This is a genomic window from Bacteroidia bacterium (assembly GCA_016218155.1).
GTDB lineage: Bacteria > Bacteroidota > Bacteroidia > Bacteroidales > GWA2-32-17 > GWA2-32-17.
Window position 1 is genome coordinate 1 of the sequence record JACREQ010000093.1, and the last position, 45,690, is coordinate 45,690.

34 protein-coding genes and 1 tRNA gene are annotated in these 45,690 nt (G+C 32.0%); 22 read left to right on the forward strand and 13 right to left on the reverse strand.

Annotated features, from left to right (window positions below; all coding sequences use genetic code 11):
* The 4 genes from HY951_15280 to HY951_15295 all read left to right on the forward strand — a co-directional run.
* Window positions 1-7,189 (forward strand): gliding motility-associated C-terminal domain-containing protein (locus HY951_15280; GenBank protein MBI5541426.1); only part of this gene is annotated, 7,189 nt, incomplete at its 5' end.
* Between the two features lies 1 nt (window position 7,190).
* Window positions 7,191-8,111, forward strand: a complete 921-nt coding sequence (locus tag HY951_15285) for a type IX secretion system membrane protein PorP/SprF (protein MBI5541427.1) — start codon at window positions 7,191-7,193, stop codon at window positions 8,109-8,111.
* A 1-nt stretch (window position 8,112) separates the two neighbouring features.
* Window positions 8,113-8,475 carry a DUF4296 domain-containing protein gene (locus tag HY951_15290; protein MBI5541428.1) on the forward strand — a complete coding sequence of 121 codons (363 nt, stop codon included), beginning with the start codon at window positions 8,113-8,115 and terminating at the stop codon, window positions 8,473-8,475.
* An 8-nt stretch (window positions 8,476-8,483) separates the two neighbouring features.
* Entirely contained in the window at window positions 8,484-9,671 is a 1,188-nt protein-coding gene (locus HY951_15295; protein ID MBI5541429.1) for an amidohydrolase family protein, read from the forward strand.
* A gap of 1 nt (window position 9,672) precedes the next feature.
* On the opposite strand, the gene HY951_15300 is transcribed toward HY951_15295, so the two are convergent.
* Complete coding sequence (locus HY951_15300) at window positions 9,673-10,353, reverse strand: zinc metallopeptidase (GenBank protein ID MBI5541430.1); 681 nt, start codon at window positions 10,351-10,353, stop codon at window positions 9,673-9,675.
* Window positions 10,354-10,828: 475 nt separating this feature from the next.
* On the opposite strand from HY951_15300, the gene HY951_15305 reads away from it, so the two are divergent.
* On the forward strand, window positions 10,829-11,431 hold the full coding sequence (locus tag HY951_15305; GenBank protein ID MBI5541431.1) for a hypothetical protein: 603 nt from the start codon (window positions 10,829-10,831) through the stop codon (window positions 11,429-11,431).
* A 71-nt stretch (window positions 11,432-11,502) separates the two neighbouring features.
* Window positions 11,503-12,075, forward strand: a complete 573-nt coding sequence (locus HY951_15310) for a PepSY-associated TM helix domain-containing protein (GenBank protein ID MBI5541432.1) — start codon at window positions 11,503-11,505, stop codon at window positions 12,073-12,075.
* A gap of 82 nt (window positions 12,076-12,157) precedes the next feature.
* On the opposite strand, the gene HY951_15315 is transcribed toward HY951_15310, so the two are convergent.
* From HY951_15315 to HY951_15330, 4 genes are all read right to left on the reverse strand, one after another.
* Entirely contained in the window at window positions 12,158-13,966 is a 1,809-nt protein-coding gene (locus HY951_15315) for a T9SS type A sorting domain-containing protein (GenBank protein ID MBI5541433.1), read from the reverse strand.
* A gap of 133 nt (window positions 13,967-14,099) precedes the next feature.
* Complete coding sequence (locus HY951_15320; GenBank protein MBI5541434.1) at window positions 14,100-15,701, reverse strand: S41 family peptidase; 1,602 nt, start codon at window positions 15,699-15,701, stop codon at window positions 14,100-14,102.
* Between the two features lie 5 nt (window positions 15,702-15,706).
* The gene (locus HY951_15325) at window positions 15,707-16,159 is read right to left on the reverse strand and encodes a dCMP deaminase family protein (protein MBI5541435.1); all 453 of its coding nucleotides are present in this window, start codon (window positions 16,157-16,159) and stop codon (window positions 15,707-15,709) included.
* Window positions 16,160-16,254: 95 nt separating this feature from the next.
* Window positions 16,255-18,297 carry a glycoside hydrolase family 97 protein gene (locus HY951_15330; protein MBI5541436.1) on the reverse strand — a complete coding sequence of 681 codons (2,043 nt, stop codon included), beginning with the start codon at window positions 18,295-18,297 and terminating at the stop codon, window positions 16,255-16,257.
* A 200-nt stretch (window positions 18,298-18,497) separates the two neighbouring features.
* On the opposite strand from HY951_15330, the gene HY951_15335 reads away from it, so the two are divergent.
* The 8 genes from HY951_15335 to HY951_15370 all read left to right on the forward strand — a co-directional run bounded on the left by HY951_15335 (window position 18,498) and on the right by HY951_15370 (window position 25,032).
* Window positions 18,498-19,121 carry a hypothetical protein gene (locus HY951_15335; protein ID MBI5541437.1) on the forward strand — a complete coding sequence of 208 codons (624 nt, stop codon included), beginning with the start codon at window positions 18,498-18,500 and terminating at the stop codon, window positions 19,119-19,121.
* 27 nt (window positions 19,122-19,148) lie between these two features.
* Complete coding sequence (locus tag HY951_15340) at window positions 19,149-19,724, forward strand: hypothetical protein (GenBank protein MBI5541438.1); 576 nt, start codon at window positions 19,149-19,151, stop codon at window positions 19,722-19,724.
* Window positions 19,725-19,758: 34 nt separating this feature from the next.
* Window positions 19,759-20,463 carry a hypothetical protein gene (locus HY951_15345; GenBank protein MBI5541439.1) on the forward strand — a complete coding sequence of 235 codons (705 nt, stop codon included), beginning with the start codon at window positions 19,759-19,761 and terminating at the stop codon, window positions 20,461-20,463.
* Window positions 20,464-20,506: 43 nt separating this feature from the next.
* Complete coding sequence (locus HY951_15350) at window positions 20,507-21,604, forward strand: hypothetical protein (GenBank protein ID MBI5541440.1); 1,098 nt, start codon at window positions 20,507-20,509, stop codon at window positions 21,602-21,604.
* A gap of 339 nt (window positions 21,605-21,943) precedes the next feature.
* The gene (locus tag HY951_15355; GenBank protein MBI5541441.1) at window positions 21,944-23,158 is read left to right on the forward strand and encodes a site-specific integrase; all 1,215 of its coding nucleotides are present in this window, start codon (window positions 21,944-21,946) and stop codon (window positions 23,156-23,158) included.
* A 200-nt stretch (window positions 23,159-23,358) separates the two neighbouring features.
* A complete protein-coding gene (locus tag HY951_15360; GenBank protein ID MBI5541442.1) occupies window positions 23,359-23,682 on the forward strand; it encodes a helix-turn-helix domain-containing protein in 324 nt (107 codons plus the stop codon).
* A 91-nt stretch (window positions 23,683-23,773) separates the two neighbouring features.
* Window positions 23,774-24,118 (forward strand): hypothetical protein, encoded by a 345-nt coding sequence (locus HY951_15365; GenBank protein MBI5541443.1) that lies wholly within the window; start codon window positions 23,774-23,776, stop codon window positions 24,116-24,118.
* Window positions 24,115-25,032, forward strand: coding sequence for a hypothetical protein (locus HY951_15370; protein ID MBI5541444.1), 918 nt, complete (start codon window positions 24,115-24,117; stop codon window positions 25,030-25,032). The genes HY951_15365 and HY951_15370 overlap by 4 nt, the downstream gene beginning before the upstream one ends.
* Before the next feature lie 385 nt (window positions 25,033-25,417).
* Here HY951_15370 and HY951_15375 read toward each other — a convergent pair whose 3' ends face one another.
* Complete coding sequence (locus tag HY951_15375) at window positions 25,418-25,645, reverse strand: hypothetical protein (GenBank protein ID MBI5541445.1); 228 nt, start codon at window positions 25,643-25,645, stop codon at window positions 25,418-25,420.
* A 12-nt stretch (window positions 25,646-25,657) separates the two neighbouring features.
* Window positions 25,658-26,575, reverse strand: a complete 918-nt coding sequence (locus HY951_15380; GenBank protein MBI5541446.1) for a hypothetical protein — start codon at window positions 26,573-26,575, stop codon at window positions 25,658-25,660.
* Window positions 26,576-27,319: 744 nt separating this feature from the next.
* Between HY951_15380 and HY951_15385 the strand changes: the two genes are divergently transcribed.
* The 3 genes from HY951_15385 (at window position 27,320) to HY951_15395 (ending at window position 31,380) form a co-directional block, all read left to right on the forward strand.
* Window positions 27,320-27,970 carry an SH3 domain-containing protein gene (locus HY951_15385; protein ID MBI5541447.1) on the forward strand — a complete coding sequence of 217 codons (651 nt, stop codon included), beginning with the start codon at window positions 27,320-27,322 and terminating at the stop codon, window positions 27,968-27,970.
* Window positions 27,971-28,245: 275 nt separating this feature from the next.
* Window positions 28,246-29,976, forward strand: a complete 1,731-nt coding sequence (locus HY951_15390) for an SIR2 family protein (protein ID MBI5541448.1) — start codon at window positions 28,246-28,248, stop codon at window positions 29,974-29,976.
* The gene (locus HY951_15395) at window positions 29,977-31,380 is read left to right on the forward strand and encodes a hypothetical protein (protein MBI5541449.1); all 1,404 of its coding nucleotides are present in this window, start codon (window positions 29,977-29,979) and stop codon (window positions 31,378-31,380) included.
* Between the two features lie 168 nt (window positions 31,381-31,548).
* Here the strand turns inward: HY951_15395 and HY951_15400 are convergent, their stop codons facing one another.
* The 6 genes from HY951_15400 to HY951_15425 form a co-directional block, all read right to left on the reverse strand.
* Window positions 31,549-32,199 (reverse strand): hypothetical protein, encoded by a 651-nt coding sequence (locus tag HY951_15400; protein ID MBI5541450.1) that lies wholly within the window; start codon window positions 32,197-32,199, stop codon window positions 31,549-31,551.
* Between the two features lie 46 nt (window positions 32,200-32,245).
* Window positions 32,246-33,823 carry a hypothetical protein gene (locus tag HY951_15405; GenBank protein ID MBI5541451.1) on the reverse strand — a complete coding sequence of 526 codons (1,578 nt, stop codon included), beginning with the start codon at window positions 33,821-33,823 and terminating at the stop codon, window positions 32,246-32,248.
* Window positions 33,816-34,763, reverse strand: coding sequence for a radical SAM protein (locus tag HY951_15410; protein ID MBI5541452.1), 948 nt, complete (start codon window positions 34,761-34,763; stop codon window positions 33,816-33,818). The genes HY951_15405 and HY951_15410 overlap by 8 nt, the downstream gene beginning before the upstream one ends.
* A gap of 301 nt (window positions 34,764-35,064) precedes the next feature.
* A tRNA-Leu gene (locus tag HY951_15415) sits at window positions 35,065-35,148 on the reverse strand.
* A 64-nt stretch (window positions 35,149-35,212) separates the two neighbouring features.
* Window positions 35,213-36,439: a pyridoxal phosphate-dependent aminotransferase gene (locus HY951_15420; GenBank protein MBI5541453.1), complete on the reverse strand. Its 1,227-nt coding sequence runs from the start codon at window positions 36,437-36,439 to the stop codon at window positions 35,213-35,215.
* A 12-nt stretch (window positions 36,440-36,451) separates the two neighbouring features.
* Window positions 36,452-36,934, reverse strand: a complete 483-nt coding sequence (locus tag HY951_15425) for a DUF1573 domain-containing protein (protein ID MBI5541454.1) — start codon at window positions 36,932-36,934, stop codon at window positions 36,452-36,454.
* A 282-nt stretch (window positions 36,935-37,216) separates the two neighbouring features.
* On the opposite strand from HY951_15425, the gene HY951_15430 reads away from it, so the two are divergent.
* From HY951_15430 to sprA, 5 genes are all read left to right on the forward strand, one after another.
* Window positions 37,217-39,850: a valine--tRNA ligase gene (locus tag HY951_15430; GenBank protein ID MBI5541455.1), complete on the forward strand. Its 2,634-nt coding sequence runs from the start codon at window positions 37,217-37,219 to the stop codon at window positions 39,848-39,850.
* An 8-nt stretch (window positions 39,851-39,858) separates the two neighbouring features.
* Complete coding sequence (locus HY951_15435) at window positions 39,859-40,269, forward strand: hypothetical protein (protein ID MBI5541456.1); 411 nt, start codon at window positions 39,859-39,861, stop codon at window positions 40,267-40,269.
* 161 nt (window positions 40,270-40,430) lie between these two features.
* Complete coding sequence (gene pdxA, locus HY951_15440; GenBank protein MBI5541457.1) at window positions 40,431-41,486, forward strand: 4-hydroxythreonine-4-phosphate dehydrogenase PdxA; 1,056 nt, start codon at window positions 40,431-40,433, stop codon at window positions 41,484-41,486.
* A gap of 75 nt (window positions 41,487-41,561) precedes the next feature.
* A complete protein-coding gene (ruvA, locus tag HY951_15445; protein ID MBI5541458.1) occupies window positions 41,562-42,143 on the forward strand; it encodes a Holliday junction branch migration protein RuvA in 582 nt (193 codons plus the stop codon).
* A 17-nt stretch (window positions 42,144-42,160) separates the two neighbouring features.
* The coding region (gene sprA, locus HY951_15450; protein MBI5541459.1) for a cell surface protein SprA at window positions 42,161-45,690 on the forward strand (3,530 nt) is incomplete at its 3' end.

A 45,690-nucleotide genomic window follows, 5' to 3' on the forward strand; every position in this document is an offset into this window, starting at 1 on the left:
AAATGTAACTATAAATGCAAACCCAGTAGCTACTGCAACTAGTAATAGTCCTGTTTGCGTTGGCAAACCTTTAACACTTACTGGTGGACCTAACGGAATGACTACATATTCATGGAGTGGACCATTAGCATATTCTAACAACACACAAAGTCCTACAGTTTCCGCTTCAGCTACAGCAGGAATGGCTGGTATATATACTATAACGGTAACTAATGGGAATGGCTGTACTTCTACAGCTACAACTAATGTTGTAATTAATGCTGTTCCTGTTGCTACAGCAACAAGCAATAGTCCTGTTTGTATCGGACAACCTCTAACTTTAACAGGTGGTCCTAACGGAATGACTACATATTCATGGAGTGGACCATTAGCATATTCTAACAACACACAAAGTCCGACAGTTTCTGCTTCAGCGACAGCCGGAATGGCTGGTATATATACTATAACGGTAACTAATGGGAATGGCTGTACTTCTACAGCTTCAACTAACGTAACTGTAAATGCATTACCTGTCGCTACAGCCACCAGTAATAGTCCTGTTTGTATCGGACAACCGTTAACTTTAACAGGTGGACCTAACGGAATGACTTCATATTCATGGAGTGGACCATTAGCATATTCTAATAATACACAAAGCCCTACAGTTTCGGCATCAGCGACAGCCGGAATGGCCGGTATATATACTATTACAGTTACTAATGGCAATGGATGTACTTCAACTGCTACAACTAATGTTGTAACTAATATGTTATCCTTAAGCGAAACCCATATAAACACTACTTGTTATAGTCTTTGTGACGGCTCGATTGATGTTGAAGTTTCAGGTGGAACAGCTCCTTACACTTATAATTGGACAGGACCTTTAGGATACAGCTCAACAAATTTAGACATTTCTGCTTTATGTGCCGGAGTTTATAATTTAACTGTTTCAGATATTTCGCTTTGCTCAGCTACAATTAGTGTTACAATAACAGAACCTACTGATATAACATTAAGTGAAATTCATGGTAATATAGCTCCTTGTTTTGGCTTAAGTAATGGTTGGATTACAGTTACAGCAATCGGAGGAACAGGTGTATACACTTACGACTGGTCTCCTGACGGCTCTGTTGGAGACGGAACTGCTACATATTCTTCACTTATTGCAGGAAGTTACACTGTTACTGTAAATGACATTCCTAACGGATGTTCAAAAGTATTAGGACCAATAGATATAATTCAACCACCTGATATTACTGTTGTTTCAGTAGATATTACTGATGCACTTTGTTTTGGAGGAAGTACCGGAGCATTTACAGTTCATGCATCAGGTGGAAGCCCGCCATATCAATATAATATCGGCACTGGATATACTACCGACAGCACTTTTACAAATCTTTTAGCTGGATCATATACAGTAACAGTAAGAGATGTTCCAGGGTGTACTACAACTCAATTAATAACAATTGGAGAACCAACTGTTTTAACTTCTACAATTTCCCAAACAGATCCGATTTGTACCGGAGTATGTAGTGGAACTGCAACTGTGACTCCGGCTGGAGGTACAGGAGTTTACACTTATATTTGGGATAATCCGGCACCAGCTCAAACTACTCAAACAGCAACAGGATTATGTGTGGGTCTTATAAATGTAACTATAACCGATTCTAATGGTTGTTCTACAACAAATAGCACAACAATAAATGCTCCATCATCATTTACAGCATCAATTTCTGACTCAAGTATGTCTTGTGGGAGTTTTCCAACTCTTGTTGCTGGTACAACTTTTCTTCCTGATGGTACAGGAGCATCATATACAACTACAATTAATCAAACAGATTTTGCTGCAGGATCGACTATTAACAGCATAAATGACATTTCATCTATTTGTTTAAATATGGAGCATTCATGGGCTGGTGATCTTGAAATTAAAATTACTTGTCCAAATAATCAGTCACAGATTCTGAAAACAGCATTTAGTGGCGGAGGAACCTATATTGGAGAACCTGTTTCATATAATTATCCTGATGATAGCAGCCATATTGTAATTCAAGGTGTAGGTTACGATTATTGTTTTGTAGGCTCTGGTGCGATGTTTGGTACAATGGGAGCAACTTCAAACACTTTTACTTATACTTATACAGATAATGCTTCAAATATTCACAATAACAGGTTTTACCTACCAGCAGGAACATATACACCTGATGAAGCATTTACGAATCTAATTGGCTGCCCAATAAATGGCAATTGGACGATTACAGTAACAGATAATATGGGTCAGGACAATGGTTATATTTTCTCATGGCAAATAAATTATGACCCATCAACGTATCCCACAAATTACTGTAACGGATCTGCTACTGTTACTGCAAATGGCGGTCAGGCTCCTTATACGTATTATTGGTCAAATGGAGCAACAACTCCAGCAGTAACTGATATTTGTTCTGGAAATTATTGTGTAACCATTACTGATTTTATTGGTTGTACGGCAACAACATGTGTTACTATCACTGATGTAAATCTTAATATTGACTCTTTCACTGTATCTAACCCTTCGTGTAACGGAGTTTGTAATGGCTCAATTACTGCTAATATTTCTGGTGGTTTTGCACCTATAACATATGCATGGTCTAATGGACAAGTAACACAAACAATTTCAAATTTATGCGCTGGGCAATATATTGTTACGGTAACAGAAGTCAATGGATGTACCGCAACTGATACAATTGATATTATTAATTCATATTCAGTTTCTACTTCTTTCCCTGCATTTACTAATGTTGCTTGTGGTAATACATGTACAGGATCATTAACAGTAGATGCAACAGGAGGTGGCACTTCGTATACATATACCTGGAATCCTAATGTTGGTTCTACTGCAACAATAAACAATTTATGTGCAGGTTTTTATTTTGTTACAGTTACTGATAATTTTGGATGTACTGATACTAATAATTTTGAAATTACAGACCCTTCTGATCTTGAATTAAGTTTAATTACATCAACTAACCCACTTTGTTTTGGAGATTGTAATGGCTCAGCAACATTATTAGCTTCTGGAGGTACTCCGCCTTATATAATTTCATGGCCTGGAGGGGGAACCGGAACTAACTTATGTGACGGTGATTATATTGTTACAGTAACAGACATTAATCTTTGTAGTGATCAACTTATTGTAAGTATGGTAGAACCACAACCACTGAGTTTTTCAACAACTATTACAGATCCTGTTTGTTTCGGAGATTGCAATGGAACTGCTACTGCGACAGTAATTGGTGGAACTTTACCGTATTCATATCAGTGGTGTAACGGTCAAAACACACAAACAGCAACTGGATTATGTGACGGAATTTGCAATGTTACAGTTTCAGATATTAATTCATGTATTGTTGCACCACAAACTGTAACAATAACAAATCCACCACAATTAACCGGAACACTAGACATAACTCAAAATATTACATGCTCAGGTTCTTGTAATGGCATACTAACTACTAATCATTCTGGCGGTGTAGCTCCTTTCACTTATATATGGTCTCCAAATATTACAGAAACTACACAAGCAGCTGATAGTCTTTGCGCCGGAACATACTTTGTTACAATTACAGATTTCAACGGCTGCTCTATAGTTGTTACACAAACTTTAAATCAACCTCAGGCTGTAACAGCAGTTATTACAGATTCCAGTCAGGTTGGTTGTCATGGCAACTGCTCAGGAACAGCAACAGTACTTGCAGGAGGAGGAACAGGACCTTATACTTACTTCTGGGAAGCAAACACAAATGGTTATAATCAAATTACAACTGTTGCAGATAGTCTTTGCGCTGGAACATTTACTGTTACAATAACTGATTTTAATTTATGTACTGCAATTGATAGCGTAACAATAATAGACACATCTAATTTATCACTTAGTTTGGTTTCATCAACAAATCCTTTATGTAATGGAAATTGTAATGGAGATATTACAGTTATCGCTTCAGGTGGATATCCAAATCTTATTTCTCCATTTTATACTTATACATGGAGTAATGATATTTTAAATAACCAGCCATTTGACAATGCACTTTGTTCAGGAAGTTACTTTATAACTGTTAGTGATGATAGTCTTTGTTCTAGAATCTTACAAGTTGATTTAATAGACCCTCCATTGTTAGCTGACTCAACGGGTTTAATTCCGATAACATGTTCTACACTTTGTGACGGTTCTGCAATTGTATTTCCATATGGAGGAACAGGTTCGTATAGTTATTTATGGGATGCAATTCCTTCACAGATTAATGATACTATTATTAATTTATGCCCGAACGTTTACCATGTAACTGTTAGTGACGCTAACAACTGTACTGTTGTTGACTCTGTCACTATAATTGCCCCTCCTGCTATATCTGCAAACATCACTATTGTTGATTCTATTGCTTGCCATAGTGATTGCAATGGTTCAATTTTAGCAAATGTAATTGGCGGAACACCACCTTATACTTACACATGGAATAACACATTAACAAATGACACATTATATGACCTTTGCGCCGGCATATACGATGTAACAGTTAAAGATGCTAATCTTTGCTCAACAATTGCAACTATTACACTCGGAGAACCTGATACATTACAAATCAGTTTTAATAATATAACACAAATTGCTTGTGGTCCTGGAAACTGTACAGGAACAGCAACAGCTGCTGTAATTGGAGGTTCTGCTCCTTACACTTACACTTGGAGTGCTAACACTGGAGGTCAAACAGATTCAACAGCAATAAATCTATGCGGAGATATTTATTCTGTTACAGCTACAGACACACATGGATGTACAATAGTTGGCACTGTTACAATTACAGATAATTCTACTCTTTCAATTTTTATTTCAGATACAAATCACGTTACATGTTCCGGTGCTTGTGACGGTAGCGCTGTGGTGTCTGCCTCTGGGGCAACACCTCCTTACACTTACATTTGGGACGATTCAGTACCAACAACAATTGACACTGTTATAAATCTTTGCCAAGGAACATATTATGTTACTGTTTATGATGCGAATTTATGTTCGAGAATTGATTCAGTTGTTATAACAAATGCAGCTGCTTTAACTGTATCAGATTCCATAATCCCAATTAGTTGTTCAGGATTATGTAATGCATCTATAAGTTTGATTCCTTCAGGTGGAACACCACCATACATTACATATCAATGGTCAATTGCTGGTGAAACAGATTCAATTGCAACAGGTCTTTGCCCAGGCACCTATTATTATACAGTAACTGACTTCAACAACTGTCAGTTTAATGATAGTGTTACTATAGTTGATCCAGGCAGTATGATGGCAAATATAACTGTCATAACTCCAATTCAATGCCATGGAGTGTGTACGGGAAGTTTGTTAACTTCTCCTTCAGGTTCATTAGGACCATATACCTATTTATGGTCTGACGGGCAAACAGATTCGCTTGCTATTAATTTATGTGGTGGAGAATTTCATGTTACAGTAACAGGACAGGGTGGATGCTTTGTTATTGACTCCATTAATTTCACTGAACCCGATTCAATCGTCATCACTTTTGACAACATTGTTCAGGTAAATTGCGGTGGTGATTCAACCGGATCTGTTACTGCTGTAGTTATAGGTGGTATACCATTATATAACTATCAATGGGATGCAAATGCACATAACGCAACAACAGCAATGATTGATTCCTTAAAAGCTAATTTATATTTTATTACAGTTACAGATGCTATTGGTTGTTCACAAATTTCCAGCTTTGAACTTACAGACACTTCTCAAATGGTTGTTTCTGTTGATTCTATGCTAGTATCATGTTATGGAAGAAATGATGGATGGGCTAAAGTAACAGCATCGGGTGGAACACCAACTTATTCTTATGACTGGGATCCAAACGGTTTTACCGGTGATGGAACAGATACATACTCAACATTAATTGCTGGAACATACATTGTTACTGTAAGTGATTTTAATTTATGCTCACGTGTTAAATTGATAAATATAACTCAACCTGACAGTATTTATATTTCAATTGTCGATAGCAGTTCCATAACTTGTGCTTCAGTTTGTAATGGTTCATTAACAGTTAATGTATTTGGTGGAACATCACCTTATACCTATCTGTGGAATAATAGTTCTATTGATACTATTGCATCTAATTTATGTGCAGGTATACAGCAATTAAACATCTCTGATTCACATAACTGTCAGGATAGTTTAACATATAACCTAATAAGTCCACCTGTAATTACAACAATTGTTACACCAGTAAGTGCACTTTGCAATAACAACGCAACTGATGGGGTTATTAACGTAATAGTAAGTGGTGGAGTTCCTCAATATTCCTTCCTATGGTCAAATGATAGTACCACACAAAATATTACAGGATTATTGGCAGGCAACTATTGGTTAACCATAACCGATTCGCTTGGTTGTATAAAAATTGATTCTGCAACTATAGGTGCAAGTATTATAGTTAATGCAACCGCAAGATGGGATTCTACTATTTGTTACGGCGACTCTGTTCAAATATTCGGGTTTGGCGGCGGAATATATTCATGGTCTCCATCAACAGGCTTAAATGATTCAAGCTTATTTAATCCATGGGCAAACCCACTTCAAACTACAACATATTACTTCACTGTTTGGGACAGTATCTGCTTTGATATTGATTCTGTAACCATTCAGGTTTACCCTCAAATTATTCTAGACGCTGGACCAGACCAAACAATACTTTCTGATCACAGCGCAACACTTACTGCAACATCACCAGAAACTCCATTATCTTATCTTTGGAATCCGACATTATGGCTAACTGACTCTGTAAATGCTACAACAATTGCAACGCCATTAGTAACAACAACCTATTATGTCTTTGCAACAAATTTAAATGGATGCGTAGAATCTGATTCCGTTACTATAACTGTTATTCCAAAAATTATTGTTCCAACAGGAATAACTCCAAACGGTGATGGCTCAAATGATGTCTGGATGATTGATTTTATTGATAGATTCCCGGATTGTGAAGTTGAAATTTATAACCGTTGGGGTGAAAAATTGTTTTATTCTAAGGGATACCCTGACAGTGAACGTTGGGATGGAACTTTTAAAGGAAAAGCATTACCAACCGGAACATATTATTATATTATAAATTTACATGATGAATTTGACACAAAACCATTAACAGGACCAATAACTATAATGAGATAATATGAAAAAGATTATTTATATATTATTCTTTGTTGTTATTGCTAATTTAAGTTATTCGCAACAATTGCCAATGTATAGTCAATATATGTTTAATGATTACGCATTTAATCCTGCAGTTGCAGGAACTAAAGATTACTATCAGGCAAAGTCTAACAACAGATACCAATGGATTGGTATAACAGATGCTCCAAGAACATATATTCTTAGTGTTTACGGACCACACAAAAGTAAGAACATGGGTTTTGGAGCAGTTATTTTTAACGATGTTACAGGTCCTACATCTCGTACTGGTCTTTACGGAAGCTATGCATATAATGTAAAAATTAAAGAGGATCTAAGATTCTCTTCAGGATTAAGTTTTGGTCTGCTTCAATACAAAATAGATGGCTCTAAAATTATTCTTCATGACCAAAATGATCAAACTTTATCAAATGGAATGTACGTTGATTATATGCCAGATGCTAGTTTAGGTTTATACCTTTATTCCTCAAAATATACTGTTGGGTTAGCATTTAATCAGTTGATGAATAACAATATAAAATTTAAAGAAGTAGAAGAACTTGGAATAAATAAAATTAAAAGTCATATTATGCTTTCAGGTTCATATTTGTATCAAATTAATTCTGACTTTGATATTGAACCTTCGTTACTAATTAAATTTGTTTCTCCTGCTCCAATTCAAGCAGAGCTAAATGCTAAAGTAACATATAAGAAAATGGTTTGGTTGGGATTTTCAGGTAGAACTAAAGACGCGCTATCTGTAATGGTTGGGTACAACTACAATGATCTTTTACTGTTTGGTTATTCATATGATATAACAACAACCAACCTTAAGAAATATAGCTCAGGTACTCACGAACTAATGATTGGTATTAGATTTAATAAATATAAACAATCTCAATCCAGAGCTAAAATTGAATAACATGCGATTTCTTTATTTTCTTATTGCTGTAACTTTATTATTAACAAATTGCACTAATAACCTAAAGGCGCCATCAGTTGTAATCCCTCAGGATTCAATGATTCAAATAATAGCTGAAATGCACGTTGCTGATGCAATGGTATTCTCACAAAAATTTCAAAATAACCCTAAAAAAATAAATTCTGAGAAATTTTATTCTGCAATTCTATTAAAACATAATATCAACGATTCTATTTTTGAAGAAAATCTAAACTATTTAAGTTGCGACACAGCTCAATTTAAAATAGTTTATGACAAAGTAATTGAACTATTAAATGTAATGCAGGCTAATATTATGAGTCAGGATACTACTGTAAAAAAATAATCTCATAAATGCGAAAAATTTCTGCTTCGTATATTTTTACAAGTACAGGTAACTTTATAAAAAATGGAATAATTGTAATAGATAGTAATGGGTTTGTAATCGACGTAATTGACACCCAAGGAGAACTCAAAGAAATAGCAACCCTTGAACATTATAATGGCATTCTTTGCCCTGGTTTTGTAAATGCACACTGTCACCTCGAGCTTTCAAACATGCATAAAATGCTGGATAAATCTGAAAACATTGCAGGATTTGTAAAGCAAATGATTGAAAAAAGAAAATTCACAAATTCAGATTCCGAACAATCTATTATTATTGCCGACAGGCAAATGAAAGAAAATGGAATAGTAGCTTGTGGTGATATTTCAAATACCGAAAAGAGTTTTAAAGTTAAAGCAAAGAGTAAAATTAATTATTACACATTTATTGAAGTACTGGGGCTTAATGAAAATGATGCTGAAAATATTATATCCAGTGCAAAAGAGATTGCTAACAAAGTGCTTGAAGAAAACGCTGGAAAATATTCCATTTCCCCTCATGCTTCTTATTCGTTATCTGTACCATTATTAAAAAAAGTAAAAGAAAATGCAGAATTAACAGGTTCTGTAATTTCATTTCACAATCAGGAATCAAAAGAAGAATCAGAGATTTTTGCTAATAAACCGAATAGTTTATCAAAGATTCTAGAAAATATTGGACTTAATAATAACACATTTCCAATTACTAATAAAAGTTCACTGGAGAGTTTATTACCATTTCTACCAACACAAAACAATATTTTACTTATTCACAATGTATTTACAAAAAAAGAAGATATTTCACTTGCTCAAAAACACTTTGCAAAACATTTCTGGGTTTTTTGTCCAAAATCAAATCTGTTTATCAGTAACAAACTACCTGACATTTCGCTATTCTTGGCAGACTCAGATAAAATTTGTATTGGAACTGACAGTCTTGCAAGCAATAACTCGCTTTCTATTATTGAGGAAATTACAACCCTTCAAACTAATTATCCTCAATTAAAACTTGAACAACTTTTACAATGGAGTACTATAAATGGTGCAAAAGCTTTAAAATTTGATGATAAACTTGGAAGTTTCGAAAAAGGCAAGAAGCCTGGTGTTAACTTAATTTTTAATATGGATTTACAAAACTTAAAATTAACAACAAGCACAGAAATTAAAGTAATTGCTTAGATTAATCCCTTCTCCCACTAAAAATTGATATATAATATAATAATGTTGCCAAAGAGGCTAATGCAGCAACAACATATGTATAAGCAGCCCATTTTAAAGCATCTTTTGCTTTTGGATAAGTTACAGAATTTGTAATTCCGCTATTTGTTAACCAAACAAGGGCACGGCTACTTGCATTAATTTCTACCGGAAGAGTAATAAAACTAAACAGAGTTGTTAATCCAAATAAAACAATTCCACCTAAAAGGAGATATGGGAAACTCTCTAACGCTAATACCCCACCTAAAAGAATCCACTGAACCCATTTTGAAGAGAAACTTACAACTGGAACTAACGCAGTTCTCATTTTTAAAAAAGAATAAGAATCAGCATGCTGTATGGCGTGACCACATTCGTGTGCAGCAACTGCTGCAGCCGCAACATTACGTCCATTATATACTTCGGGGCTCAGATTAACAGTTTTTTCAAGTGGGTTATAATGATCAGTTAATGATCCTGGCACTGAAATCACCTTTACATCAAGTACTCCACTTTCTCTTAACATTCTTTCTGCAACTTCCTTTCCACTTAAATTATTGTTTATAGGAATTTGAGAATAATTTTTAAATTTTGTTTTAAGCTGTAAACCAACTAAAAAGCTGATAAGCATAAAAACACCAAAAATAATCCAAATTGAAGGCATAATAATTTATTTTAATCTTACCCTCTATCCCAAACTATTTGCCAATATTTTTTTATGACTAAATGTCATAATACTTAAATAAAATAAAAAAGACCGACTTAATTTTAAGTACGGTCTTTTTACTTTAAAAACTTGTGAAAATATCTGGCTGTAATAATAAGACAATATAAACACGAAATGGTTGCCTAATAAATCTGCCTTATAACATGTTTGAAAACATAGTTATTAGCAAATATGCCATCACAGTTGAAATTACAATAATTGCTGAGGGCAAAATAACTTTTCTAACAAATATTGAATTCATAACTTTTGTTGTTAGGTTTACAATAAAGACTTATTATGAAAACTAAAGGTTGCCTTAGTTTATTGCAATCATGTTACAGAGCATGTTTTTAATGTATAATAAGGTTTTTACAAATTTTCTGTATTATTTCAATTATATCTTTAATTTTGTAGAAAAAACAAATTATATCTTATGAAGAAATTATTTTACATTTTTGCAATAATTGCAATAAGTTCTTTTTCTTTTTCCTGTGGAAATACAGAAAATAAAGAAAGTGATGGAAAAGATAGCCTAGCTTCTGAAATTGCAACCGTTGATTCATTTTTAGCAACGCCTGAAAAATGGGCTTTTAATGACATAACAATTACTGGAACAGTTTCTCATGTTTGCAGACATAGTGGCAAAAAGCTTTTTTTATTTGGCACAGATGCTAACAATACTGTAAAAGTTAATGCTGGTGGTGAGTCATCTTCTTTTGACGTAGCACTTGAGGGTAGCGATGTTGAAATAACAGGAAAAGTTATTGAAGATGCCAGAATTGATGAGAAATATTTAAATGACTGGGAAAATGAGATAAAAACTGCTGTTGATGACGGATCTATTAAAGTTTGTACAGCTGATGGTAAAGCATTAAACGGTCAGGGAAAAGCCACAGAAGAAAAAGCAGATAGTAATGCTGTTGCTGATCCTTATGCTGACGTAAAAGCAATGCGACAAAAACTAGCAGAAAGCGGAAAAACTTATATTGCAGTATATGCTATTGATTGTTTGACAATAAAAGAAATTAAAAAATAAGTTTTTAAACTTTTTACAATTTAAGAGGTCAATGCGAAAGTATTGACCTTTTTTTAATCTAATTTTAAATTATGACAAGTAACGGCACAAAAATTTTCAGAAAGTGGAACCGAATCATTCATCGCGATTTTGGATATTTCTTTTTTGGTATTACAGTTATTTATTGCATTTCCGGAATAGCAATAAATCATAAAGCAAACTGGAACCCCAACTATAACATAACGCAAAAGAATTTTAAAGTTGAACATCTGTTACCAAAAGAATATATTGACGAGGCTTTTGTTTTAGGAGTTTTAAAAACTTTGGGTGAAGAAGAAAACTATAAGAAGTTTTATTTCCCTTCAGAAAATGAGCTAAGAATATTTCTGAAAAATACCAGCTCGGCAACAATTAATCTTGACACAAAAACTGGATATATTGAGACTCTAAAAAAGCGTCCGTTTTTTTATGAGTTTAATTTTTTACATTATAATCCAGGTAAATGGTGGGTTTGGTTTTCTGATATTTATGCCGGAGCTTTAATATTAATTGCCATTTCAGGATTATTAATTATTAGTCAAGGACAAAACAGTTTATTAAGAAGAGGTATCTGGTTTGTTTTAGCTGGTCTTATTATACCTATTTTAGCAATATTCTTATTGTAGAATTACATATTTAAACACATATTATTGCAAAAAAAAATCCCCAAGCAAATGCATGGGGATTTTTCATTTTATAAATTATATCTTAGTGAACGATATTAATTTTCTCAGTAATTACTTTACTATCTGTAACAACTTTTACAAGATATTCACCTTTTGCTAATGATGTAACATCAATAACATTTTGGTTGCTGTAAGAAGCTACAACCTGACCTGCTAAATTATAAATTTCAACAGATTTAGCTGTTTTATTCATTACATAAAGAGTATTACTAACAGGATTTGGATATACAAATACATCTTTTGATAAAAGAGTAGCATTTGAAACTCCGGTTGGTCTGTCAATAACTAAACCAACAACAGGAACTGAGTTTGTTGTATACCATCCCCATGTTGTTCCAACTTTAATATAAATAATATCAGCCATAGCAGCATCTCCAGGGAAGTTACCATCAGCTAAAATTTTGATAGTATCGCGAGGAGCTGTTGTTACATTTAAATTCATTTGAATTGTTGCTGTTAAATAAGCAGGAGCTGTAACATTATAGAATGAAGTTAATGGAAGTGTTGCTACTTCTGGAGCTGCACCTGGTGTGTAAGGAGCTGTTTGAGCAACAACTGTACGAGCACCTGTTGTTAAATCAACGTTATATAATTTTCCAGTAATTGTTCCTGTACCATTTGCACCGTAAAGGAATACAAACATTGTATCAACTTTATCATCATTCATAAATAAATAATTACAGCCATATTCCATACCTGTAATTGCAGGAGCACCACTAGCTGCATAACTATAAGAAGTTAAATAAGTATTATAATTCATTGTTCTAGCATACATAGATGGATCTGTACTGAAATAAATTGAATCGCCAGCATTGTTTGCAGGAACTTCATCAGTTTGTGTTTGTGTTGCATACATTTTAAAACCGTAGTTTTTAGCATTTGCATTGTCTAAAGTTGCAACATATACCATTGTATCAGTTTGTCCAGATGGTTGTGAAGCAATAACAGTTGTACCTGTAATAGCATTAACAGCATCTTCAGCATGTAAAGTTACGTTTGTTTGAGCAGCTGAACCAGCGTTTACAACAGCTCCACAAAGATTTGCATCAGTTGCCTGAGTTAAAGGAGTAACCATATAGTATCCTGAACCACCAAAATCAGCATAAGTACCTAACACTTGAATATCATTAACTGATGAAACAACATCAGCTTCTGGACCAGTTACGTCATCAATACCAAGACCCATTCCGCCGTAATCAGATACGCCTCTGAATCTTACTTTAACTGTTCCGCCATTGTAAGCAGCTAAACTAGCGGTTTGTGTTACCCAACCTGAACTTGTTACGTTATAATTTGGTAAAGTTGCAAGAACGTTAGTTGTACTTGTTGTCCATGTGGTACCACCATCAGTAGAAAATTCAATATACAATTTTGCACCTGTCATTAAATAACTTGTATTTAATAAGTATAAATTTACTTTATATGATAAAGTATTACTAGCTGCGGTTGGATGTAAAACCGGAGTTACTAAAGTACCAGATGCATTATTTGGTAAATTAAAACAATCAAAATATGCAAAGTGACCTGTTGGTGTTGCAGCAGATTCATAAGCAACAACTGTTGCGTTACCGCTGTTATACCATGCTGTAGCAGCTGATGAGCTAGTTACTGCCCATGAAGCTGGTGGGAAAGAGATAATATCAAAGTTCTGACTTAATGTAGCATTAATGTCTTTTGACTGAGAAAGAACATTTGATACAGCAGGCTTTACAGCATTTTTTGATGTAATAGAAGGATCTGCCATTTTCTGAAAACTATGAACCTGCATTGTTTGAGCAAATGCGCCGCCTGCTACTAAAACCGCAAGCAATAAAGTGTAGATTTTTTTCATAATTACTTTTTTTTGGTTAAACATAAAATTTGTTTCAAAATTAAATAAAATTTCGAAATAGACTCCATCTTTTATATAAGGTTGCATTAAGATTTTGATTAAAAAATAAGCTTTATGCCCAAAAACATATTTTCTAATTTTTCTCTAAATATTCAATTGCAGATTTATAAACATTATCAATACTTAAGGCTACCGGATAAAAACCTTTATCATCAAATATATTTCTTATTATATACGCCTTAATATGAGCTCTTAACAACTCATTTGATTTGTTGATTTCTAGCTTATTTTCAACTAAACCATTTCTTTCTGCAAACTCAATAAACAGTTTTAACACATCAATTTTATTTAAATGCTCATCAAGTTGCTGCCATTTAGAAAATGTTTTTAAAAACTTTCTGTTATCATCTGTATAATCAAAAGCAAAGCGATAAATTAATGCAAGAGTAACAGCCTCCTTAAAATAGTTCGTAATATCAGTAGTGTCATTGGGAACAAAAATATCCGGCATAATACCACCACCACCATAAACTATTTTTCCTGCAGGAGTTTTAAATTTTAATGAATCAAATAATTTAATGCTATCTGCAAACTCTAATTCGCCATTATAATATCTATCTGTAATTTCTTCAAAGTAATTCATTGTACCATGATTATACGACCGTTGAATACACCTTCCTGTTGGTGTATAATATCTTGCAACAGTTAACCTCAACGACGAACCATCATTAAAAAAGACAGGTTCCTGCACTAAACCTTTTCCAAAAGATCTTCGGCCAATTATTGTCCCTCTGTCATTATCCTGTATTGCACCTGCAAAAATTTCACTTGCCGAAGCTGACCATTCATCAATTAATACAACTACTTTTTCATCATGGCAATTTCCATATGAAGTTGCAAAAGTATTTTGTTTTGGTTTAGTCCTTCCTTTAGTATAAACAATAAGACTTCCTTCTTTTAAAAATTCATCCGCAAGATTTGTTGCTGCATCAAGATATCCACCACCATTTCCACGTAAATCAACAATTATTTTTTTCATCCCTTTTGCTTTCAGAGCATCCACAGCATTATGAAATTCGTTAGTTGTAGTTCTTGCAAATTTACTTACTTTAATATACCCTATATCATTCTTTACCATAAACGATGCGTCTACACTTACCAATGGAATTTTATCGCGTGTAATCTCGAAAGGGATTAAGTTTTTAGTGTTATTTCTTTTTACTGAGATTTTAACTTTTGTTCCCTTTTTTCCTTTCAATTTCTTCATAACATCAGAATTTGAAATTTTAACACCGGCAACTAAGGTATCGTTAATTTTTACTATTCTATCGCCACCAATAATACCTCTTCGTTCCGAAGGACCCCCAGCAATTGTATTTACTACAATTATTGTGTCTTTCTGAATATTAAACTCAACTCCGATTCCATCAAATTCACCCTCCAAAGGATCATTTATTTCGTTAAATTCTGATGCAGGAATATACACTGAATGGGGATCAAGGTTTTCTAAAATTGCAGGAATTGACAATTCAACCAAGTCATCTTTTGAAACTGAGTCAACATATTCTTCCTGAATATAACCTAAAATTGCATCCAGCTTATTAGTTATAGGCATGTTATGAATAAAAACAGCTTTGCCACCAGGTAAATAATGTCCGGCTAGCATACCACCCGCAAACATAACACTCAGAATAATTGGCAGATATATATAAAGGCGTTTATTTTTAATCGACATAATTTCTATTCTTCAAAAGGAATATGAATAATCTCCACTTTTGCTTTGGTAAGGAGTTCCAACCCCTCTACATTATGATATTTTTCGCTAAATACTACTCTTGAAATACCTGACTGAATTATTAATTTTGAACATTCAACACATGGTGAAGTTGTTATATATAAAGTTGCTCCCTGACTGCTATTATTAGACTTAGCAACTTTTGTAATAGCGTTAGCTTCAGCATGTAAGACATAAGGATACGTTACATTATTTTGGTCTTCACATTTATTTTCAAAACCAGACGGAGTACCATTATAACCGTCTGAGATAATCATTTTATCTCTAACTATCAGCGCACCAACTTTTCTACGAATACAATAACTGTTCTCAGCCCATATATTGGCCATCTGAAGATATCGCTTATCCAGAACTAACTGCTTATCATCAGCTTTAAGAGTTTCTTTCAACTTATTCATGCAACAAAATTAATAAAAAAACCCTCCATTTTTAGGTTTTTATATCTTAACTATCAAAGTAAAATATTAAATATCTTTAAATTTAGAATATTTTGCTAATTTAATAACCGTATCTTCATGCATAATCCACCACCACAAGCAAGTTTAAAAGAAAGTGAATCCATTGCACGTATTTTAGATTCTGATATCACCATCGATTCCGGATTTTTTTCATAATGTGCATCTTCTCCATCTTCATATATTACTGCTTTGTATAATTTGTTATTTTCCAGAAATGAAAATGAAATATTTAGTTCCCGTTTTTCTTCATTTGTTATAGCTCCGATATACCAATCGTTGGCTTTCCTTCGGGCAATAATTATATATTCTCCGATAGATGCTTCTATTACTTTTGTTTCATCCCATGTAGTTGGCAAGTCTTTTATAAAAGAAAATGCCTTATTTCCATCGTAATTTTCAGGTAAATCTGATGCCATCTGAAGCGGACTATAAAGCACCAGCATTAATGCAAGTTGATTTGTTATTGTACTATGAACAGAAGTATTTCCATTGTCTAAAGAATTCCATTTTTTTCTTTCTGATGCATGTTTTGATAAATCTATATCAAAAATTCCCGGAGTATAATCCATAGGACCGGCAATTCCTCTGGTAAAAGGCAAAATACAGGTATGTGATGGTGGATTACCTTCGCTCCAGGCATTCCACTCCATACCACGAACACCTTCTGCAGTCATTAAATTTGGGAATGTTCGGCTTAAACCAGAAAGTATAATCGGCTCATGTACATCAAGCATTAATTTATATTTTGCTGCTAATTCCATTACTTTATTGTAATGCTGAACCATACATTGTCCGTGATGATTTTCACCAACGGGTACAACAGGACCGGCATATCCTGTCTTTACAACATTTACACCCAGCTTCTGATATAAAGCAAACGCCTCTTCAATATGCCTTTCGTAAGATTTTGTATCACCACCTGTTTCGTGATGACCTATTATTTCGACGCCTTTAGATTTTGCATATTTAACAACTTCCACAATATCGAAATCTTTGTAAGGTGTTACAAAATCGAATGCATCGCTTTTACCCCAATTTTCCCAGCCAGTATTCCAACCTTCTATGAGTACTCCTTTTACATTATGTTTTGCAGCAAAATCTATATATCGTTTTGCATTTTCAATTGTTGCACCATGTTTATCCCCCATATACCATTGTGAAATCCCTAAGTGCATTTCCCACCATATTCCCAAATAAGTCATAGGTTTAATCCACGAAAAATCTGTAAATTCTGAAGAGTCATTTAAATTCAATATGAGATTTGATTCGATCAAGCCACCGGGTTTATTTGTTACAATTATTGCACGCCACGGTGAAAGCATTGGAGTACATGTTTTAACAAGGTCTCCATCTGCCCATGGGACTAAATTTACTTTATATTTTTGATCCTCATCTTTTTCTCTTTTCAAAGTCATTGTTGAATAATTATCAATATCAGCTTCATGAACCGACAAATAAATATTATCTGATCTCCTTATTGTAAAAGGTGTAGCAACATGGGTTGCGCTATCTAAAGGGGTATGATAAAACAATTTTTCCAATGTGTTATAATCAGCCCAACTCCACCAACAATCGTATTTTCCTTTAAAACAAATTCTGCTCTCTTCAGATGTTATAACAAAATCCTTAAGAGATGACTGAACCGGAATCTCATATCTGAATGCAAAACCATCATTATAAACCCTGAAAAAAATATTTAACAACCTACTATTAGAAATCTCTTTAAGTTCAATTTTAATTTCATTATATTCGTTTTTTATTATTGACGACTGCCCCCATACAGGTTTCCAGTATTCGTTAAAATAATTTGTTTTACATTTAATTAACCTAAATCTCATTAAACTATCGTTTCCCTTTAACACAAACCCAAGTGAAGAATTTTTTATTATTGTATCTCCATTAAATAAAAGATTCCAATAAGCCGTTCCATCTTGCCTAAGAATAAATTTAGATTCTAAAACTTTTGAAGGGGAATAAACTGATTGTGTAAATTCTCTTGCAATAATTTTACTTGAAATTAATAATACTAAAGTGCTTATTAAATAACTTCTAGTTAAAATATTTTTAATTATTCTCATTCTGTGAAAATAGCTTTTCTATCTTATTCTGCAAAATTTTATTTTTTATTAATACATCCCTTATTTCAAAACAAACTTAAAATTTGGTTATATGTAATTATTTATTTATTTTTATAATTGTATTTGCGATTCTTAAAAATCTTACAAGTAGATTTTCACATTAAAAAAATTATTTAAAGTATTTATTAAAAAAACAGGCAATGAAAAATATTATTATTCTTATTTGTATGTGCATGTTTATTTTAAATTTTACGAGCTGTGAGCCTAAGGAATATATTTATTATTATGAAGATCAGGAGAATATTCAGAATAAAGTAACAGAAGTTCCTTTTAAAGCAAATGATTTTAGGCTTAAACTCGACTTAGGAACCGACTCCATAATTGTAGATAAAGAAAAAGCTGCACCTATTTCAGTCAAATTAGTCTTTATTGGTCAACACCAATATTACCCACCAAATTTAAGATTTGAAGTTTTTGTTAACAATAAACAAATAAAGTTGGCAGATACTATCTGTTATAATATAACTACAGTATTAGACGACCACGTTACTTATTTTAAAGACAGTTCTACCATTTTAAATATTCCCGAGATAATTTCAAAATTAAAAAAAGAAAAAAACCTGCCGGCAGATTTAAATTATTTTAGTGTTGTTAGTGCTTATCAAAGGTATTATATAGGTAACACTACAAACCCCGACACAATTAATGTTCTAATTAAAACATTTTGGGATACCGGAAAAAGCATTACAGAAAAAAAGTATATTCTAAAAAAAGTCGAAAATAAGAAGGAGGAATACAATTTACCAATTCGTCCATTTGGTTGAATTCATTAATAATAAATATTTTTTTAAATGAAACGCATAATTATTTGTTTATTAATATCAACACCAAAGCTCATAATTGCACAAGACACAATCGTTTATGACACTCTTTTTAATAATAACGAATCAAATAAAAAATTTGAAATAATAAAATCGAGTGGTAAAATTATTAACGGGTTAAAAATTGGCTTATGGAAATCGTATTACGATAATGGTATGTTAAAAGAACAGGGAGAATTTACCATACTTTTAAAAAAGGATATTATAATAATTAATCATCAAGATTGCAATGAATGCGTTATTGATGAGAAAACAATGCGCAATAATTTTAATGAAGAATATAGTATTGAAACAGGCAACTGGACATATTATTATAAAAATGGCAAAATTATGCAATCCGGCACTTATCTCCCAATTTGGAAAATTGACATTCGATGGGCAGAAATTGTAAAGGATGATGGTTCAATAGAAAATATTTCATCAGGTATTCCTGTTTATCCACAGGCAATGCAAACAGGTATTTGGATGTACTATGATGAATATGGTAATTTAACAGATAAAACAACATATGTAGAAGGACAATCGATTGAAAACACAAATAATTAAAATTTCTCCTAACAATAATAAAAATTATAAAATCATGAATACATTTTTTAATTTCAAATATTTATTCGCAACAATTGTTATAGCAATGTGCCCGTATTTAATATTAGCTCAAATTAAAATGGAGTTTTCTTCAAAACCTTTCTCAAAAGGAGGTGCTGAACAAAAAGAATTTACATGGAATACACCAATATATGGTAAAATAAGTATTAATAAACCTTTAAAAAATTATGCAAAAAAGATAGATGCCTATGCAATGGAAAAACTTCATATAAGTGGAGTTTATTCATCGTATATATCATTGTATTGTATTCCAACTGATGAAGATATTGACAGACGTACAAATGTTGAAATAACATTATATCTTACAAATTCTGAATTAGAAAAAAATGAAATTAACCTTGACATAATGCCAGTCGAAACAGAGGCCACCACTTTTTATGGTACAGGCTTTAGCGATGAGTTGGCAAGAATGGGCATTGTTCAATACGATCCAGAAACTGAAAAAACTGTTGGAAAAAAGACTGAATTCAAAATATACTTACATGAAGATTTACCCTCAGTTTCACAAGAAGAAATTGGTACAAAGAATGGCAGAATTGTACTTGCAAGTGGCATATACAATACGTTGGGCAGTATTACTATTGACTATACCACTGTTACAGACAGTAGAGAGGTTGGAGACTGGAAAGATAGATGCACCGCAATAACAGATAGTATTCAATCCAAATACAACAAGTAGTATTAAACAAAAAATAGAAAACACTAATTAAAAATCAACAATCATGAAAACTAAAACAAAACAGATTTTTACAATTATAGCTCTGATTGCTATTCAGTTTAGCATGCAAGCTCAAAACAGAATGATTTTTTCTTCAAAACCTTTTTCGCAGGGTGGAGCTGAGCAAAAAGAGTTTAAGGCAAATTCACCCATTTATGCAAGAATAATATTAGAAAAGCCATTAAAATCATATTGTACAAATCCATCAAAAAAAATGGATAATGTTCCTGTTGGTTACGCTCGAAAATTTTGCATTATGCCAACAAACAGAAACGAAAATGATGAAGAAGCATTTGACGAAATATTTAGCAACAACTATATAATTCACTTAACTTTTTCTGATTTAGAAAAAAGCTTTATCGATTTTGATGTAATGCCTAGTAATGAAGATGCAACAACTATTTATTCTGATTGGGAAGCACTTTATTGGTCGTTTGCTAAATCTGATTTAGAACTTGGTAAAAAATCTCATTTTGCAATTAAAGTTTATTCTGAATATAACGAAAGTAATGCTGAGATAACCGGATTACAGTCATTAGGTGATTTATATATTGATTATTCTGGTTCAACTGTAGAAACTCAGGAAAAATGGTATGAACAATGCAAAAAAGCCAGCGAAAATGCTAGAGCAAACGGTTTAAAAAATGTAAGCAAAAATGCTGCTATCGAAGCTTCTAAACTTCCTCTTCCTTCATGTTTCTCTAAAGGAAATAATCCTGGATATCAGAACCCTGAAAATTCAACAGCTAAAATTACAGCTCTGATAAAACAAAAATATGGCATTACTGAGGTTTTAAAACTAACTTTTGATAAAGCCGATGGTGTAGATGATTTTAGAACTTTAGTTGATGCCAACACAAATATAGCAACTTGCAAAATGGGTAACCATGTATTTTATTTTGCTTTCAAAGATAAAGATGGTACATACAGATTTGCCGGAGGAGTTTTAATAAAGGATCATATTGGTCTTGGAAAATTCGGAGAAACATATATTAAAGATTATTCCCCTATTCAGGGAGATGAGAAATATCCTTTAGATGTTGTAAGAGATGGACAGGGAACTTATGGTGTTTTTTATTTTGATGGCTCTAAATTAAAATAAGTGTTTATGCAATAAAAACAAAAAGCCTTGAGAGTAATTAAACTTCAAGGCTTACTGTTCTTAATCTGTACCCGGAGCCGGAATTACCTTATTATTAGCAACATAAGTATATCTTATGCTTAAAGTTTGTCTCAATGGTAAAAAATTTTGAAACTGTAAAAAGTCATCGAAGACAAATAAGAGAAAAAGACGAAAAAATAATTTATCCCCCGAGTCGTCCCCTATTTTTTTATTCCAAAAAAAGATTGGATTTTAGCCACTGAATTTAAAATATTTAGTCTATGGCAGAAGTCTCTTTTTTTCAAACAACCCAATGAAAATAGGCAAACATTGATCTACTTGGTCTATACTTTTGGGTATTATGAAAATGAATATTCAACAAAGTGCAAAAGTTATAAAAGATTAAAATTATCCACAGGAGAAAAAATACATCCAAAATACTGGAATAAAGAGAAAAATAGAGCAAGAACAACAAGTAGTTTTCCAGAAGGCACAGAATTAAATGCAAGATTGGATCAACTCGACCATGCTATTAGAGAAACTCATATTCGACTAAAAAGAAAAGGAATAAAAGCAACACCGGATAAATTAAAAGATGAATTACCAAAAACATTAGGTGAGAACAAGGAAAATAATGGTATTACATTGTTTAGGTTCTTTGAAAATGTTATTGCCCAAGGGAAAGACCAAAAGCAAAGTCCAAGGACACTAAAGAATTATAGGTGTACTTTAAATCATGTTCTTCGTTTTTGCAAAGAAGAAAGAAAGGAATACCACTTTGAAGATATAGATTTCATTTTCTATGACAAATTCATGAAATACCTTAATGATAACACACCATTTGCTCCAAATTCAGTTGGAAAACACGTGTCAGTGATTAAAGCAATACTGAATAAAGCTGTAGAAAGAAAATACACGAATAATCTTGAATATAAAGGATTCAAAGTACCGTATGAAGAACCTGATATGATTTATTTAAATGAAGAAGAATTAACAAGAATACAAAATTTGAATTTAAACAACAATAAAAGGCTTGACCGTATTAGAGATTTGTTTTTGATCGGCTGTTATACTGGACTAAGGTTTTCTGATTTTACACAGATTGATGAAAACAACATTAAAAAGGATGGAAATAATTATGTCTTACAAATTAAAACACAAAAAACAAATCAGGTTGTAGTAATACCATTAAAATCTATTATTGTAAACATATTACAAAAATACAATTACAATATACCTAACCATATTTCCAATCAAAAAATGAACTCATATTTGAAGGAACTAGGAAAGTTAGCTGAAATTAATGAAAATATAACTATTTACAAGACAAGAAATAATGAAAGGACTAAAGAAATACTCAAAAAGTGGGAACTGATCTGTACTCATACAGCAAGAAGAAGCTTTGCAACCAATGCTTATAAATCATCACCAGACCTCTCATACAAATTGATGAAAATTACTGGACATAAAACAGAGCGAAATTTTTTACGATATATAAGAATTAATTCCGAAGAAAATGCAAAATTATTAATGGACTCTCCATTTTTTAAATAATTACTTTTAAATCTTTTCAACAGAGATAAGTCTCTGAACACACCCACAGGAAAAAATTTTATTAACCAAGTTTCTACTGTCATTCTCGTGACAGTTTTTTTCATTTTCTGCTATAAGTATATAAAAATGATTAAAAACAGACAAAACTCTGTTTTTGGATTATAAAAGTCACTGGTTGAATAATTATAAAAAACAAGAAAATGAAAAATGTTATACTAAGAGAAATTACTTTACAAGAATTTCAGGACATGATTTCTGAATCTGTTAAATTGCAATTGCAGGTAATTGTGCCTTTGTTACAACAAAATGTATATTATCTGTCTAGTAAGGAGGTTGCGGCAGAATTAAAGGTGTCTAAGCCTACTGTCCTTAAATGGGCAAAAATGGGGATTCTTATAAAACATCGCATTGGTTCAAGGGTTTTCTTTGAGCGCACACAAGTAATGAAAGCTGTAAAGGCAGTAAATACAATAAAATATAAACGTGAAATTAATTTTCAATATGAAAATAAGCTAGAACAATAAAATATCTCTGGTTATAAGGAATATTCTGGTTACTCCAGAACTACCGATTGTAAAATTGAAATTGTAGTATTAATTATTAAAATTTTTTAAAATGGAAAGAAAAAAAAATGAGCAATTGCTCAAAGAAATTCGTGATATTTTTCATGATGAATTTCAGAAAATTTTACCCTTCATTAAAGGTAAAATAATGTTACTTACAAGTAAAGAAGTTGCCCTAGCTTATAACATTGATCAAAGACAACTTAAAAAATTAGTAAAAGAGGGATTTCTTATAAAGTACAAACTTGGAAATGATGAATATTATAGTTGTTGGGAAGTCTTTAATAGGGGTGATGATCTTCAAAAAGCTTTAAATAGCAATAAAAAACGATTCTATTACTCTACGGAAATTAATTTAGATAAAGCGGTAGCTTTCATTACTGACTCATCATTATGATTGATCGCATTTCCATTCGTTCTAATCTCCTGCCAGAAGCTGATTATGATAGGCTTCTGGCTCTATATTCTTTTGTTGCAACTATAGATGCTAATACAATAAAATTCAATATTTATCCTGTTGGAAATAAAAACCCTATTAGTGTTTGTTTGAAAAAGGAGCACAAGGGATACATAAGAATCACATTCAACGCAAGGAAACTATGGTTTGGGGCAAAATCATTGTTAGACCTGAACTTACAACAATTTAAGGAGTCTGTTTTTCGATTGGCAAACTGTTTGAATCTGAAACTATCTTTTATTCTGAATGCTGATGTAATTAAAATCGAAATAGGAGCAAATATAAAAATGCCTGAACACAGTAGCTCTGTTTTTCCATTTATTGCAGGTCATAAGTATCTCCAATCTGTTACTTATCCTAATGCGATCTATCGGAAAGGGACACAATATACTTTGATAATCTATGACAAACTCAATGAACGCCAATATGGGAAAAGAGTTTACAATAAAAATCTTCAAGAGAGGTTTAATATTCTGAGATTTGAAGCACGTCTTTTCTACCAACATCCACTTATACATCGCATGACTGTACAGGATGTTTTCAGAAACTGGAATAGTTTAATAGATTTTTGGATTCGTCAATTTTATTGTGAAATAACATATATTAACCAACCTGTATTTGACTTAAAAAAATGCACAGCAAAAGACTTTAAAAATTACTGTTTTTTCAGGGGAATTTGTTGTAATGATAATGAACTTCTTTTCGGATTAAAAAATACTTCATTCTCTCCCAAGGCAAGAAACAGAATAAAATCTCAATTTGAAAAAGCTAATTCAAAATATAATAATGGTGATTCAATTTCAGGGCTAATTCCGGGAACGGTGTTTATTGTGGGTGAGTCTTATAAAAATTAGAAAGATATTATTCTTAAAGAATTCCTTAAAAAGGGATATGTATAATAGAAAATCAGGAGCACGCATTCAACCTTTCAGGTTTCATTTACGCTCCTGATTTTCTATTATACACAACACATAATTATTTCAAGTTATATCTCATTTCAGATTTTCAAAATTCAAACAACTACAATTGTTTTAATCAATTTTAATCTTTGAATTAATAAAAGGGTCAACTCGATTTTTTCAGGTCATTAACATTTCAAATAATGTGATATTAATTTTTGTGTTTTGGCTTTGGTGTTATTAATACCAAGTGGTCACAAATTGGGGATGCTTTCAGAATAATATTATCTATGTTCTTGCAATTAATAGACATTTCTTCACCTCAAAAGAAAACATGATGTTATTTCAATTTGATTGTGTCGGGTTTTATATACTCAAACAACTGTTTGTATTTACTAGATTTAATGGCTGTCCTTAATTTTATTTGTTTAGCTAAAGTGATTCCACCTTTTCTGTTGGGAAATAAGTTTCTTTTCTCTACCTCATCAGCAATGGTCTGAAAGGTGGCTGTTTTATCCGGCTGATTTAATAGAACAACAACTTCATGAAGTTTTAGTAGATTCTTCATATATTATAAAAGTTAATTTAATTGATGAAATTTTTTCAGAGCAGAATAAAAATAATCATCTAGATCAAATGTACAATGAAAAAGTAATGTGAAATTTGGCAAAGATTGAAACTCACTTCTCCATTTAGTGAATTTATTCACATCGTTTTCATTTTTAATTTTTGAAACAATTATTTCTGTATTATCTGAAATATTTAGCCCAGAAAATGATTCAATTTGAAATTTCCAGTTTGATATTTCAAAAGAATAAGGAATAATTTGTTTCTCTTGTTTGAACGTTGTTAAATCGAAGATTGACCAAACAACAAGATTAATCGTGTTTGGAATTGTTTTATTATTAAAAAAGACTAAATCTGCTTTAAAAAAAATAATTCTCTTGTTATTATATGACAAAACACCTCCTTCAACAAGTAATTCATTCAAATTTGATTGCAAGTCTGTACTTCCCAGAATGCGAGTTTTTCTTAATGTTGGGTTTTCATACAAATCGTTAATCAAGTATATAACAGAATATACTTTATGTATAAATGCGACACCCCCAATAGTTTTCTTTTCTCCATGTAATTTCCCATTTCTAATAGTACGTAAGATGGTTAAGATATCTTTATTCCAAATTTCAAAATAGTTATTTTCAAAAAACCAATCAATTAAGGCTACAAAAAGAATACTCTTAGATGATTTGTTATTAATTTCTTTATATCTTATTCTCATACATTTTTCAAGAGCAAAAATTGCTTGAGTTAATGCAAGATCAATGAATTGATACTCAAAATAACTATGTTTCAGCAATTTATCTACAAGCTTAATTTCAGTTTTAATGTCATCTGGAACTTGCTGTTTAAGGTAAATTGGTTCTAGTAATTTGTTTTGAAACGTGTCCAAATCACTTACTCCATTAAACACCTCCCATATTTCATCTTTTTTTAACATTTACAATTATACTTTTTATAAATTTTCTAACAAATTTACTAATTATACACAGAGACTAAAAATATTGGATTTAAATTAATAATGATGTTTTTTCAAATACTGGAATTTACTTTTAAATTTCTAAATTAAAATAACAATTCTATTTTCTTTTTCCGCAATGATTTTTAACCTATCTGTGGTAAGTGTTGGAAAAAAATTTCCAAGCATCTTCGGTCATATTAATTCTTAAATTTTATTTACACATCAATTGCCTATAATCATAAGTCATGCAACATTAAACTTTTGACTTGGGTTGCCCATAAATAACATAATAATTTCCAAGTCATTTTTACCATTTATGACCATCTTACCGTTATAATATTCTGTTACCCGAGTTTAGACCATGCAATAATTTAAAATATAAAAGAATACCCTGTTTTTGTAATGTTTCTGGAAAATTTTTTTGATATGAAAATTCTTTCGATATTTACCATTGCAAATTTCTGAAATAGATTTTTGTAAAGGTTTAACTAAAAATTCGAAAATATAGAAAACAAAAAAGGACAAATAGAAACTAAATAACAAAGCATCTCTTATTTATTTCGGTTGTAGAAAACTGGTAATTTTTTGACCTTACAGAAATAATAAGTAATGCTCACGTCAAAGGCGTGGGCTGAACTTATTTGTAAGGTCGGGATACCAGTCCCTCTACAACAAATATTGTTTCTGTTCCACGCCCTCTTTTTGTAGTAAAGGCTAATTGTTATGAAAAAACTATTTGTTTTATTTGTCACTTTGTTATCACTTTTTACAAATGTTATTGGGCAAGAAAAATATAAAGTAACATCTGCTACTCTTAACATTAGAGATTGCCCAAAAAAAGAATGTAACAAAGTCTTTGAACTAAGTTATGGGGATGAGGTTGAATTAATCGAAAAAACAACTGATGATTGGTATTTGATAAATTATTATGGAAAACAAGGTTATGTTTCCAGCGAATTTCTATCAAAATCAACACCAATCATTGAAAATGACAATGATTTACAAAAAGATTCTTATAACAAAAATACAATTAGCTTAATCATTATCGTTGGAATTACTTTAATTGCTATCATATTAGGTTTTATTTCAAGCAGCAAAACCTTTCATGTAATAAGCTTTACTTTATTATTCGTAATCATAGGACTTGTAGTTGGATTTTTCATTTTTGGAAAAGTTCCTTTTGTAAATGAGTATATTTCTTTAAAATTTCTAAATCCTTTGAGTAACTCTGCTGATGATGATGCCCTTTTTAAGATTTTTAGTTATGCTATTTTAGAACCAATTATTCAAAAAATTTATATAAGTGGAGCTGTTGGTGGCATTGTAGGACTTATAGTTGGACTTTTACAGAAGAACAAAACAAAAAATGAATAATTAACAAATCGAATTCCCTATTAAAAATTATTTCTCAGCAATTTTTTATATCTCTAAATTAAGTATTGGGTAACTTTTTTCTAGAAATAACAATTCTCATAAGACATGATTTTTTTTGTTTAAAATTTCTTGCGATATTTACCAATACAAAATTCTGTTTTGGTGTAAACTACATTCTTTTATTAATCATTATAACATTATAAAATAAAGAAAATACAGATTTAACTTACAATTTAGAAATTAAAGGAATTAAAACATGAAACTAATAGTATAAAATGCAACTTTCAGAATTCATAAGATTATACCCATTACGAGCAAAATCATTAGCTTGGTTTTTCGGTGCAGGCACCTCTGCTTCTGCAGGTATACCAACAGCAAGTGAACTGGTATGGGAGTTTAAACGCAAGATATATTGCTCTGAAGAAGGTTACCAAATTTCTTTATTTAACAACCTGAGTAATCCTGCAATTAGAAATCAGATCCAATCTTATTTTAATAGCAAAAATGAATATCCTAAAGAAAATTCTATAAAAGAATATTCTATTTATTTTGAAAAAGCATACCCCTCTGCTAGAGATAGAAGCGATTACTTAATGCAACAACTTCAAGGAATGCAAAATAGTTTTGGGCATAAGGTAATTGGTGTCTTAATGAAGAATGAGTTTATTAAATTAGTATTTACAACAAATTTTGATAAAGCTTTTGAAAATGCTGCCATCGACCAGTTAAAAACAATGGATAAATTTTTCGTTGCTTCTATTGATAATACCCTAACAGCAATTCAAAAATATCATTCAAATCTTCGACCATTTATTACTAAAATTCATGGAGATTATTTTTCTGAAAAATTAAAAAACACATCAGAGGAATTAAAACAACAAGACTTTCAACTTAGAGACATTCTATTTCATTCTTGTATTTCTAATGGATTAGCAGTTATGGGATATAGCGGTAGAGATGAATCTGTGATGGAAATTTTCAATAAAGCATTAGATCAAAGCACTAGCTTTCCAAATGGTATATTTTGGTTTATAAGAACTGGTTCTAATCCATTAAAAGAAGTTGTTGAATTTATTGACAAAGCTAAAAGTAAAAAAATACAGGCAGAGTTTGTAGAAATTGAAACATTTGACTCTGCTTGGGCTGAAATTGTAAAAGGGATTTCAGATTTGCCAGTAGAAGATATTTCAAAACTTAATACAAATTATTTCAAGCGTACAAATATTAAGCTACCCGATAAAGGAACTAAATATCCTGTAATTAGATTTAATGGAATTGAAATTGAAGAATTACCTTCAACTGCACGATTAATAAAATGTGATGCAGGAAACACAAAAGAAATTAAAGAACTAATACACAAAAGCAAAGCAGACCTTATCGCTATTAGAAAGCAATCTGGTATTGTTGGATTTGGTTCTGACGATGAATTTGAAAAAGTGTTTTCTACTTATGGACAAACTGAAAAAGATATATTTCAAATACCTGAATCAACAATAAATTATGATGATTCAACATTGAAAGGGTTGTTAACATATGGTTTATTAAAAGCACTTACTAACAACAAACCTCTAATAGACATAAAAAGAAGAAATCGATATTTGGTTATACCTGATCCCAAAATGATAAATGATCCATTTTTTGAACCATTAAAAAAGGTTTTAGAGACTCCATTAACAGGAATAATACCCAAAACAAGTATTAAGTGGATACATGCGATTGAAATTTGTTTGCAAAAGAAATTTTCTACCTCATTCTTGGTAATATCCCCTACAACGCTTGCAAGCAAAACAGACAATCAATTAGAACGACTAAAAATTGCTCCATTTATAAAGGAATGTACAGCAAAGTGGTTTAACAATAAATATTCTAACATACTTGATGTATGGCTTGATTTAATCTTTTTAGACAAAAAGGAAATAAATATTTCTGCATTTGGAAATGAATTAAAAGGCTTTAATGCTAATTATAAATTAAAACGTGAATCTGCATTCTCAAGAACAATTTAAATGGAATTTCCAGGATTAAATAAAATAGATGAACCAAGGTTAATGTTTGAGGCATTTACTTCAAATCCTTATCATATTCATCCCCTTAGGGGACTTGTTGAATTTGGCCCATACAGTCAGAAGCTAGCTCCAATTGATAAGATTAGAATAGGAGTTATATGCCCTTATAATTGTTTCCACATTGTTAATAATTTATTTTCCGAATTAAGTAAAAGTCATAATCCACAAGAAAGAATAAAGTATTTACCAGTTTTTAAAAGTTTTGAGCATATATTTAAAACTAAACTCGAACTACTTGACGAAAAACAATCTATACAAATTGATGGTTTAAAACTTCAAAATACAACAAACAAATCATATATAGTTTTAAGCCAAGAGTTAAGCAATGCAATAAATAGTATGGCTCAAAGGAAACAGGACTTTGATGTTCTTTTTGTTTATTTGCCAGAACAATGGCGAGAAGGATTTGAGGATATCGAAACTGGATTTGATCTTCATGACTTTTTAAAAGCAAAAACTGCAATCCTAAATATTCCAACACAAATATTAAGAGAAAGTAAAGTCATTAACTATAAATGTAGATGCAGCGTAATGTGGCGTTTAAGTATTGCTCTTTACGTTAAAGCAGGTGGTGTGCCTTGGAAACTTGGTTTCTTAGATGAGGAAACTGCATTTATCGGTTTAAGTTATTCAAGTCGATATAATCCCCAAACAGAACAGTTTGATTTTACTACTTGTTGTAGTCAGGTATTTGATTCTGATGGAACTGGACTAGAATTTATCGCTTATGATGCTGGAGAAATAGATTTTAGGGTTGGGGATAACCCATTCCTGACCAGAGCAGAAATGAGAAAAGTAATGTCAAAAAGTTTAAGTTTATACCAGAAAAGACACTCTGGTAGAGCACCTAAAAAATTAATAGTCCATAAAACAAGTTATTTTTCAAAAAATGAAATTGACGGTGCATTTGATGCAATTCCAAGTAATATAAAACTTGAACTTCTGCAAATTGTTGATCATTCAAATTGGAGAGGTATAAATTATATAAATGATACAGGCAAAACCGTTGTTGATAGAGGCCCAATTGAAAGAGGTACTTATGTTTCAACCGGAGCTAATGAAGTTATGCTTTGGACACAAGGAAATGTTTTTCTTGGTAATGAGAGGTTTTTTAAAGAAGGAAAAAACATTCCATCTCCATTAACTATAAAACGATTTGCTGGTGAAGGCGGATGGAACCAAAATTGTCTTGCAATTATGGGCTTAACAAAAATGAATTGGAATCATGATGCTTTATATGATAGGTTGCCGGTAACGTTGGGATATGCAAAAGTATTAGCCACAACAATAAAGAGAATGAATAATTTGGTCAACAAACCATATGAATTTAGATATTTCATGTGATTATTCTGCAAATTGTTCTTTTTGCCACAAGGTAAAATTTAGAAAATGCCATCGTAATGTATTTGTTGAATTGAATAATATCAAAAAAATTCTAATTTATGATTTAAACCAATTAATTACCTCATTAACAGTTAATCCTGCTTTTCAATTACCCAAAAGTATAAATAGTTAACTTATGTAAAAAAGTGAGTAATAATTGTAAAGCTCCGTTTGAATTTTATTCGGATCATTAGTTAGTACACCACCCACGACACATTGATAGTTTGGAAATAAACGCTTTGAGTACCACTGCAATTCCAATCCAAATGCAGTTCTCATTAAAGAATTTACATCGACACCTGTTGCCTCCAAACTAGGACTCATTTTGTTTGGATACTTACATCCAACATCTTTTTTTAAGTTGCAAGTTTTACATAACCGACACGAACCGTTTGCTAGTATTTTTATTTCTTCTTTATTAGATGAATTGTCACGTAAATTATCAAAAACTTTTTTTTGAATACTTTTAGAGACTGCATTTGCAATCCGCACTGAATTATATTGTTTCCTTAATGTATTCATTTGGACAATGACTGAGTTTACCACTATGTAATTAAATCCGGCAGAAATTTTCTGAAATGAAGGGCTTAATGGTGGACAAGAATATTTTAAATTATAGTTTTTGCAACCAATTTCACATAGTTTACTGCATTTTTCATAGTTTGTTACAACCACAGAAGATAGAAGAATACTAATTCTGGAATTAATTTGAAGTTTATTTTTAGGGGTATTATGAATGAATTTTATTTCAGTTTTGACAGAACTTTTATGCATTTCCATCACTTTCACTTTTTCAATTTCTTAAAAATAATAATATCTAACAAATCTAATTGTATATGTCAAAATCTGCATGCGCCCCAATTATTACATTATTTGAGTCGAGCTTATAGTTTGTAGACTTTATTTGTTCAAAAGAATCCTTTTTAGAGTCAAATCTAAATCTATAAACAAAGCTTTCATTTTCAAACTTAATTTTGTATTTCCATCTAAAAGTGAAATTTCTTTTAGCATCATCTTTAGCACTTCGTAAAATATGTTGGAAAAATCGAAATTTATGCTTTATTCTTTTTGTATATTCAGAACTATCCTTTTTGAAATCTTCATCATTATCTACTTGGAACAAGACTCTTAAAACGACATCTTCATCATTATCAAATTTAATCTCGTCTATAGAAATATTATACTTTCCGGTTTTACTAATTCTGTTTCGCATATCATCGAAACTCGGCCTATCCCATTCTTGTAATTCATCCGCCAAAATCAGTAAAAAAGAAATGTTTCTAATATCCAAATGATACAATTTTGGGCAAGTATGGCTAGTAATTGCTCTTAAAACTTCTCTTCTAATAAGAAACTGCCTAGAGTCTTCATAGCTCATTAATTCATTGGAATATGAAAAATCCGTTTCTAAAAAATATGTAAGTGTTTTGTATAACAATAATCCACTTAATACACCATGCTTATGATCTTCTAGGGATTTGGATATTTTATCTCTATATTTTGACTGAACAATTGTTTGCCCAATATGGTTATTCGTGAGGTCTTCAGGGGTTGGCCCTCCTTCTCGCCTAATCTTAGATGAGACAATATTTAAAAATTTTTCTACTAAAAAGTTATTAATGATATTGAAATTATAAGAAAACTCTTTAATGTCAAGGTTTCCAAAATGACTCAATATCTTTTTTAAATTTAGATTAATGTTTTTTGCCTTTTCGAGTGGGTAACCTAAATCATGACACAATGCTGTAATTGACCAAATTGAAAAGAATTCACTTTTAGTACAGAAAAAGCTTTTCTTATTCTCAGGTTTCTTTAGTATTTCTTGAAAGCTTTCTTTGAAATTTACTTGTTTTTTTTCTGTATCAAAGTTAACTAATTCTCCAGAATAGAATTTGTCAACAACAAAGAGCAAATCGTCCTGATTGAATTTTAAATAATTATTCTTTTCTAATAATATGTTAAGCCCAATTAACCATACATAAATCACATGATTAACATGGTCTCTGTAATTAGCATCAGAACCATAAAGAATTGATTCAAATTCAACAAAATCATCTATGTATTTGTCTAATTCGTCAATTCCATAAGAGCTAAATAATCTAACACTTTTTATCGTATTTAGAGAAAAGTTGCTTTCACTTGTCTTATAAGAAATCTTCTCCCTTAAATCGTTTAATTTTAATACAGTTAGACAATCAATAAGGATATCTTTCCAAAGTGCTTTAACTTTTTTAGCGTCTTTTCTGAATTCTTCGTGATCTATGAAATCCTTTATGTCAATAATAGTTTTTTCAAAAAGAAAAATCTTTAATTGATCTTCAATTTTGGTATATTTTCCACAGATCTCTTGAATGTTCTGTATACCTTCGTATGGCTTTTCTACAATTACTTTTTCTTTACACATTTTCGTAAAGAAGTTGCGCAGGACATGATTCACAGGATGATTCTTTAATGCTCTTTTTTAATTCGATAAGCTTCATGTTTTCCTTGTGCCAGATTTCTTGTAAGGTTTCAATATAAATATCACCCAAGATATAACTTTCATTATTGGGAGATTCTTTAAAGGCTTCGCAAGGAAAAACTTTTCCATCATATTTTATAATTAGCTTACCAGTTCCAGCATAACAGGGGGTTTTAAGTAAAAGTAAACTACTATATGGAATACCTACTCTTAATGAAAACTTATCGTCACAAATATCATTTTTTATGTTTTCTATAACATTAGGCAACATATGTTCTTTTGTGAAATTAAGAATGTTTTTATTTTCAGCTGCCCTACCTTGATAAACAATACGAAGTAAGCTAACTTGAGAGATTCCAATTGTTTTAAGAAATTTACAGGTTTTATATATTGTTCCTATGTTTAAGGCGTTTGGAACAATATGAACCTCCACTCTGAAGCCCTCTTGTAAACACTTCAAAATATTTTTATTGATGTTTTCTAGTGAAAAACAATCACTGGTATTTGTTAACGTGTTAAATATTTCACAATCAATCGATTGATAGTTGAAAACAAAAGATAGGTCTGACTGTCCAATTTTTTTTGCTTTTAGATCACTAAAAAAGGAATCAAAATCAGCATTACCCGAAGTATATACAACTGAGTTCAATTCATTTTCCTTATTAAATTTAAGAAACAATGTCAGGTCATTATAAAGCAATGGTTCTCCGCCTGAAATATTGATATTTGATGCACCATTGTTCTTAGAAAAAGTTGAAATCTCCTTCAGTTTTGATAATGGTATTTCATGTATACTATCACTTTTACTTAGTGATGAGCAGAAAATACAATTAGAATTACACTTCTGTGTAACCTCAACAGTTATTTCTTTTAAGGTGCTCAATTTAAAGCGATTGTGTTCAGGTCAATTATTGGTAGGGCAAATATAAGTAAGAGGATCTATTCCCATTCACTTCCTTATTGAAAGAAATGAACTAAATAGTGTTTATAACTTAAAGTCATTGTCTATTAGCATAATAAGATATCAACAGTGCCCAAATTTATTGGCAAATAGTTTTACTTCAGCAAATCGTAAACAAGCTATTATTTTAATTTATTTTCAAAAGTTATCCCCCTATTTATCCCCCCAACTAAAAAAGCCAAATATACTTCTCAGTAAATCTGGCTTTTTCGATTTTTCGGAGTACCCGGAGCCGGGGTCGAACCGGCACGAGTATGACCTCACTGGTGTTTGAGACCAGCGCGTCTACCAATTCCGCCATCCGGGCATCAATTTATAAGGGTTGCGAAGATATACAAATGTTTTATTCTTACAAAATTTCAAAATAATTCTTACTTCTCAGTAGCAAATTGGAGATTACCAACTGTTCTTCCCGGATATACCTTTAATGCCTGAGCAAGTACTTCCATTGAGTTTCGTAAATCTTCAATATTTAAAACATAAGCTAAGCGACATTCATTTTTCCCCATTGAAGGATTTGAATAAAATCCACTAGCAGGTGCCATCATAACAGTTTGTCCTTTATAGCTAAAACTGGTTAATAACCACTCACAAAACTTATCTGCATCATCAATAGGAAAAGAAGCAACAGCATAAAACGCACCTTTGGGCAATGGACAATAAACTCCAGGCATTTTATTTAATTCACCAACCATAAAATTACGTCGTTCAATATATTCATTGTATACTTCGGTAAAATATTCTTTTGGAGTTTCAATAGCAGCTTCGGCAGCAATTTGTCCATAACTTGGCGGACACAATCTTGCCTGAGCAAAATTCAAAGCCGCACGCATTACTTCACAATTATGACTTATCATTACTCCTATTCTTACACCGCACATGCTATAACGTTTAGAAACACTATCTAACAAAACTACATTTTGCTCCAGCCCTTTTAGGTTCATTGCAGAAAAATGTGTTTCACCATCATAACAGAATTCTCTGTAAACCTCATCGGCAAAAAGATACAAGTTGTATTTTTTTACAAGTACTGCTAATTTTTCGAGTTCCTCTTTTGAATACAAATAACCTGTTGGATTATTTGGATTGCATAACATTATTGCTTTTGTTTTGGGAGTAATAATTTTCTCAAAATCTTCAATAGCCGGTAAAGCAAAATCTTTTTTTATTGAAGAAACTATTGGTTTAACCACAACCCCGGCAGTTATTGCAAACCCATTATAATTTGCATAATAAGGCTCAGGGATAATTATTTCTTCACCAGGATTAACACAAACCATTAATGCAAAAAGTATTGCTTCGCTTCCTCCATTGGTCACTATTATCTCATTCTCGGTAATATTAATACCAACCCCCTGATAATACTTTGCCAGTTTTTTACGATAAGATATAAATCCTGCAGAATGGCTGTATTCTATAACTTTTAAATCAGCATTTCGAACTGCATCTAAAGCACATTCAGGAGTTTTAATATCAGGTTGACCAATATTTAAATGATATACCTTAGTTCCACGTGATTTTGCCTCTTCTGCAAATGGAACTAATTTACGTATAGGCGAAGCAGGCATAAGCTTCCCCTTTTCGGAAATAGTAAGCATAAATTAAATTTTTTAATGCTGTTCGTTAACTTTATTAATACTTGGAACAGTTTCGTCTTTTGTAGGAACTGTTTTTTCTTCTATAGCTTTTTCTACAGTACCTTTTATTGTAATGACGATTGGAGAATTTGAAGAGTTTGAAGTTACAGTTACGGTTTTCTGAAAAGGACCAACACGTGTAGTATTATATTTTACTTTTATAGCTCCGGTTCCATTTTTAACTATCGGATCTTTTGGCCAATCAGGAACAGTACATCCGCATGAAGCCTGACAGTTACTTATAATTAAAGGATTTTTTCCTGTATTCTTAAATTTAAAATCAACACTACCATCACCATTATATGGAATTGTGCCAAAATCATGCGTTGTCTTTTCAAACATTAAAAAAGCTGCATTTTTAGCTGCTTTTAGACTATCCTTATGTGTCATTGTCTGAGAAAAAGTTACTCCTGTAGAAATAACTGCAAAAAGAAAAATCAAAATAATTGATCTCATAACTTTATATTTTTAATTGAACATAAACTCGTGCGAAGTTACAGTATTTAAGACGAAATAATGAAATTTTAGTTGCTTCTTTTTTATACAAGAAACATACCTTAATTCTTATTAGCTGATATATTGAGATATGCAATTCTTAAATATCTTTAATTTTTATCATTACTAAGCATGTTTGGAACTTAGAAACATTAGTTACTATATATTAATGTGTAAAATGACAAACAATCTTTTTATCCGAAAGAAAATTTATATTTTTGCAACCATAGAAAAAGAATTGAGATGAAAGAAATTCCTGCAAAATATAATCCTGCGCTAACAGAGGACAAATGGTATTCATATTGGATGCAAAATGGTTTTTTCCGTTCAACACCAGATAATCGTGAAGCTTACACAATTGTAATCCCTCCGCCAAATGTTACCGGCGTTCTTCATATGGGTCACATGCTTAACAATACCTTACAGGATGTTCTTATTCGTCGTGCCAGAATGCTCGGTAAGAATGCTTGCTGGGTTCCCGGAACCGACCATGCATCTATTGCTACTGAGGCAAAAGTTGTAGCAAAATTAAAAGATCAGGGAATTGACAAAAATTCACTTACAAGAGAAGAATTTCTAAAACATGCATGGGAATGGAAAGAAAAACATGGAGGTATAATTTTAGAACAACTTAAAAAGCTTGGTGCATCATGCGATTGGGAACGCACAAGTTTTACAATGGATAAAACTCTTTCGGAAAGTGTTATAAAGGTTTTTATTGACCTATATAACAAAGGACTTATATACCGTGGAGTTAGAATGGTAAACTGGGATCCACAAGCTAAAACAGCAGTATCTGATGAAGAGGTAATTTACAAAGAAGAGCAATCTAATTTGTACTTTGTTAGATATAAAATTGAAAATTCTGAAGAATTTATAACAATAGCTACAACTCGTCCGGAAACTATACTTGGAGATACCGCTGTTTGTGTTCACCCCGAAGATGAAAGATATGCTCATTTAAAAGGTAAAAAAGTAATCATTCCTTTAGTGAATAGAGCAGTTCCTATAATCTTTGACAGTTATGTTGATCGCGAATTTGGTACTGGTGCTTTAAAAGTTACTCCTGCTCACGATATCAACGACTATGAACTTGGAATAAAATATAATTTAGAAACAATTGATATTTTTAATGATGACGGAACTTTAAGCGAAAAAGCCGGATTCTATATAGGGGTTGATCGTTTTGAAGCAAAAAAACTAATTGTTCCAGAATTGGAAAAACTTGGAAATCTTGTAAAAGTTGAAAAATATAACAATAAGCTTGGTTACTCTGAGCGCACCAATGCTGTAATCGAACCAAAACTTTCATTACAATGGTTTCTGAAAATGAAAGATCTTTCAGTTCCGGCTTTGGATAATGTTATGAATGATAATATCCAGCTAATTCCTGCAAAGTTTAAAAATACATACAAGCATTGGATGGAGAATGTTAAAGACTGGTGCATTAGTCGTCAGTTATGGTGGGGGCATAGAATACCGGCATGGTACATAAAAGATAGCCATGAATTTGTAATTGCAGAAGATGTTAATTCAGCACTAAAATTAGCAAAAGCAAAACATCCTGAAATAACTGCATCAGATTTAAAACAAGACGAAGATGTACTTGATACCTGGTTCTCATCATGGTTGTGGCCAATCTCAGTTTTTGACGGAATAAATAAGCCTAATAATCCTGATATTAAATATTATTATCCAACTAACGATTTAATCACTGCACCTGAAATTCTTTTCTTTTGGGTTGCCAGAATGATAATTGCAGGATATGAATACATCGGCGACAAACCTTTCAGTAACGTATATTTAACAGGTATTGTTCGTGATAAGCAGGGAAGAAAAATGTCAAAATCACTTGGTAATTCTCCAGACCCAATTGAATTAATGCAAAAATACGGAGCTGATGGTGTTCGTGTTGGCATGTTGTTATGTTCGCCTGCGGGAAACGATTTGCCATTTGACGAAAATCTTACAGAACAAGGTAGAAATTTCGGAAATAAAATATGGAATGCTTTCCGATTAATTAATCAATGGGAAGTTGACGATAAAGCAGAACAACCTGAACATTCAAAAATTGCAATAGAGTGGTTTAACTCTGTTTTAAATAAAGCCATAGAAAGTGTTGACGATAATTTTAATAAATATCGCATCTCAGAAGCATTAATGGAAATATACAAACTATTCTGGGACGAGTTTTCTTCATGGTATTTAGAAATTATTAAACCTGCATATCAGCAACCAATTGATGGAGCTACTTTAAAATCGAGCATTGAATTTTTCGATAAACTTTTAAAATTGTTACACCCGTTTATGCCATTTATTACCGAAGAAATATGGCAAATAATTGAGACCCGTAACAACGGTGAAAGTATTATGATAACTCAGATGCCAAAATGCGAAAAATATAATGAACAACTTTTAAATGATTTTGAGAATTTAAAAGAACTTACTGCAAATGTTCGTACAATTCGCACCGAAAGAGGATTTCCGATGAAAGAGGCTATTGAACTTTATTTAAAATCAAATGGTGAGGAAAATAAGACAAATTTAAATTCTGTAATCTCAAAACTCTGTAATTTAAAAAGCATAATTGAAACTTCTGAAGAAATTGAAAACTCTGCAACATTTCATGTTAAAACTATAGAATATTTTATTCCTATTGGAACAAAATTAAATATTGAAGATGAAATTAATAAATTACAACAAGAACTTGATTATCTTCGTGGTTTCTTACTTTCTGTAAATAATAAATTAGCTAACGAAAAATTTGTAAATCATGCCCCTGAACAAGTTGTGAAGATTGAACTTGCAAAGAAATCGGATGCTGAAATAAAAATTAAATCACTTGAAAACCAAATACAATCGCTAACAAATAAATAAGAATTTATATGAAAAAAAATCTTTTTATTCTGACGTTAATCTCTGCAGCTTTCTTTTTTTCCTGCAGTAATTCTGAAACAAATACTGAATCTTTAACAAATGATTCAACTGTCGTTTCTTCAACACCTAAAACTGAATTAAAAGTAACCAAACAATTTGTAACAAATCAGGATGGTACTGTACAAGAAAATGCAGTTGCTGCAACAATCAGTTATAACGAAAAAGAAGTTTCAGTAAACTTCACCGACAGTGTTGAAAAATCATTTACAGTAACAGTTATTTCTTTAGAGAAAAAAGTTGAAGGAACTACTATGAAAGTAACAGATGGTAAATATTTTGAGGTATTTGTTTCTTCAGGTTCCCAACCTCAGATTACTTTCTCTTCTGACAGAGGTTACGGGAATATGACATTTATGTAAGAAATTACACTTTCTTTTTTTATAAAATTATTATTTCCGAAAGTTTGCAAAGGCTTATACTTTGTAAATTTTCGGAAATTTATTTTAAATTATTTTCAAATTCCCTATCACATTTTTCTTACTATCTTTGTGAATATTCTTACTATTATTAAATTTTAATCATGAGCGAAAAAAAGATAGTTGTTGGCATTACACATGGCGATATTAATGGCATTGGATACGAAATTATTATAAAATGTTTAAGCGATGTTAAAATCACAGAAATCTGTACTCCAATAGTATACGGATCTTCAAAAGTTGCATCTTATCATCGTAAAGCTTTAAATATTGAGAACTTCAGCTTTAACCAAATTAGAAATGCAAGCGAAGCGAATCCTAAAAGAGCAAATATTATAAATTGTACCGACGAAGAAGTAAAAGTAGATCCGGGAAAATCAACACCCGAAAGTGGTAAAGCAGCTTTCGATGCCCTTCAGCGAGCAGTAAGCGATTTACAAAAAGGAGAAATTGATGTACTTGTTACAGCACCAATAAATAAAGAAAGCATACAATCAAAAGATTTTAAATTTCCTGGTCATACCGAGTATTTTCAGCAAAAATGGCAAAGCGAAAATGTTTTAATGTTTATGGTAAGCGATAAAATGAAAATTGGTGTAGTAACCGGTCATATACCTATTTCAGAAGTTTCTAAAAACATAAGTGCAAAAAAAATCATCGAAAAATTAAGAATAATAAATCGCTCACTTATTGAAGATTTTGGTATCCGTCGCCCTAGAATTGCTGTTCTTGGGTTAAATCCTCATTCAGGTGATAACGGTTTAATCGGAAATGAAGAACAAACTGAAATTATTCCGGCACTAAAAACTGCCCGCGACGAAAAAATTATGGCTTTAGGACCCTATCCGGCTGATGGTTTTTTCAGTTCTGGAAATTATATGAAATTCGATGCTGTTCTTGCAATGTATCACGATCAAGGGCTAATTCCATTTAAGTCATTAGCTTCTGATGACGGTGTGAATTTTACAGCAGGTCTGCCAATTGTACGCACTTCCCCTGCACACGGTACGGCATATGATATTGTAGATAAAAATCTGGCTACACCAGATTCATTCAGAAAAGCACTTTATATGGCATGCGATATTTTCAGAAAACGAATTGAATACCGCAATTTAACTGCCAATCCACTTGTAGTTCAGGATAATGGCAATTGTCAATAAGACTTTACATTTATAATGTTAAACCACAATTTTTTGTTACTTTAGCAAGTTTTTTAGACTTTCTAACTTTGTATTATGTACGAATATATTAGCGGAAAACTTACTGAAATTACACCAGCCTATGCAGTAGTTGAAAATACTGGCATTGGCTACATTATTAATATTTCACTAAACACATATTCTAAAATAAACGGTAGCGATAATTGTCTTTTATATCTTCACCACGTTGTTCGCGAAGATGCTCAGCTTTTTTTCGGGTTTAGTACCAGACAGGAACGAGAATTATTCCGTCAGTTAATTTCTGTTAGCGGAGTCGGCCCAAATACAGCAAGAATGATGCTTTCGTCATTAAGTGCAGAAGAGATTCAAAGAGCAATAATGGGCGCTAATATATTATTACTTAAAGGCATAAAAGGGATAGGTCAAAAAACAGCAGAAAGAATTATTGTTGATTTACGCGATAAAATTGCAAAAGTTGGTGGTCAGGAAGAAATTTTTAAAGGCGCACACAATACAATGAGAGAAGAAGCGTTATCTGCACTGTTAATGTTAGGATTTGCCAGAAATGTTTCGGAAAAAGCACTTGATAAATTATTATTGGATAAAGCAGGAATGTCTGCCGAAGAGCTTGTAAAACAGGCATTAAAGCAATTATAAACATCTATTAAGAAGAATTGAAGAGTGTATTTATAAATATCGTTTTTTTTGCAGCCTTGGCTTCAGTTTGGCCTTTTGTAATGCTAAGTCCGGTTACAAAAAAGCACAATCCGTTAAATACTGAAATATATTCTGCCCCACCCGATACAGGGAAAAAAGATACAACAGTAATTCTTCCATTTCCATTTAACGATCAGGGAAATAAATCGGGAACAAATGAAGGTTACGAATCAGGTATGTATCTTCACAAACCGGCTAACATTACTACCAATACAGAATATGATCCAGAGACCAATGAATACCAAATCAACGAAAATATTGGAAATTTAAAATACAGAAGTCCTGAATCAATGTCTTTTGAGGATTATCAGAAAGAAGACTTTAACAGAGCAGTAAGAAATTATTGGAGACAGAGATTTAAAGGTGAAAATTTTGACAATCAAAAACCTCTTGTTCCACAAATCAGAGTACCAGGTGATATATTCAATACTATTTTTGGAAGCAGCACTATTGATATAAAACCACAAGGTTCTGCAGAATTAATTTTTGGACTTAATACTCAAAGAACTGACAACCCACAGTTGCCTGTAAAACAGAGAAAAGTTACAACTTTTGATTTTCAGGAAAAAATTCAGATGAATGTTACCGGTCAGATAGGTGACAAATTAAAACTTAGTACCAGCTACAATACAGAAGCATCATTTGAATTTGAAAATAAAATGAAACTTGCTTATGAAGGTAAAGACGATGAAATTATCCGAAAAATTGAAGCAGGTAATGTAAGCTTACCTTTAACAGGGTCGCTGATTAATGGTAGTTACAGTTTGTTTGGAATAAAAACCGAATTGCAGTTTGGTAAATTAACAGTTACAAATATTTTCTCGCAACAAAAAGGAAAATCACAGGTTGTTGAAGTACAGGGCGGTGCCCAAATTAGTAATTTTGAAGTCTACGCTGACCAGTATGAAGCAAATCGCCACTTTTTTCTTGGACAATATTTTTATGATAACTACGATAACTTTTTAGCAAATCTTCCGCTTATTAATTCAGGGATAAATATCAGCAGGATAGAAGTTTGGGTAACAAATAAAAGTGGAAACTACACTGATGCCCGAAATGTTGTTGCATTTACCGATTTGGGTGAAGGAATGGGAACGGATGGAATACCTAATATTTATAGCCAGAATGTTTCTTTAACTCCAGGTTATCAATATCCTTATCCTGCAGATACAATAAATTCACTTAACCATGTTGAAGGCACATATCCTGATATAAGAACCCTTTCAAGTGTTACAAGTGCATTAAATGGAATTTTTACACCTGGAACTGATTATAATGCAACTGAGTCAATGAGAATGCTTAGCCCTTCTGAATATACTATTTACCCTACATTAGGATATATTTCTCTTAATTCAGCATTAAATTCCGACGAGGTTTTAGCCGTAGCTTACGAATATACTGTTGGTGGTAGGAATTTTAAGGTTGGTGAGTTCTCAAATACTATTGCTTCACCAAACGCACTTATTTTAAAACTTATTAAAGGAACATCTCTCACTCCTCAAAACCCTATGTGGGATTTGATGATGAAAAATATTTACTCAATTGGTGCATATCAGGTTAATAGCGAAGATTTTAAATTGGATGTTATGTACCAAAACGATAAAACCGGTACTGCCATTACATGGGTTCCGGTTGGCGTACTGGATCGTATACCTCTTATTCAGGTTCTTAACCTCGACAGATTGAATTCTCAGCTTGACCCTTATTCAGATAATCGTTTCGACTTTATTGATAAAGTAACCATTAATTCTTCTAATGGAAGGGTTATTTTTCCTGTAAAAGAACCATTTGGAAGTTATTTATATGATAAAATGGTAGCCAATGACCCAACACAGGCAACGCTAGCAGAGCAATATTCATATAAAGAACTATACGATTCTACACAAAGTAAAGCAAGACAGATTGCAGAAAAAAATAAATTCTTCATGAAAGGAAGTTATAAATCTGCATCAGGTTCAGATATTGCTTTAAATGCTATGAACATTCCTCAGGGTTCTGTTAAGGTTACTGCAGGTGGTCAAATTTTAGTTGAGAATCAGGATTATACTGTTGATTATACTTTAGGTCGTGTAAAAATTATTAATCAGGGATTATTACAATCCGGTACGCCTATTAAAATATCGCTCGAAAGTCAGTCTTTATTTAATATACAAAGCAAAACCTTAATGGGAATGCACTTAAATTATCAGGTAAATAAAGACTTTAGTGTTGGTGGTACCATACTTAATCTTACAGAAAGACCACTTACCCAAAAAGTGGGTATTGGCGATGAGCCTATTTCAAATACAATTTGGGGCATTGACGGTACATATAGAACAGAATCAAGATTTTTAACAAAACTGGTCGATAAACTCCCGTTTTTAGAAACAAAAGCACCTTCAAATTTTATGGTAACAGGTGAATTTGCTCACTTAATACCTGGTCACAGTAAAGCTATCGCAAAAACAGGAATTTCTTATATTGATGATTTTGAGGGAAGTAAATCATCAATTGATTTGCGCTCAGTTGGCTCATGGGTTCTGGCTAGTACCCCACAAGGACAGACAGGGCTTTTTCCTGAAGGAAATGCCGTAAATGATCTTTCATTTGGTTTTAACCGTGCAAAAACTGCATGGTACGTTATTGATCCTTCTGTATTTTATCGCTCAAGTAGCGTAACTCCATCAAATCTTGGTAACGATTTAAAAAATCATCTTACACGTGAAGTTTACGAAAAAGAAATTTGGCCTAACAAACAGCAACAAAACGGAGTTCCATCATATATTCCGATTTTAAACTTTGCATATTACCCTGAAGAAAAAGGTCCATATAATTACGATTATTTAAATATCTCTACTGACGGCAAATTGTTAAACCCAACAAAACGTTGGGGTGGTATAATGCGAAGGATTGAAAGTAACGACTTTGAATCGGCTAATATCGAATTTGTAGAATTTTGGTTAATGGATCCTTTTGTTTACGATACATTACACACTGGAGGTAATCTTTATTTTAACCTTGGAGACATTTCTGAAGATGTTCTGCGCGATGGTAGAAAATCATTTGAAAACGGATTACCAACTACGTCAACAGTAGCTTTAGTTGACACAACATTCTGGGGAAGAGTTCCGGTTATTCAGTCTGTTGTTAACGCATTTGATAATCAGGTTGACTCCAGACCATTTCAGGATGTTGGACTTGATGGACTTTCAAATGTATCCGAAAATTCATTTTTCAGAGGCTCCAATCCATTGTCACCGATAGGGTATGTAGCCTATCTTGATTCTATGGAACTAAAATATCCAGGCTCTGTTGCATTGCAAAATGCACTGAATGACCCTTCAAGCGACGACTACCATTTTTATAGAGGAAGTGATTACGACCAACAAGCATATTTCGGTATTCTTGATAGATATAAGAATTACAATGGTGTAGAAAAAAACAGTTTGCCAACTGAACTTTCTCCTGAAAGTTATCCCAATGCATCTACCACTCAACCTAACACAGA

Coding starts and splice junctions, on each gene's coding strand:
- HY951_15405 (MBI5541451.1), bottom strand. CDS start 33,823: ATGTGTAAAGAAAAAGTAATTGTAGAAAAGCCATACGAAGGTATACAG.
- HY951_15420 (MBI5541453.1), bottom strand. CDS start 36,439: ATGCTTACTATTTCCGAAAAGGGGAAGCTTATGCCTGCTTCGCCTATA.
- HY951_15390 (MBI5541448.1), top strand. CDS start 28,246: ATGCAACTTTCAGAATTCATAAGATTATACCCATTACGAGCAAAATCA.
- HY951_15335 (MBI5541437.1), top strand. CDS start 18,498: ATGAAAAATATTATTATTCTTATTTGTATGTGCATGTTTATTTTAAAT.
- HY951_15430 (MBI5541455.1), top strand. CDS start 37,217: ATGAAAGAAATTCCTGCAAAATATAATCCTGCGCTAACAGAGGACAAA.
- pdxA (MBI5541457.1), top strand. CDS start 40,431: ATGAGCGAAAAAAAGATAGTTGTTGGCATTACACATGGCGATATTAAT.
- ruvA (MBI5541458.1), top strand. CDS start 41,562: ATGTACGAATATATTAGCGGAAAACTTACTGAAATTACACCAGCCTAT.
- HY951_15295 (MBI5541429.1), top strand. CDS start 8,484: ATGCGAAAAATTTCTGCTTCGTATATTTTTACAAGTACAGGTAACTTT.
- HY951_15315 (MBI5541433.1), bottom strand. CDS start 13,966: ATGAAAAAAATCTACACTTTATTGCTTGCGGTTTTAGTAGCAGGCGGC.
- HY951_15385 (MBI5541447.1), top strand. CDS start 27,320: ATGAAAAAACTATTTGTTTTATTTGTCACTTTGTTATCACTTTTTACA.
- HY951_15305 (MBI5541431.1), top strand. CDS start 10,829: ATGAAGAAATTATTTTACATTTTTGCAATAATTGCAATAAGTTCTTTT.
- HY951_15360 (MBI5541442.1), top strand. CDS start 23,359: ATGAAAAATGTTATACTAAGAGAAATTACTTTACAAGAATTTCAGGAC.
- HY951_15395 (MBI5541449.1), top strand. CDS start 29,977: ATGGAATTTCCAGGATTAAATAAAATAGATGAACCAAGGTTAATGTTT.
- HY951_15300 (MBI5541430.1), bottom strand. CDS start 10,353: ATGCCTTCAATTTGGATTATTTTTGGTGTTTTTATGCTTATCAGCTTT.
- HY951_15320 (MBI5541434.1), bottom strand. CDS start 15,701: ATGTCGATTAAAAATAAACGCCTTTATATATATCTGCCAATTATTCTG.
- HY951_15310 (MBI5541432.1), top strand. CDS start 11,503: ATGACAAGTAACGGCACAAAAATTTTCAGAAAGTGGAACCGAATCATT.
- HY951_15325 (MBI5541435.1), bottom strand. CDS start 16,159: ATGAATAAGTTGAAAGAAACTCTTAAAGCTGATGATAAGCAGTTAGTT.
- HY951_15365 (MBI5541443.1), top strand. CDS start 23,774: ATGGAAAGAAAAAAAAATGAGCAATTGCTCAAAGAAATTCGTGATATT.
- HY951_15400 (MBI5541450.1), bottom strand. CDS start 32,199: ATGGAAATGCATAAAAGTTCTGTCAAAACTGAAATAAAATTCATTCAT.
- HY951_15375 (MBI5541445.1), bottom strand. CDS start 25,645: ATGAAGAATCTACTAAAACTTCATGAAGTTGTTGTTCTATTAAATCAG.
- HY951_15330 (MBI5541436.1), bottom strand. CDS start 18,297: ATGAGAATAATTAAAAATATTTTAACTAGAAGTTATTTAATAAGCACT.
- HY951_15425 (MBI5541454.1), bottom strand. CDS start 36,934: ATGAGATCAATTATTTTGATTTTTCTTTTTGCAGTTATTTCTACAGGA.
- HY951_15285 (MBI5541427.1), top strand. CDS start 7,191: ATGAAAAAGATTATTTATATATTATTCTTTGTTGTTATTGCTAATTTA.
- HY951_15435 (MBI5541456.1), top strand. CDS start 39,859: ATGAAAAAAAATCTTTTTATTCTGACGTTAATCTCTGCAGCTTTCTTT.
- HY951_15380 (MBI5541446.1), bottom strand. CDS start 26,575: ATGTTAAAAAAAGATGAAATATGGGAGGTGTTTAATGGAGTAAGTGAT.
- HY951_15345 (MBI5541439.1), top strand. CDS start 19,759: ATGAATACATTTTTTAATTTCAAATATTTATTCGCAACAATTGTTATA.
- HY951_15370 (MBI5541444.1), top strand. CDS start 24,115: ATGATTGATCGCATTTCCATTCGTTCTAATCTCCTGCCAGAAGCTGAT.
- HY951_15290 (MBI5541428.1), top strand. CDS start 8,113: ATGCGATTTCTTTATTTTCTTATTGCTGTAACTTTATTATTAACAAAT.
- HY951_15340 (MBI5541438.1), top strand. CDS start 19,149: ATGAAACGCATAATTATTTGTTTATTAATATCAACACCAAAGCTCATA.
- HY951_15350 (MBI5541440.1), top strand. CDS start 20,507: ATGAAAACTAAAACAAAACAGATTTTTACAATTATAGCTCTGATTGCT.